Origin of the sequence: Methylosinus sp. RM1 (assembly GCF_011378635.1) — a bacterium.
GTDB lineage: Bacteria > Pseudomonadota > Alphaproteobacteria > Rhizobiales > Beijerinckiaceae > Methylosinus > Methylosinus sporium.
Map to the genome: position 1 here is coordinate 111,945 of NZ_WOVC01000009.1, position 55,195 is coordinate 167,139.

At 66.0% G+C, this 55,195-nt stretch carries 54 protein-coding genes, 1 other RNA gene and 1 pseudogene (2 of these 56 only partly in view); 31 read left to right on the forward strand and 25 right to left on the reverse strand.

Annotation, left to right across the window (positions count from 1 at the left end):
* Nucleotides 1-1,076, reverse strand: partial view of an ATP-binding protein gene (locus FMZ75_RS08720; protein WP_166142245.1) — the 5' portion only. The gene continues 424 nt to the left of window position 1, outside the view; the window shows 1,076 of its 1,500 coding nt (coding positions 1-1,076); its start codon is at nucleotides 1,074-1,076; its stop codon lies off the left edge, out of view.
* An 83-nt stretch (nucleotides 1,077-1,159) separates the two neighbouring features.
* Nucleotides 1,160-2,416 carry a crotonyl-CoA carboxylase/reductase gene (gene ccrA / locus FMZ75_RS08725; protein WP_142862616.1) on the reverse strand — a complete coding sequence of 419 codons (1,257 nt, stop codon included), beginning with the start codon at nucleotides 2,414-2,416 and terminating at the stop codon, nucleotides 1,160-1,162.
* 222 nt (nucleotides 2,417-2,638) lie between these two features.
* Here ccrA and FMZ75_RS08730 point away from each other — a divergent pair, with 222 nt between their 5' ends.
* The 10 genes and pseudogenes from FMZ75_RS08730 to FMZ75_RS08775 all read left to right on the forward strand — a co-directional run bounded on the left by FMZ75_RS08730 (nucleotide 2,639) and on the right by FMZ75_RS08775 (nucleotide 9,939).
* A complete protein-coding gene (locus FMZ75_RS08730; RefSeq protein ID WP_142862615.1) occupies nucleotides 2,639-2,881 on the forward strand; it encodes a type II toxin-antitoxin system Phd/YefM family antitoxin in 243 nt (80 codons plus the stop codon).
* On the forward strand, nucleotides 2,878-3,300 hold the full coding sequence (locus FMZ75_RS08735) for a type II toxin-antitoxin system VapC family toxin (RefSeq protein WP_166142247.1): 423 nt from the start codon (nucleotides 2,878-2,880) through the stop codon (nucleotides 3,298-3,300). The genes FMZ75_RS08730 and FMZ75_RS08735 overlap by 4 nt, the downstream gene beginning before the upstream one ends.
* 69 nt (nucleotides 3,301-3,369) lie before the next feature.
* The gene (locus tag FMZ75_RS08740; RefSeq protein ID WP_166142249.1) at nucleotides 3,370-5,355 is read left to right on the forward strand and encodes a protein meaA; all 1,986 of its coding nucleotides are present in this window, start codon (nucleotides 3,370-3,372) and stop codon (nucleotides 5,353-5,355) included.
* Between the two features lie 419 nt (nucleotides 5,356-5,774).
* Nucleotides 5,775-6,069 (forward strand): annotated as a pseudogene (locus tag FMZ75_RS21535) (DUF2200 domain-containing protein); the annotation flags it as partial.
* An 87-nt stretch (nucleotides 6,070-6,156) separates the two neighbouring features.
* Entirely contained in the window at nucleotides 6,157-6,501 is a 345-nt protein-coding gene (locus tag FMZ75_RS08750) for a helix-turn-helix transcriptional regulator (RefSeq protein ID WP_142862612.1), read from the forward strand.
* Nucleotides 6,485-7,387, forward strand: coding sequence for an SRPBCC domain-containing protein (locus FMZ75_RS08755; RefSeq protein WP_142862611.1), 903 nt, complete (start codon nucleotides 6,485-6,487; stop codon nucleotides 7,385-7,387). The genes FMZ75_RS08750 and FMZ75_RS08755 overlap by 17 nt, the downstream gene beginning before the upstream one ends.
* A gap of 9 nt (nucleotides 7,388-7,396) precedes the next feature.
* Complete coding sequence (locus FMZ75_RS21540; protein ID WP_246659806.1) at nucleotides 7,397-8,368, forward strand: SRPBCC family protein; 972 nt, start codon at nucleotides 7,397-7,399, stop codon at nucleotides 8,366-8,368.
* 36 nt (nucleotides 8,369-8,404) lie between these two features.
* On the forward strand, nucleotides 8,405-8,818 hold the full coding sequence (locus FMZ75_RS08765; RefSeq protein WP_142862610.1) for a VOC family protein: 414 nt from the start codon (nucleotides 8,405-8,407) through the stop codon (nucleotides 8,816-8,818).
* 92 nt (nucleotides 8,819-8,910) lie between these two features.
* Entirely contained in the window at nucleotides 8,911-9,324 is a 414-nt protein-coding gene (locus FMZ75_RS08770) for a VOC family protein (protein ID WP_370464692.1), read from the forward strand.
* Between the two features lie 63 nt (nucleotides 9,325-9,387).
* On the forward strand, nucleotides 9,388-9,939 hold the full coding sequence (locus FMZ75_RS08775) for an SRPBCC family protein (RefSeq protein WP_108915764.1): 552 nt from the start codon (nucleotides 9,388-9,390) through the stop codon (nucleotides 9,937-9,939).
* Between the two features lie 36 nt (nucleotides 9,940-9,975).
* Here the strand turns inward: FMZ75_RS08775 and phoB are convergent, their stop codons facing one another.
* The 10 genes from phoB to FMZ75_RS08825 form a co-directional block, all read right to left on the reverse strand.
* Entirely contained in the window at nucleotides 9,976-10,719 is a 744-nt protein-coding gene (gene phoB / locus FMZ75_RS08780) for a phosphate regulon transcriptional regulator PhoB (protein ID WP_108915765.1), read from the reverse strand.
* Nucleotides 10,716-11,441, reverse strand: coding sequence for a phosphate signaling complex protein PhoU (gene phoU, locus FMZ75_RS08785; RefSeq protein ID WP_108915766.1), 726 nt, complete (start codon nucleotides 11,439-11,441; stop codon nucleotides 10,716-10,718). The genes phoB and phoU overlap by 4 nt, the downstream gene beginning before the upstream one ends.
* A gap of 28 nt (nucleotides 11,442-11,469) precedes the next feature.
* Complete coding sequence (pstB, locus tag FMZ75_RS08790; protein WP_108915767.1) at nucleotides 11,470-12,255, reverse strand: phosphate ABC transporter ATP-binding protein PstB; 786 nt, start codon at nucleotides 12,253-12,255, stop codon at nucleotides 11,470-11,472.
* Nucleotides 12,252-13,091 carry a phosphate ABC transporter permease PstA gene (pstA, locus tag FMZ75_RS08795; protein WP_166142251.1) on the reverse strand — a complete coding sequence of 280 codons (840 nt, stop codon included), beginning with the start codon at nucleotides 13,089-13,091 and terminating at the stop codon, nucleotides 12,252-12,254. The genes pstB and pstA overlap by 4 nt, the downstream gene beginning before the upstream one ends.
* A 3-nt stretch (nucleotides 13,092-13,094) precedes the next feature.
* Complete coding sequence (gene pstC, locus FMZ75_RS08800; RefSeq protein ID WP_246728866.1) at nucleotides 13,095-14,015, reverse strand: phosphate ABC transporter permease subunit PstC; 921 nt, start codon at nucleotides 14,013-14,015, stop codon at nucleotides 13,095-13,097.
* A 329-nt stretch (nucleotides 14,016-14,344) separates the two neighbouring features.
* A complete protein-coding gene (gene pstS, locus FMZ75_RS08805) occupies nucleotides 14,345-15,394 on the reverse strand; it encodes a phosphate ABC transporter substrate-binding protein PstS (protein WP_207783351.1) in 1,050 nt (349 codons plus the stop codon).
* A 156-nt stretch (nucleotides 15,395-15,550) separates the two neighbouring features.
* Nucleotides 15,551-16,609, reverse strand: coding sequence for an ATP-binding protein (locus tag FMZ75_RS08810; protein WP_108915770.1), 1,059 nt, complete (start codon nucleotides 16,607-16,609; stop codon nucleotides 15,551-15,553).
* 119 nt (nucleotides 16,610-16,728) lie between these two features.
* Nucleotides 16,729-17,919: a lysylphosphatidylglycerol synthase domain-containing protein gene (locus tag FMZ75_RS08815; protein WP_166142253.1), complete on the reverse strand. Its 1,191-nt coding sequence runs from the start codon at nucleotides 17,917-17,919 to the stop codon at nucleotides 16,729-16,731.
* A gap of 178 nt (nucleotides 17,920-18,097) precedes the next feature.
* Entirely contained in the window at nucleotides 18,098-19,675 is a 1,578-nt protein-coding gene (locus FMZ75_RS08820; RefSeq protein WP_246728859.1) for a DNA polymerase Y family protein, read from the reverse strand.
* Nucleotides 19,584-20,423, reverse strand: coding sequence for a hypothetical protein (locus FMZ75_RS08825; RefSeq protein WP_166142255.1), 840 nt, complete (start codon nucleotides 20,421-20,423; stop codon nucleotides 19,584-19,586). The genes FMZ75_RS08820 and FMZ75_RS08825 overlap by 92 nt, the downstream gene beginning before the upstream one ends.
* Nucleotides 20,424-20,586: 163 nt before the next feature.
* Between FMZ75_RS08825 and FMZ75_RS08830 the strand changes: the two genes are divergently transcribed.
* Together FMZ75_RS08830 and FMZ75_RS08835 are read left to right on the forward strand one after the other, a co-directional pair.
* Complete coding sequence (locus FMZ75_RS08830) at nucleotides 20,587-20,835, forward strand: type II toxin-antitoxin system Phd/YefM family antitoxin (RefSeq protein ID WP_166142257.1); 249 nt, start codon at nucleotides 20,587-20,589, stop codon at nucleotides 20,833-20,835.
* On the forward strand, nucleotides 20,832-21,257 hold the full coding sequence (locus tag FMZ75_RS08835; protein ID WP_166142259.1) for a type II toxin-antitoxin system VapC family toxin: 426 nt from the start codon (nucleotides 20,832-20,834) through the stop codon (nucleotides 21,255-21,257). The genes FMZ75_RS08830 and FMZ75_RS08835 overlap by 4 nt, the downstream gene beginning before the upstream one ends.
* 154 nt (nucleotides 21,258-21,411) lie before the next feature.
* On the opposite strand, the gene FMZ75_RS08840 is transcribed toward FMZ75_RS08835, so the two are convergent.
* Nucleotides 21,412-21,600 (reverse strand): 4Fe-4S dicluster domain-containing protein, encoded by a 189-nt coding sequence (locus FMZ75_RS08840; RefSeq protein WP_018267040.1) that lies wholly within the window; start codon nucleotides 21,598-21,600, stop codon nucleotides 21,412-21,414.
* Nucleotides 21,601-21,848: 248 nt separating this feature from the next.
* On the opposite strand from FMZ75_RS08840, the gene FMZ75_RS08845 reads away from it, so the two are divergent.
* Nucleotides 21,849-23,144: an O-acetylhomoserine aminocarboxypropyltransferase/cysteine synthase family protein gene (locus tag FMZ75_RS08845; protein ID WP_166142261.1), complete on the forward strand. Its 1,296-nt coding sequence runs from the start codon at nucleotides 21,849-21,851 to the stop codon at nucleotides 23,142-23,144.
* A 208-nt stretch (nucleotides 23,145-23,352) separates the two neighbouring features.
* On the opposite strand, the gene smc is transcribed toward FMZ75_RS08845, so the two are convergent.
* Together smc and FMZ75_RS08855 are read right to left on the reverse strand one after the other, a co-directional pair.
* Nucleotides 23,353-26,811, reverse strand: coding sequence for a chromosome segregation protein SMC (gene smc, locus FMZ75_RS08850; protein ID WP_166142263.1), 3,459 nt, complete (start codon nucleotides 26,809-26,811; stop codon nucleotides 23,353-23,355).
* A gap of 233 nt (nucleotides 26,812-27,044) precedes the next feature.
* Nucleotides 27,045-28,802 (reverse strand): glucan ABC transporter ATP-binding protein/ permease, encoded by a 1,758-nt coding sequence (locus FMZ75_RS08855; RefSeq protein WP_166142265.1) that lies wholly within the window; start codon nucleotides 28,800-28,802, stop codon nucleotides 27,045-27,047.
* Nucleotides 28,803-29,081: 279 nt separating this feature from the next.
* On the opposite strand from FMZ75_RS08855, the gene FMZ75_RS08860 reads away from it, so the two are divergent.
* The 3 genes from FMZ75_RS08860 (at nucleotide 29,082) to FMZ75_RS08870 (ending at nucleotide 30,024) form a co-directional block, all read left to right on the forward strand.
* Entirely contained in the window at nucleotides 29,082-29,291 is a 210-nt protein-coding gene (locus FMZ75_RS08860) for a cold-shock protein (RefSeq protein WP_108915780.1), read from the forward strand.
* 134 nt (nucleotides 29,292-29,425) lie between these two features.
* Nucleotides 29,426-29,665 (forward strand): hypothetical protein, encoded by a 240-nt coding sequence (locus tag FMZ75_RS08865; RefSeq protein ID WP_108915781.1) that lies wholly within the window; start codon nucleotides 29,426-29,428, stop codon nucleotides 29,663-29,665.
* 89 nt (nucleotides 29,666-29,754) lie between these two features.
* Complete coding sequence (locus tag FMZ75_RS08870) at nucleotides 29,755-30,024, forward strand: hypothetical protein (protein ID WP_166142267.1); 270 nt, start codon at nucleotides 29,755-29,757, stop codon at nucleotides 30,022-30,024.
* Between the two features lie 31 nt (nucleotides 30,025-30,055).
* Here FMZ75_RS08870 and FMZ75_RS08875 read toward each other — a convergent pair whose 3' ends face one another.
* Nucleotides 30,056-30,436 (reverse strand): HigA family addiction module antitoxin, encoded by a 381-nt coding sequence (locus tag FMZ75_RS08875; protein WP_246728860.1) that lies wholly within the window; start codon nucleotides 30,434-30,436, stop codon nucleotides 30,056-30,058.
* On the reverse strand, nucleotides 30,370-30,747 hold the full coding sequence (locus FMZ75_RS08880) for a type II toxin-antitoxin system RelE/ParE family toxin (RefSeq protein WP_246728861.1): 378 nt from the start codon (nucleotides 30,745-30,747) through the stop codon (nucleotides 30,370-30,372). The genes FMZ75_RS08875 and FMZ75_RS08880 overlap by 67 nt, the downstream gene beginning before the upstream one ends.
* On the opposite strand from FMZ75_RS08880, the gene lipB reads away from it, so the two are divergent.
* Nucleotides 30,746-31,489, forward strand: a complete 744-nt coding sequence (lipB, locus tag FMZ75_RS08885; protein WP_166142271.1) for a lipoyl(octanoyl) transferase LipB — start codon at nucleotides 30,746-30,748, stop codon at nucleotides 31,487-31,489. The two genes, FMZ75_RS08880 and lipB, sit on opposite strands and share 2 nt — an antisense overlap.
* Here the strand turns inward: lipB and FMZ75_RS08890 are convergent.
* The 4 genes from FMZ75_RS08890 to cutA all read right to left on the reverse strand — a co-directional run bounded on the left by FMZ75_RS08890 (nucleotide 31,471) and on the right by cutA (nucleotide 39,319).
* Entirely contained in the window at nucleotides 31,471-31,962 is a 492-nt protein-coding gene (locus tag FMZ75_RS08890; protein ID WP_166142273.1) for an RNA pyrophosphohydrolase, read from the reverse strand. The two genes, lipB and FMZ75_RS08890, sit on opposite strands and share 19 nt — an antisense overlap.
* Nucleotides 31,959-33,155: a divergent polysaccharide deacetylase family protein gene (locus tag FMZ75_RS08895; protein ID WP_166142275.1), complete on the reverse strand. Its 1,197-nt coding sequence runs from the start codon at nucleotides 33,153-33,155 to the stop codon at nucleotides 31,959-31,961. The genes FMZ75_RS08890 and FMZ75_RS08895 overlap by 4 nt, the downstream gene beginning before the upstream one ends.
* Nucleotides 33,156-33,236: 81 nt before the next feature.
* Nucleotides 33,237-38,849, reverse strand: coding sequence for a hypothetical protein (locus FMZ75_RS08900; RefSeq protein ID WP_166142277.1), 5,613 nt, complete (start codon nucleotides 38,847-38,849; stop codon nucleotides 33,237-33,239).
* 125 nt (nucleotides 38,850-38,974) lie between these two features.
* Nucleotides 38,975-39,319: a divalent-cation tolerance protein CutA gene (gene cutA, locus FMZ75_RS08905; RefSeq protein ID WP_108915787.1), complete on the reverse strand. Its 345-nt coding sequence runs from the start codon at nucleotides 39,317-39,319 to the stop codon at nucleotides 38,975-38,977.
* A 123-nt stretch (nucleotides 39,320-39,442) separates the two neighbouring features.
* Here cutA and FMZ75_RS08910 point away from each other — a divergent pair, with 123 nt between their 5' ends.
* The 10 genes from FMZ75_RS08910 to FMZ75_RS08955 all read left to right on the forward strand — a co-directional run bounded on the left by FMZ75_RS08910 (nucleotide 39,443) and on the right by FMZ75_RS08955 (nucleotide 46,136).
* Complete coding sequence (locus FMZ75_RS08910) at nucleotides 39,443-39,775, forward strand: Rieske 2Fe-2S domain-containing protein (protein ID WP_166142279.1); 333 nt, start codon at nucleotides 39,443-39,445, stop codon at nucleotides 39,773-39,775.
* A gap of 231 nt (nucleotides 39,776-40,006) precedes the next feature.
* Nucleotides 40,007-40,678 carry a hypothetical protein gene (locus tag FMZ75_RS08915; protein WP_166142281.1) on the forward strand — a complete coding sequence of 224 codons (672 nt, stop codon included), beginning with the start codon at nucleotides 40,007-40,009 and terminating at the stop codon, nucleotides 40,676-40,678.
* 161 nt (nucleotides 40,679-40,839) lie between these two features.
* A complete protein-coding gene (lepA, locus tag FMZ75_RS08920; protein ID WP_166142283.1) occupies nucleotides 40,840-42,645 on the forward strand; it encodes a translation elongation factor 4 in 1,806 nt (601 codons plus the stop codon).
* Nucleotides 42,646-42,841: 196 nt separating this feature from the next.
* The gene (locus FMZ75_RS08925; RefSeq protein WP_108915758.1) at nucleotides 42,842-43,495 is read left to right on the forward strand and encodes a 50S ribosomal protein L25/general stress protein Ctc; all 654 of its coding nucleotides are present in this window, start codon (nucleotides 42,842-42,844) and stop codon (nucleotides 43,493-43,495) included.
* Nucleotides 43,496-43,558: 63 nt separating this feature from the next.
* On the forward strand, nucleotides 43,559-44,164 hold the full coding sequence (gene pth / locus FMZ75_RS08930) for an aminoacyl-tRNA hydrolase (protein ID WP_108915757.1): 606 nt from the start codon (nucleotides 43,559-43,561) through the stop codon (nucleotides 44,162-44,164).
* A 41-nt stretch (nucleotides 44,165-44,205) separates the two neighbouring features.
* On the forward strand, nucleotides 44,206-44,382 hold the full coding sequence (locus FMZ75_RS08935; protein WP_158271732.1) for a hypothetical protein: 177 nt from the start codon (nucleotides 44,206-44,208) through the stop codon (nucleotides 44,380-44,382).
* Between the two features lie 118 nt (nucleotides 44,383-44,500).
* Nucleotides 44,501-44,845 (forward strand): helix-hairpin-helix domain-containing protein, encoded by a 345-nt coding sequence (locus FMZ75_RS08940; RefSeq protein WP_108915832.1) that lies wholly within the window; start codon nucleotides 44,501-44,503, stop codon nucleotides 44,843-44,845.
* Nucleotides 44,846-44,957: 112 nt separating this feature from the next.
* Nucleotides 44,958-45,329: a transfer-messenger RNA gene (ssrA, locus tag FMZ75_RS08945) on the forward strand.
* Nucleotides 45,330-45,374: 45 nt separating this feature from the next.
* Complete coding sequence (locus FMZ75_RS08950; RefSeq protein WP_166142285.1) at nucleotides 45,375-45,932, forward strand: SspB family protein; 558 nt, start codon at nucleotides 45,375-45,377, stop codon at nucleotides 45,930-45,932.
* 6 nt (nucleotides 45,933-45,938) lie between these two features.
* Nucleotides 45,939-46,136 carry a DUF4169 family protein gene (locus tag FMZ75_RS08955; protein ID WP_166142287.1) on the forward strand — a complete coding sequence of 66 codons (198 nt, stop codon included), beginning with the start codon at nucleotides 45,939-45,941 and terminating at the stop codon, nucleotides 46,134-46,136.
* Between the two features lie 137 nt (nucleotides 46,137-46,273).
* Here FMZ75_RS08955 and argH read toward each other — a convergent pair whose 3' ends face one another.
* Nucleotides 46,274-47,659 (reverse strand): argininosuccinate lyase, encoded by a 1,386-nt coding sequence (gene argH, locus FMZ75_RS08960; RefSeq protein WP_166142289.1) that lies wholly within the window; start codon nucleotides 47,657-47,659, stop codon nucleotides 46,274-46,276.
* Nucleotides 47,660-47,681: 22 nt separating this feature from the next.
* On the opposite strand from argH, the gene FMZ75_RS08965 reads away from it, so the two are divergent.
* Nucleotides 47,682-48,365 (forward strand): TlpA disulfide reductase family protein, encoded by a 684-nt coding sequence (locus FMZ75_RS08965; protein ID WP_166142291.1) that lies wholly within the window; start codon nucleotides 47,682-47,684, stop codon nucleotides 48,363-48,365.
* A 10-nt stretch (nucleotides 48,366-48,375) separates the two neighbouring features.
* On the forward strand, nucleotides 48,376-48,948 hold the full coding sequence (locus FMZ75_RS08970) for an NUDIX hydrolase (protein WP_166142293.1): 573 nt from the start codon (nucleotides 48,376-48,378) through the stop codon (nucleotides 48,946-48,948).
* 47 nt (nucleotides 48,949-48,995) lie between these two features.
* On the opposite strand, the gene grxD is transcribed toward FMZ75_RS08970, so the two are convergent.
* The 3 genes from grxD to purL all read right to left on the reverse strand — a co-directional run bounded on the left by grxD (nucleotide 48,996) and on the right by purL (nucleotide 51,867).
* Complete coding sequence (gene grxD / locus FMZ75_RS08975; RefSeq protein ID WP_108915750.1) at nucleotides 48,996-49,340, reverse strand: Grx4 family monothiol glutaredoxin; 345 nt, start codon at nucleotides 49,338-49,340, stop codon at nucleotides 48,996-48,998.
* Between the two features lie 76 nt (nucleotides 49,341-49,416).
* Nucleotides 49,417-49,647: a BolA/IbaG family iron-sulfur metabolism protein gene (locus FMZ75_RS08980; RefSeq protein ID WP_024878416.1), complete on the reverse strand. Its 231-nt coding sequence runs from the start codon at nucleotides 49,645-49,647 to the stop codon at nucleotides 49,417-49,419.
* A 24-nt stretch (nucleotides 49,648-49,671) separates the two neighbouring features.
* Nucleotides 49,672-51,867, reverse strand: a complete 2,196-nt coding sequence (gene purL / locus FMZ75_RS08985; protein ID WP_166142295.1) for a phosphoribosylformylglycinamidine synthase subunit PurL — start codon at nucleotides 51,865-51,867, stop codon at nucleotides 49,672-49,674.
* 378 nt (nucleotides 51,868-52,245) lie between these two features.
* Here purL and FMZ75_RS08990 point away from each other — a divergent pair, with 378 nt between their 5' ends.
* Nucleotides 52,246-53,961 (forward strand): OmpW family outer membrane protein, encoded by a 1,716-nt coding sequence (locus FMZ75_RS08990; RefSeq protein ID WP_166142297.1) that lies wholly within the window; start codon nucleotides 52,246-52,248, stop codon nucleotides 53,959-53,961.
* Between the two features lie 183 nt (nucleotides 53,962-54,144).
* On the forward strand, nucleotides 54,145-55,195 hold the 5' portion of the coding sequence (locus tag FMZ75_RS08995; protein WP_142862580.1) for a DGQHR domain-containing protein. It continues 56 nt past the right edge of the window; 1,051 of the gene's 1,107 nt are visible here — the first part of the coding sequence; the start codon lies at nucleotides 54,145-54,147; its stop codon lies beyond the right edge, outside the window.

The following is a 55,195-nucleotide window of genomic DNA, read 5'->3' on the forward strand; positions in this document are numbered from 1 at the left end:
GCTTTGGCGACGGCCTCCTCGATCGGGCGAATTCGGGCGAGCCGCACATTGCGTTGAATTGCGGCGAGCCATGCGCTCAGAAAATTGTCTGTAATGACGTAGCGCGCATTTCGCTGCTTGTCCGACGAGAGGATCGGCTGGAGCTTTTCGACCATGCCGTATTTTTCGATGAGCACCTTCAAGTATCCGGCGAGCTGATTCTCCTGCGCGGGACCGGTGCGGTCATATTCCGCCCTCAGCTGGCCATGCGACAACGGCCCGAGGCGCGCCAGGAGAGTCAGGACGGTGTCGTATCGCCCGCGCAATTCTCGAAGAAACCAATTGTCGGCTTCATCCCTCAGCGGACTCGATCCCTCGAAAAACATGGTCCGAAGCGTCTCGGATCGATAGGAGGCTATCGGCTTCAGCACGCCTTGATCGAAACAGTCACGGTAGAACTTGGGAACTCCTTCGAAGATCGACCACAGAAACAGGCGATGACGAGGATCGACGATCCCATGAGCGCGAAACATCTCGTACAGGGTTTCGAAATCCCAATGGCCGATGTGCAAGCTGTCGGTGACACGGTTGAAAAGCGGGGAGGCGCGATCCTCGAGAATCGCCGTCATTTCTGTATGGATGGAGCCGAGCGTGAAGAGCCCTCCGCCAATGTCTGAACGCGAACGGGCGAAGTCGATTTCCGATTGCAAATATGACTGGAACTCGACCAGCGACGCCCGGTTGAAATATTGAAACTCGTCGAGCGCGATTATCCATCCCAACGCCCACGAGTCGCGCAACAATACGGCGATCGACTGAAAATCTTTGCAGACGCGCCGCGCATCGTCTCGAGGGGCTCCAACGTCTTCGATCGAATCCTCGAATGCTTGGATGACGCCGCGCGGGTCGCTATCGGGAACCTGCACATAGATGGCTTTGTCCGCGAGCCCCCGCCGTCGGATCGCCTCCTGAATCAGCGACGTCTTCCCGATCCGCCGCCGCCCGGAGATCGCGCAAAAGAAAAAGCGTCGGCGCGCCAAGATCTTATCGATCTCGGCGAGCTCGACGCGCCTTCCGTAGAATCCCCATTCCGCCATCGGCTCTCGCTAACATAAAAATTTTTATGTTAGCCAATATAGGGCCGATAGCGCCTATTTGACAATGCGTTATCGCGCGAGGCTCACTTTTTCCCCGCAGCCGCGACCACATCCTCGAGCGAGCGCAGGCCCGTGGTCGGAGCGTTGACCAACACGGCCATATTGCCGGGGGCGTGCTCGTTCTTCCACATTTTGGTGTGGGCGTGCGGGATCTTCGCCCAGGGGAAGACTTCCGACAGGCAGGGATCGACGCGGCGGTCCACGACGAAGCGATTGGCCGCGGCCGCCTGCTTCAGATGCGCGAAATGCGAACCCTGAATGCGCTTCTGACGCATCCACACATAGCGGGCGTCGAAGGTGAGGTTGAAGCCGGTCGTGCCGGCGCAGAACACCACCATGCCGCCGCGCTTCACCACCATGCAGGAGAGCGGGAAGGTCTGCTCGCCCGGATGCTCGAAGACGATGTCGACGTCTTTCTTGCCGGTGATGTCCCAGATCGCCTTGCCGAAATTGCGGGCCGCCTTGGACCAGTCGTTGAACTCCGGCGTGTTGACGGTCGGCAGCTGGCCCCAGCAGCCCTTGAAGTCCTTGCGGTTGATGACGCCCTTGGCGCCGAGCGAGAGCACATAGTCGCGCTTGCTCTCGTCCGAGATGACGCCGATGGCGTTGGCGCCGGCCGCCGCGCAGAGCTGCACGCCGAACACGCCGAGACCGCCCGAGGCGCCCCAGATGAGGACATTGTCGCTGGGCTTCAGCCGGTGCGGCTCATGGCCGAACAGCATGCGATAGGCGGTGGCCAGCGTCAGCGTGTAGGAGGCGGACTCTTCCCAAGTGAGGTGCTTGGGGCGCTCCATGAGCTGGCGGTCCTGCACGCGGCAGAACTGCGCGAAGGAGCCGTCCGGCGTCTCATAGCCCCAGATGCGCTGCGAGGCGGAGAACATCGGGTCGCCGCCGTTGCACTCCTCGTCGTCGCCATCGTCCTGGTTGCAGTGGACGACGACCTCGTCGCCGACCTTCCAGCGCTTCACCTTGGAGCCGACGGCCCAGACGATGCCGGCGGCGTCGGAGCCGGCGATATGATAGGGGAGCTTATGGACGTCGAGCACGGAGATCGGCTGGCCGAGAGCCGCCCAGACGCCATTGTAATTGACGCCCGCCGCCATCACCAGCACGAGCACGTCATGGCTGTCGAGCTCCCAGGTGGGAACCACCTCGAGCTGCATCGACTCCTCGGGCGGTCCGTGCCGCTCCTTGCGGACGACCCAGGCGTGCATCTTGGCGGGGACATGGCCGAGCGGCGGTATCTCGCCGATGTCGTAGAGGTCTTTCAGTGCGGTCAACGTCTGGCTCCTCGGGAACTCTCTTTCTTGGCCGGCGGCGGGCCGAGGCGGCCATTCATATACGGCCGGCTTTCGGCTGAACAGAGCGATATTGGGGAGGGGGCGGAGGCCGGGGAGCGTAGGCCGAGAGCCTCGAGAAGCCGAAACCATGTGGCGACGCCGACCTTGGTTTCCGAAAGACACTGCGCTAAATTGGTCATCTGGTTGGTCATGAGGCAAGAGATGAGCGCCGTCACCGTCGCGGAGGCCAAGGCCCATTTGAGCGAGATCGTCGCCCGCGCAGCGCAGGGCGAGACGGTTCAAGTCACCCGCCGCGGCAAGGCGATCGCCAAGATCGCGCCGCTCGACGAGCCGAAAAAGCGCGTCGACATCTCCCGCTTGCGGGCGCTCACCGACGCCATGCCGCCCGAGACGGAATCCGCCGGAGAATTCACGCGCCGGATGCGCGACGAGGACCGCTATTGACGCTCTATCTGGACACGTCACTGCTCGTCGCGGCGTTGACCAGAGAGGCGGAGACGGATCGCGTCCACTCCTGGCTCGGCGAGCAGACCGACGAGTTGGCGATCAGCGATTGGGTGGCGACGGAATTCTCTTCCGCTTTGTCGATCAAACTGCGGAACCGCCAGATCGGACTTCCGCAGCGGGCCGAGGCGTTGGCGGAGTTCGCACGGCTCGCGTCCGCAAGCTTCCTGCTTCTGCCGATCGCCCCGCTTCACTTCCGAACCGCCGCCCATTTCTGCGACCTGCACGCCCTCGGCCTGCGCGCCGGCGACGCGCTGCATCTCGCCCTCTGCGCATACCATGGCGCGAAGCTCTGCACGCTGGACCGCCGGCTCGCCGAGGCGGCTCCGGCGCTCGGCGTCGCCGTGCTGGCCCCGTGACCCTCACCCGAGCGCTTTTGCCTCGCCAGCGTCTTGTGTTATCGCAAGCTTCGGAGGGAGACCGAACACATGACCGAATCCGCTGCCCCGCGTCGCGACAAGCCCTGGCTGTTCCGCACCTATGCCGGCCATTCCACGGCCAAGGAGTCGAACCATCTCTATCGCTCCAACCTCGCCAAGGGCCAGACGGGTCTCTCCATCGCCTTCGATCTGCCGACTCAGACCGGCTATGACAGCGATCACATTCTCTCGCGCGGCGAGGTCGGCAAGGTCGGCGTGCCGGTGTCGCATCTCGGCGACATGCGCACCTTGTTCGACGGCATTCCGATCGCGGATATGAACACGTCGATGACGATCAACGCCACCGCCGTCTGGCTGTTCGCGCTCTATATCGCGGCGGCGGACGAGCAAGGGGCGCCGCGCGCAAAGCTGCAGGGAACGACGCAGAACGACATCATCAAGGAATATCTGTCGCGCGGCTCCTATGTGTTTCCGCCGGCGCAGTCGCTGCGGCTGACGCAGGATCTCATTCTCTTCACCACGAAGGAATGCCCGAAATTCAACCCGATGAATGTCTGCTCCTATCATCTGCAGGAGGCCGGCGCGACGCCGGCGCAGGAGCTGGCCTATGCGCTCGCCACCGCTTGCGCCATTCTCGACGGGGTGAAGGCCGCCGGCCTCTCGGAAAAGGATTTCGGCGAGGTGGTCGGCCGCATCTCCTTCTTCGTCAACGCCGGAATGCGCTTCGTCACCGAGCTGTGCAAGATGCGCGCTTTCGTCGAGCTGTGGGACGAGATCACGCGCGACCGCTATGGCGTGAAGGACGAGAAGTCGCGCCGCTTCCGCTACGGCGTGCAGGTGAATTCGCTCGGCCTCACCGAGCAGCAGCCGGAGAACAACGTCTATCGCATTCTCATCGAGGCGCTGGCGGTCGTGCTGTCGAAGAACGCCCGCGCCCGCGCCGTGCAGCTGCCGGCCTGGAACGAGGCGCTCGGCCTGCCGCGGCCCTTCGATCAGCAATGGTCGCTGCGCATGCAGCAGATCATGGCCTATGAGACCGATCTTCTCGAATATGGCGACATCTTCGACGGCAATCCGGCGATCGCCGAGAAGGTCGCGGCGCTGAAGGAAGAGGCCGTCGCCGAGTTGAGAAGAATAGACGAGCTGGGCGGCGCCGCGGCGGCGGTCGAGATCGGCTATATGAAATCCAAGCTCGTCGAGAGCAATACGGCGCGGCTCGAGGCGATCGAGGCCGGCGAGCAGATCGTCGTCGGCGTCAATAAATTCACCGAGGGCGAGCCCTCGCCGCTCACCGCGGGCGACAATCAGATCATGGTCGTGCCCGAGCATGTCGAGGCCGAGCAGATCGCCCGGCTGAACGCCTGGCGCGAGCAACGCGACGCCAAGGCCGCGCAGGCCGCCCTCGACGAGCTGGTCCGCGCGGCCAAGGAAGGCCGCAATATGGTCGAGCCCTCGATCGCCGCCGCCAAGGCCGGCGTCACGACGGGCGAATGGGGCTCGGTGCTGCGCGGCGTCTTCGGCGAATATCGCGCGCCGACCGGCGTCTCCGCCACGGCGCGGCAGGTCGGCGGCCAGCTCGACGCGGTGCGCGAGGAGGTGCAGCGCGTCTCCACCAAGATCGGCCAGCGCGCGAAATTCCTGGTCGGCAAGCCGGGCCTCGACGGCCATTCCAACGGCGCCGAGCAGATCGCCGTGCGCGCCCGCGACGCCGGCTTCGACGTGATCTATGCCGGCATTCGCTCGACCCCGGCCGAGCTGGTCGAGACGGCGCAAAAGGAAGGCGCGCATTGCGTCGGCCTTTCGATCCTCTCCGGCTCGCATGTGACGCTCGCCCATGAGGTGCTGCGGCTGATGAAGGAAAAGGGCCTCAGTGACGTGCCGCTCGTCGTCGGCGGCATCATTCCACCGGCCGATGAGAAGCTCTTGCGCGAGAATGGCGTGGCCGCCGTCTACACGCCGAAGAACTATGATCTCAATGCGATCATGACCGATCTCGCGCAGATCATCGAGAAGAGCGTGGAGGGGCGGGCTTAAAGCCCCATGGGCGCTAGGATAAGGGGCTGACGGGGTATTTGAACTGCAATTTTCGTTTTCTTCGGGGTTCTGCGAGGAGGTGGTGGAATCTCGGGGAAGCGTCGAGCGTGAGGCGACCGAGGATCGCGGCGCGCAATATCGCGATAACGAACTTTTGCGCGCGCCATATCGACGGCGCGTAATGCGCCGCGAGCAGGTCTTCCGGGGGAAGAGTCCAGGAGGTCCTGGCTGCATTCGTCGGTGAGGATGGCGAGGATCAGATGGGCGTATGTCCAGCTGCGCCCGCCCTTTTCGGCTCGGCCGGCCTCTTGAAGGCGAGCTCGATCTGCCATCGCAAGCGATACAAGGCGAGCACGTCGGCGCCCAAGCGGCGGTCTGCCGCAGCGACATGCCGCCGGGACCTCGCGCCAAAGCCAACGAAAGCGGAGAAAAAGGGACGTACGCGAGAAGAGGTGGATCAGATCATTGCCTGGCTGACCGGCTATGATCCGCGCGAGTTGCGCGCTCGGCTGGAGGAGCAGACGGATTTCGAAACGTTCTTTGCGCTGGCGCCGCGGCTCGATCCGTCGCGCGTCGCGATCACGGGCATGATCTGCGGCGTCCGACTGGAGGATATTAGAAGCGCAGACCATGCGCGAAATCAGATATTTGGACAAACTCATCGACGAGCTCGCGCGTGGCGGGCCGATGGCGAAAATACTTCGAGAGACTTGATCGCGAGCGAAGCCGAGAGGCGGAGCTTGACAGCGGATTTCCGGATCAGTTATATAACCTTTTAGTTACATACATGGTAGGTAATTAATGCCCGACCCTCTCAGCGCCACCTTCGCCGCTCTAGCGGACCCGACGAGACGCGCCATACTCGCGCGGCTCGCTCAGGGCGAAGCCTCCGTCGGCCAACTGGCGGCTCCTTTTTCCATCAGCCAGCCGGCGGTCTCGAAGCATCTGAAGGTGCTCGAGCAGGCCGGCCTCATCACCCGCGGCCGCGCCGCCCAATCGCGTCCCTGCAAGCTGGACGCGGCGCGGCTCCGCGACGTTTCCGATTGGCTCGAGACCTATCGGCGCTTCTGGGACGAGAGCTTCGACCGGCTCGACGCCTATCTCGCCGAATTGCAGAAGGGCGACCCCGATGCTCAAAAGAATTGACGACGCCATCCCGCCGCTGACGATCACGCGGCGCTTCTCCGCGCCGCCGGCGCTGCTCTTCGACGCTTGGCTCGATCCGAAGGCCGTTGGCGGCTGGCTGTTCCGTACGCCGAATGGCCAATCCGCGCATGTCGAGATCGACTCGCGCATCGGCGGCGGCTACGCCATCCACGAGCAGCGCGGCGAGAATCTCGCGACGCATTTCGGCGAATATATCGAGATCGAACGCCCGAGCCGTCTCGTCTTCACTCTCGGAATGCAACGCGAAGGCCCGTCCACGCGGATCGAGATCGACATTCGTCCCGACGGCGCCGGCAGCCTCTTGACGCTGACGCACCATATGACGGCGGAAGCGGCCGCCAAATCCTTCGCCATCCGTTCCGGCTGGACCGGAATTCTCGAGGGCCTCGCGCGCCAGGCCGGCGAGAGCGACACGCCGCATCGGCTCATTCTGCTGCGCACATTCGAGGCGCCACGCGCGCTCGTTTTCAAATGCTGGACGGAGCCGCAGCATATGATGCGCTGGCTCTGCCCCGCGACATTCACCGTGCTCTTCGCCGAGAATGATCTGCGCATCGGCGGCAAATGGCGCGCCGGGATGCGCTCGCCCGAGGGCGAGGAGTTCATTCATCATGGCGAATATCTCGAGATCGACGCGCCCGCGCGGCTCGTGATGACGCATGAATGGGAGCGCAATCATCTCGAGCCGAAAGCGCTGACGACGATCGAGTTGGAGCTCACGGAGCAGGGCGGGAAGACCGAGATGATCTTCGTGCAGCGCGGCCTCGCCACCGCCGAGTCCGCCGCCTCGCACGGCCATGGCTGGACCGGCGCATTCGATCAGCTCGGCGCCCTCGCGCGCGAGCTGGCGACAAGCGATCATTGAGGAGGCGTCATGTCCGACGATGCTCGCATTTCAGTCCCTTCGGACGTTCCGGAGATTTCCGGGACGCGTCTCTTCGAAGCGCCACGCCCGCTGGTTTTCGACGCTTTCGCCGCGCCGGATCGGCTGGCGCGATGGTTCGGGCCGAAGGGTTTTTCGCTCACGACGCAAGCTTTCGAATTCGCGCCGGGCGGCGTCTGGCGCTTCGTCATGCACGGCCCGGACGGGCGCGATTATGAGAATAAGATCGTCTTTTGCGAAATCCTGCGGCCGGAGCGCATCGCCTATTTTCATCCCGGCGATGACGAGAATGTCGAGCCCGTGCGGATGGAGACGATCATCGCCCTCTCTCAGGAAGGCGAGAAGACGCGCATCGATTGGCGTATGCGCTTTCCTTCCCTCGCCGAGCGCGATCGCGTCGTGCGCGACTATGGCGCCGCGACAGGCCTCGCCGAAAATCTCGGACGTCTCGGCGATTTCATCGAGGAATCGGCAGGTCCCGTCTTCGTCACGTCACGCCGCTTCGCCGCCTCACGCGAGCTCTTGTGGAAGGCGTTCGCGGAGCCGGAGCGCATGGCGCAATGGTTCGGGCCGAAGGGCGTTCCGGTCATCGCCTTGCAAATGGATTTTCGTCCCGGCGGCTCCTATCATTATGGGCTGCGGACGCAGGACGGCGGCGCCATATGGGGCCTCTTCGAATATCGCGAGATCGAAGCGCCGACGCGCATCGTGCTCGTCGACTCTTTTTCCGATGAAGACCGCGGACTCACGCGCCATCCGCTCAGCGAGACCTGGCCGCTGAAGGTGGAGACGACCTTTCTCCTCGCGGATACGGAAAGCGGCGGCTCCGAGTTGACGCTGCGCGCGCGGCCCTTCGAGGCTAGCGCGGAAGAGATCACGACCTTCGCCGCCACGCTCGACGCCCAGGGGAATGGCTGGGCCGGAACACTCGAGCAGCTCGACGCCTATCTCGCGCAGGACTGACCGAGCCCCGCCATTTTTCAAAAAAAGGAGCATCCAATGACGATCAAGCCTTATCTTTTCTTCTCGGGCCGCGCCGACGAAGCCATTACTTTCTACCGGCAAGCGCTCGGCGCCGAGGTGAATTTCCTGCTGCGCTTCGACGAGAGCCCCGAGCCGCCGCCGCCCGGCGCGCTCGCGCCCGATTGGGGCAAGAAGATCATGCATTCCTGCCTTCGGATCGGCGATTCGGAAATTTTCCTGTCGGATGGATGCGGAACGGGTCCTTCCGGCTTCAACGGATTCGGCGTCTCGCTCGAGGCGAAGAGCGTGGCGGAGGCCGAGCGCATGTTCGGCGCGCTCGCCGATGGCGGCGAAGCGCGAATGCCCTTGGGCGAGACGTTTTTCGCCGCCACCTTCGGCATGGCGGTCGATCGCTTCGGCGTGCTCTGGATGATCATCGTCCCGAAGTGAAAAAGGTGCGGGACGGTTGACGAAGCGCTTTGCGCGGACATGATCTCCTCCCACGAAACGAGCGCCCGTCCGCGACGCTCGCTGGGAGAAACATGATGTCGATTCAACCCTATCTGATCTTCGACGGCCGCGCCGAAGAAGCCGCCGCCTTTTATGAGAAGGCGCTCGGCGCGCAGATACAGATGCTGATGCGCTACAAGGACAGCCCTTTGCCCCAGCCGGAGGAAATGCTGCCGCCGGGCTGGAGCGCCAAGGTCATGCATATGGCGCTGAAGATCGGCGACACGATCGTCTTCGGCTCGGACGGCGACGGCGAGGAGACCGGCTTCAAGGGCTTCTCGCTGTCCTATAGCGCGAAGACGCAAGAGGAGGCCGAACGCGTCTTCGCAGCGCTCGCCGAGGGCGGCGAGACGAAGATGCGCTTGACCAGAACTTTCTTCTCACCCGCGTTCGGAATGCTCACCGACCGCTTCGGCGTGCCCTGGATGGTGGTGCTGCCGCAATGACGGCGCGCGGCGCTCTTTCGCTCGCGAGCGGGAGCGCCGCTCCGCTTTTTTTCGAGGTTCGACATGTTGGAAATCATCGGCGCCGGCGTCGCCGTCATCATCGCCGCAATTCTCGTCCTGGCCGCGCGCCAGCCGGACGTCTGCCATATCGCGCGCTCCATCTTCATCGCCGCGCCGCCGGAGCGAATATTTCCGCTGATCGACGATCCGCGCGCGAGCAATGAATGGAGTCCTTTCGTGAAGGATCCGAGTGTGAAGCTCTCCTACGCCGGGCCGGAACGCGGCGTCGGCGCGGCCTGCGATTTCGAAGGCAATGCGAAGGTCGGCGCGGGGCGAGTCGAGATCGTCGAGTCCGTCGCGCCGTCGAAAGTGGTCGTCACATTACGCCTGGATCGGCCGATGAAATGCAGCAATCGCGTCGAATTCACCATTGCGCCGCAGAATGGCGGCTCGCTCGTCACCTGGGACATGAAAGGGCGCCAGCCCTTCCTCGGCAAGCTGTTCAGCCTCGTCATGCGGCCGGAAAAAATGGTCGGCGGCGCTTTCGAGCAAGGTCTCGGCGATCTCGAGCGCCTCGTCGAGACGGCTCGCGACGAGGCGGCGCCGACAGCGTGATGATGCGATGTCGAGAGAGGAGCCTTCGGCCGCGCCTCAATTGCGCCCGAAGGTCTCGTCGAAAGAATAGCCGGTGCCGCGCACAGTGCGGATCGGGTCCTTCTCGCGGCCGCGGATGATCGCCTTGCGCAGACGGCCGACATGGACGTCCACGGTGCGCTCGTCGATCTCCGCCGACAGCCCCCAGACGCTGTCGAGCAATTGCGCGCGCGAGAAGACGCGGCCGGGCTTTTCCATCAGATATTCCAGCAGGCGGAACTCCGTCGGGCCGAGATGAATCTCGCGCCCGCCGCGCTTCACCCGCCGCGTCTCGCGGTCGAGGTCTATGTCGCCGGCGACGAGCCGCGTCGCCACGCGCTCCGGCCGCGCGCGGCGCAGCAGAGCGTGAACGCGCGCCATCAGCTCCGGCGTGGAGAAGGGCTTCACCACATAATCATCGGCGCCCACCGAGAGACCGCGCACGCGCTCATTCTCGTCGCCGCGCGCGGTGAGCATGATGATCGGCATTGTGCGCGTGTCGTCGCGCGCGCGCAGCCGCCGGCAGATTTCCAGGCCGGAAACGCCGGGCAGCATCCAGTCGAGAATGACGAGATCGGGCACGGATTCGGCGAGGCGGATTTCCGCCTCGTCGCCGCGCTCGACATGTTCGACCTGGAAGCCTTCCGATTCGAGATTATAGGCGAGCAACAATGCGAGGGCCGCCTCGTCTTCCACGACGAGAATTCGCGGCGCCCGATCGTGCGGCGTCTCGCGCGGCGTTGCGACGCGAATCTCGTTCATTGCGAGGGCTCATCCGTTTCCACGCTGGGGGAGATGCTGGACGACTTGCCCTTGGGGCGGTCGGTCGGCATCGACTCGCCAGTGACGAGATAGACGATCGTCTCGGCGATATTGGTGGTGTGATCGCCGATCCGCTCTATATTCTTCGAGCAGAAGAGCAGATGCGTGCAGAAGGAGATGTTGCGCGGATCCTCCATCATGAAGGTGAGGAGATCGCGGAACACCGAATCTTCCAGCGCGTCGAGCTCGCTGTCATTGGTCCACACGGCGCGGGCGCGCTCGACGTCGCGCTGGGCGTAGGCGTCGAGCACGTCCTTCAATTGCATGGCGGCCACTTCCGCCATCGTCTTGAGGCCGATGATGGCGCGCGGCACGCGCGCCTCGGAGAGGATTTTCACCGTGCGCTTGGCGATGCTCTTGGCGAGATCGCCGACGCGCTCGAGATCGGCGGCGATGCGCATCGCGGCGATGCATTCGCGCAGATCGATGGCGAGCGGCTGACGCCGCGCGATGGTGAGGATGGCGTTCTCCTCTATCTCCCGCTGCAGCGCGTCGAGGCGCTGATCGGTGGCGACGACGCGATGGGCGAGCTCGATGTCGAAATTAGCGAGCGCATCCATGGCTTCGGCGAGCATTTTCTCGGCGATGCCTCCCATCTCGGCGATACGGCGGCCGAGCACTTCGAGGTCGCGGTCATAGGAGCTGACGATATGTTCGCTCATGTCTCATAATCCTCGTGCGCGATCGCGCTCAGCCGAAGCGGCCGGTGATATAGTCCTGGGTCTTCTTGTTCTGCGGCGCGGTGAACAGATTGTTCGTCTCGCCGAATTCGACGAGATCGCCGAGATACATGAAGGCGGTGTAATCGGAGACGCGCGCCGCCTGCTGCATATTGTGGGTGACGATGGCGATCGTGTAGCGCTCCGACAATTCGTCGATGAGCTCCTCGATCTTCGCCGTCGAGATCGGGTCCAGCGCCGAGCAGGGCTCGTCGAACAGGATCACCTCCGGCTGAATGGCGACGGTGCGCGCGATGCACAGGCGCTGCTGCTGGCCGCCCGAGAGGCCGAGGCCGCTCGAATTCAGCTTGTCGCGCACTTCGTCCCACAGCGCCGCGCCACGCAGCGCCGCCTCGACGCGGCCGTCGAGCTCGCTGCGCGACAGCTTCTCATAGAGGCGAATGCCGAAGGCGATATTGTCGTAGATCGACATGGGGAAGGGCGTCGGCTTCTGGAACACCATGCCGACGCGCGAGCGCAGCAGGTTGAGGTCGATGCTCGGGTCGAGGATGTTCTCGCCGTCGAGCAGCACCTCGCCCTCGGCGCGCTGCCGCGGATAGAGGTCGTACATGCGGTTCAATATGCGCAGCAGAGTCGATTTGCCGCAGCCGGATGGGCCGATGAAGGCCGTCACCTTATTGGTGTAGAGCGGCAGCGAGATCGATTTCAGCGCTTTCGACGACCCGTAATAGAAATCCAGATCGCGAACCGAGACTTTGGTCGGAATGGAGGCTTCGACAACCGGCATGGCGGTCATTTTTGTTTTCCCTGGCTGCTGAGCGCGCGCGCGGTGATGGAGAGCAGAAGGACGGCGACGGTGACGAGCAGAGCGCCGGTCCAGGCGAGCTGCTGCCAATCCTTGTAGGGCGAGAGCGCGAATTGGAAGATGACGACGGGCAGGCTGGAGACCGGCGCGTTGAGGTCGGTGCTCCAGAACTGATTGTTGAGCGAGGTGAAGAGCAGCGGCGCGGTCTCGCCGGAGACGCGGGCCACGGCCAGCAGCACGCCGGTGACGATGCCGGATTTCGCGGCGCGATAGGCGACGCGCATCAGCATATGGGAGCGCGGCAGGCCGAGCGCCGCCGCCGCCTCGCGCAGCGGGCTCGGAACCAGCAGCAGCATGTCCTCCGTCGTGCGCACGACGACCGGCACCACCAGCACGGCGAGCGCCAGAGCGCCCGCTATGCCGGAGAAATGTCCGACGCGGGCCACCACCACCGTATAGACGAAGAGGCCGATGACGATGGAGGGCGCGCTGAGCAGAATGTCATTGATGAAGCGCACCACGGTGGCGAGCTTCGAGTAGCGGCCATATTCGGCCATGAAGGTGCCGGCGAGCATTCCGAGCGGCGTGCCGAGCAGCACGCCGATCACCGTCATCACCAGCGAGCCGGCGATGGCGTTGAGCAGACCGCCGCTGGAGCCGGGCGGCGGCGTCATTTCGGTGAAGACGGCCGGCGTCAGGCCGCGGGCGCCTTCATAGATCAGCGCGCCGAGGATCAGCACCAGCCAGGCGAGACCGAAAATCGTGCCGGTCCAGCACAGAGTGGTCGCGAGCGCATTGGTGCGTCGGCGGGAGGAATAGAGGGACAAAGGTCAGGCTCCCGATTTCTGCTCGATGCGCATCAGCATGAAGCGCGCCGCCGCCAGAACGAAGAAGGTGATGACGAAGAGGATGAGGCCGAGCTCGATCAGCGCCGACGTATAGAGATCGCCGACCGCCTCGGTGAATTCATTGGCGATGGTCGCCGAGATCGTCGTGCCCGGCGCGAGCAGAGAGCTCGACACTTTATGCGCATTGCCGATCACGAAGGTGACGGCCATCGTCTCGCCGAGCGCGCGGCCGAGGCCGAGCATCACGCCGCCGATGACGCCGACGCGCGTGTAGGGGATGACGACATAGCGCATCACTTCCCATGTCGTGCAGCCGACGCCCGAGGCCGCCTCCTTCAGCACCGGAGGCACGGTGTCGAACACGTCGCGCGAGATGGAGGTGATGAAGGGCAGCACCATGATGGCGAGGATGAAGCCCGCGGTCAGCATTCCGATGCCATAGGGCGGGCCGGCGAAGAGGCTCGACAGCAGGGGAATGTCGCCGGTGAGCGAGATCAGCGCCGGCTGCACATGCTGCTGCAGGAAGGGGGCGAGCACGAACAGGCCCCAGATGCCGTAGATGATCGAGGGAATGCCGGCGAGCAGCTCGATGGCGACGCCGATCGGCCGGCGCAGCGCATGGGGGCAGAGCTCGGTGAGGAAAATGGCGATGCCGAGCCCGAGCGGCACGGCGATGACCATGGCGATGGTCGAGGTCACCAGAGTGCCGTAGATGGGCGCGACGGCGCCGAATTTCTCGGTGACGGGATTCCAGGATTCCGTTGTCAGGAACCCGAGGCCGAAAGCCTGTATGGCCGGAAGCGAGCCATAGATGAGCGAGAAGATCACGCCGCCGAGGATCAAGAGAACGAGGATCGCCGCGGCGCGCGTCAAATTATGAAAAAAGAAGTCGAACAAGGCCATGCGGCCGAGCACTTTCCTGCGGTCGACTTCGGCGGCGCGGGGCGTCGCATCTACGATTGCTAGGTCGGACACGCTATTATCTCTCGTTTGGCGGTTGAAGCCGGCTTCCATCGCGCGCTCCCGAAGGCGGATTTTTCATGTGAGGTCATAGCGCAGGTCTCGGGAGAACTCACCTCGTCGAGAGGCTCCGCGTCGAAAAGAAAAAGAAGCGGACGGAGCCAGGTCTCGGGCAGGTCGTCTTGCGCCATTCACCAACCTGCGGTTCTCGCGCGTCTCGCGTCGAGCGGCGACGCCGGCGAAATGGTCTTTCGCCGGCGCGCAGAGATATTTTAGTTCGACGCCAGCGGCTTGCCGCTCGCATCCTTCACATTGGCGGCCCAGCTCTTCTTGATCAGAGCCACGACATTGGCCGGCAGCGGGATATAGTCGAGTTCCTCGGCCGCCTTGGCGCCCTTGGCGAAGGCCCAGCCGAAGAATTTCAGCGCCTCGGCCGCGGCCGCCGTGTCCTGCGGCGCCTTGGGCAGCAGAATGAAGGTGGCGGCGGTGATCGGCCAGGACTGCGCGCCCGGCTGGTCGGTGAGGATCTGATAGAAGCCCGGCGCGTTGGCCCAATCGGCGTTGGACGCCGCGGCCTGGAAGGTCGGCGTCGTCGGGGCGACCGTCTTGCCGTCCTTGTTGACCAGCTTGGTGTAGGTCAGCTTGTTCTGCTTGGCGTAGGCGTATTCGACATAGCCGACGGCGCCCTTGGTGTTGGCGACATTGTTGGCCACGCCCTCATTGCCCTTGGCGCCGATGCCGACCGGCCATTCGACCGAGGCGTTCTCGCCCACCTTGCTCTTCCAGTCGGCGCTGACCTTGGAGAGATAGTTGGTGAAGTTGAAGGTCGTGCCCGATCCGTCCGAACGATGCACCACCGCGATCGCCGCCGCGGGGAGCTTGGCCTTCGGATTGAGCTTCTTGATCGCGGCGTCGTCCCAGCTCTTGATCTCGCCGAGGAAGATGGACGCGAGCGTCTTGCCGTCGAGGACGAGCTCGCCGGAGGCGACGCCGTCCAGATTGACGACCGGCACGATGCCGCCGATCACCTGCGGCCATTGGGTGAGGCCGGCGGCCTCGAGGTCCTCGGCCTTCAGCGGCTGGTCGGAGGCGCCGAAGGTCACGGTGCGGGCCTTGATCTGCTTGATGCCGCCGCCCGAGCCGATCGACTGATAATTGAGGCCGTTGCCGGTCTCTTTCTTATAGCTGTCCGCCCATTTGGCGTAGATCGGATAGGGGAAAGTGGCGCCGGCGCCGGAGATGTCGATCGCAAAGGCGGCTCCGGCCGTCGCGACGGCCAGGGTCGTCGCCAGAGCGACACGATGGAGAACTTTGGAAAGCATGTCGGTCTCTTTCGAGCTCGAGGTTCACTGTGTCGGCGCGCAGCGAGCGCCCCAGCGAGGCGCACACTAGGGCCGCGCGACGAGGGTTTTACGACAGCTGGATGACTGTCACATGACATGCTATCAAGTTGATATTATTATATTAATCGCCGAACATCAGGCGCTGTCGGCTTTTTCTGGCTCGATCAATGGCAAAAATACGCGAAAAGTGGCGCCTTTCCCTGGCGCGGAATCTATGGCGAGCCTGCCGCGGTGGCGAGCCACGATATGCTTGACGATGGCGAGCCCGAGGCCGGTGCCGCCCTTGGCGCGACTCTTGCCGGCGTCGACGCGATAGAAGCGTTCGGTGAGGCGCGGCAGATGCTCCGGCGCTATGCCCGGCCCATGGTCGCGAACCGAGAAGACGGCGGAGGCGCCGAGCGGGGAGAGCGAGATCTCCACCGGCCCGGACCCGTATTTGATCGCATTTTCGATGAGATTTTCGGCGACGCGGGCGAGTTCGTCGCGATCGCCCGGAACGACGACCTGGCCCGTCATGTCGACCTTCAGCTCGATCCCGCCATCCTCCGCCATGGGCGCGAGCGTATCGACGATATGGGCGACGAGAATGCCGAGATCGACCGGCGTGTCCGGGCGCAGATGCAGATGCTGCTCGATGCGCGAGAGGGAGAGCAGATCGTCGACGAGGCGCGACATGCGCTGCGCCTGCTCGCGCATGATGGAGAGGAAGCGGTCGCGCGCTTTGTCGTCGTCGCGCGCCGGCCCCTGCAGCGTCTCCACGAAGCCGAGCAGCGAGGCGAGCGGCGTGCGCAATTCATGGCTGGCGTTGGCGACGAAATCGACGCGCATCCGCTCGACGCGGCGCGATTCGGTCAAATCGCGCAGGCTCACCACGGCGGCGTTCTCATAGCCTTCGAGGCGCAAAGGCGCGATATGCACCTCGAACCAGCATTCCACCGGCAGGCGCTCGAGCCAGATGACCTTCTCCGGCTGGCCGCCGCGCAGCACGCGATCCAGCGCGTCGAGCACGTCGGGCGAGCGCAGGCTGCGCGCCAGCGGATCATTGGGCCGCAAGGATGGGAGCACGGAGCGCGCGGCGCTGTTGGAGGCGACGATGCGCGCCTCCGAATCGATCACGAAGACCGCCTCCGGCAGAGCGTCGATGACGAGGCCGAGCAGCGCTTCGCCCTGATAGCGTCGGCGTAGATCGGGCATTGATCCTCTCGGTCGAAATCAATCGCGACCGAAAGCGAGCCCGAAGGCTCGCGGTCCGGAGCGCGCATTGGACCGCGAGCCTTCGGGCTCGCATCGGAAACGGGCGGTTGCAAGAAGGATCACTCGCGCGCCTCCAATATGCGGGCGATGGTCTCGCGCAGGCTGTTCCAGCGCCGCGAGCCTTCGTCCGCCCCCAGAAGCGCCAGCGCGAAGATGAAGGGCAGGAAATAATAGATGACGCGGAACAGCAGGAGCGAGGCCAGCAGGCTCTCCTGCGAATGCGACGGCAGCGCGTTCAGCATCGTCGCCTCGAAAACGCCTATGCCGCCCGGCGCATGGCTGATGACGCCGAGAATGCAGGCGAAGACATAGACCGAGACGAAGGTGAGAAAGTCGAGATCGACGTCCCGCGGCAGCAGCGCATAGAGCGCGGCGGCGGCGCAGCAGAGATCCGCTATGCCGAGCAGTGTCTGGCCGCCGGTGGGCAGGAGCCCCGGCAGCTGGAAGAAATGGCCGCGCAACCGCACCTGTCGCGGGCGGAGCGAGACCCAGACGAAATAATAGCCGACGCCTGCGCAGATCGCGAGGCCGAGGCCGAAGTTGAGGAAGGCCGGAAGCTTGTCGATGGCCCCGAGCTCGCCGGCGCGGGCCATGAGGCCGAAGCCGACGAAGGAGGTCATGCCGAGCCAGAAGGTGACGCCGGCGATGACGGTGATGTTGGCGACCTGCACGGCGGTGACGCCGACGCGGGCATAGATCCAATAACGGACCGCTGCGGCGGTGACGACGGGAAAGCCGAGATTGAACGAAAAAGCATAGCTCGCGAAAGAGGCCAGCGCGGCGATGCGATAGCGCACGCGCAGCCGCAGCTGGCGCAGCGCCAGCGCGTCATAGCCGGTGAGCGCGAGATAGGAGAGCGCGGTGAACAGCAGAGCCGCGAAAATCTGCTCCGCGCTCATCGCCGCTATCGCGCCGCGGACGTCGGAGAATTTGACGCTCGAGATCGCGCTCGCCAAAGCGAAGCCCGCCAGCGCGAAAACGGCGAGGCTGGCGACGCCGCCGAGAACTTTGCCGAGGCTCGGCGCGATGTAGCGCCGCGCCGTCGACAAGAAGCCCGGTCCGGCGCTCTGGTCGGAATTCGCCGTCTCTTCGGCGGGCGCGACGACGCCCGTCTCATCGAGTTCGCTGTCTGACCGCTTCAATTTCGCTTTGTCCTCGAGACGTCTTCGAATATGCGCGGAATAGGCTTCGATACGACGTCGGGCGGCGGAGTTCAAAGGCGACCGGCGGGCCTCGCGGCGTCCGTTCATAGGTTTTCCAGATCCTGTGTTGCAGCCGCCCGCGAGGGCGACCGGATGAGCGCCGCCGCAGAGCCCGCCCTTCCGTCTCCTTCATGCGGGTGTCGCAGGAAAACGTCGCGGGGAGAGCATGGTTCGGTTTCGTCTCGAAGCGTGACGATAAGATGACGCGTGGCCCGAGAACAAGCCGTCAGAAGAGGCCGTGCACGAACCAGCGCGGCGACGGGCTCTCGCGGCCGAAAAGCCCCTCGCGAAACAGCCAGAAGCGACCGCCTTCCCGATCTTCTACGTAGAAATAGTCGCGCGTGGCGGCGTCTTCCGGCGCGCTCCACCATTGCGGGGCGATGCGCTCCGGCCCCTCATAGGCCGCGAGCTCGTGCAGCAGCCGCCGCCAGCGGAAGCGCAGCGGCGGCCCGTCGGGCGTGAGCGCCACCGCCTCGATCGGCTCCGGCCGCTCGAACAGCCGCAGCGGCCGCGCCGGGACGCCATCACGAAGATAGGGCGGCGGCGCGGCTTCCGCCGCCGCGGGGGCGGGACCGGAGGCGGGCCGCAGCGCGACGGCGAGCTCTGGAATATGCGAGGCCTGCGGATAGGCCCGCAGCACGCGGCGTGGGCCGAGCCGCGCGCCGAGGCGATCGACGAGATCGTCCAGCCGCGCGTCATGCGCATTTTCCCGTCCGGCCAGGCCGAGATCCGCCTGCGGCGCATCGCAGCGCTCGACGCGCCCGGCTCCGAGTCGCAGCACGTCATAGCCATAGCCCGTGTCGAGCCCCTCCTCCGCCAGCACGGCGAGGCGCTCGCGCAGCAGCAGAGCGATCGTGTCGGGATCGCGCAGCGGCCGGCTGGTTCCCGTCTCTATATGCGCGACGGCGCCGTCGACGCGGTAGAAGACCGCCTCCAGCTCCCGTGCGCCGACGCCATGGCGCTCGAGCAGCAGACACAGCTCTCGGGCGAGGCCGTGCAGCGTGCGCTCAATGTCCCCCTGCCGCGTGAGCCCTTCGGGAAAGCGGCGCTCGGCCATGAAATCCGGGGCTTCGAAGCGCGGCGAGATCGGCTCGCGGCGGCGGCAGGCGATGGCGTCGAGCCGCGCCATGGCCTCCGCCCCGAGCCTTGCCGTGAGCGGCGCGCGCGGCCGCGCCAGCAAATCGCCGAGGCTGCGCAGCCCGGCGCGATCGAGCCTTTGCCGCGCCGCCGGGTCGAGATCGAGCGCGGCGACCGGCAAGCCGGCGGCGATCGCCTCCAGCTCCTCCCCGGTCGCTCCCTCCGCCACATGGCGCAGGCGGGAGAAGCGCGCCAGCGCCCGCGCCAGCGCCGGGCCGGGCGCGATCGCCCCTCTGGCCGCAAAGCCCTGGGCGGCGAGGCGGCGCTCGACCTCCGCCAGCAGCGCCGCCTCGCCGCCGAAGAGATGCGCCGCCCCCGAAATATCCAGGAGCAGCCCGTTCGGCGGATCGGCCGCGGCGAGCGGGGTGAAGCGGCGGCACCAATCGGCGATCCGTCCCAGCAGCTCGGCGTCGGCCCGCGGGTCGGCCTCGGCCAGCCGCAAGGCGGGGCGCATGGCGCGCGCGTCGGCCACCGCCATGCCGGGGGCGAGCCCGCCTTTTTCGGCGCGCGCGTCGACGGCGGTCAGCCGCTCGGCGCCGCCGAGCTCGGCCCAGACGGCGAAGGGCGCCTCCGCCTCATCGGGCGTGGGTGCGTTTTTGCGCGCGAGCCGGTCGGTCGACAGGCGCGGCAGGAACACGGCGAGGCAGCGCATGGAAAGGCCACTCATGGAACTCGGCCTCCTGATGGTCGAAAACAATATCGCGCCAGGCCTGCGGGTCGAAGGCGCCGACGAGGCCGCGCGCCTTGACGACGCGCAGACGAAAAGCGAGCGGGCCGGGCAGGGGCCGCGGCGCGCCCTCGGCCCGGGGAGGCGGCGCGCCGGCGGCGATCTCGAAGCGCGCTTCGGCGGCGCTGGCGAGTCTTTGCGCGGCGCCCGCCGCGCGCGGCAGCAGCAGCAGGCCGGCGCAGTCGCCGCGGCGGGCGGCGAGCGCCAGCCGGCGCGAGGCGGCGAGGTCATAGGCGCCCGCGTCAGCCCAGCTCTCGGCCCAGCTCTCGGCGATGACGACGGCGGCGCCGCTCTTCAGCGCCTCCTCCATGGCCCAGAGCGTCTCGCGCGGACGATGCGTGCGCGCCAGCACCAGATGCTCCGGCGGCAGGCCCGCCGCCTGCAGGCCCCGCCCATAGGGCAGGCCGAGCTCGCGGGCCGCCATATCCTCGGCGATCCAGACGATCCCGCCTTGTGGCCGCAGGCGCAGCCGGCGCAGCGCCAGAGCGAAGGCGAAGCCGGCCGCCGCCGCCGCGTCGGTCGGCCGCGCCGGCAGCGCCTCGCGCAGGCCGCCGCGGCCGGGATCGAACAGGCGCGACAGCCCCTCGTCCCGCGACGCCGGAACGGGCGCGGGCGCGCCGCCCGCTTCCAGCGCGGCGATCCGACGACGCAAAAAAACAATGCGTTCCGATGAGCCGCTGCGCGACATCGGGTCCCCGATCTCCAGGAGTGTTGCCTATTTGTTCTCAAACTGACTCCGCTGAGGGGGAGAGTCAAGCGGGGTGAATTTGCGTTTCTCCTGCCCGCGGCCGCTTCCATGACAAAGAAAAATGACCTATTTTCGTGGAAAATGACCAGATTGGAGCCTGCACATGCCCAGCTACTCCATCGCCAACGCCAAAGAGCAACTCTCGCGCTTGATCGACGAAACCCTGCGCGGCGAAACCGTCACGATCACGCGCCATGGCAAGCCCGTCGTCGAATTGCGCCCGAGCGCGGGCGCGCCCGATAGAATGACGGCCGAAGAAATGGCGCGGCTGCGCGCGCGCCGCGCCGCTCGTCCTCCGCTCGGCGAGGACGCCGTCACGATCATCCGCGAGATGCGGGACAAGGAGCGGTGAGCTTCTATCTCGACGCCAATCTGCTCGTGGCGCTCTTCGCTGCGGACGTTCACTCGGCTGCGGCGGACGCCTGGATCGATTCAAATCCAAGAGAATTATGCGTCGGCGATTTCGCGAGAATCGAATTCGCCGCGGTCATGTCACGGCGTTTTCGCGTCGAGCCGGCGAGCGAGAAGCTCTTGCGCGAGGCGCTCGATGATTTCGATGAATGGACGCGGCGCATGACGATTCCGATCGACACTCTTCCGCGCGACATGACGCTGGCCGATCGTCTCGTGCGTGATTTTGACTTGAAACTATCCGCGCCGGACGCATTGCATCTGGCTCTCTGCGAAAATCGAAACGACACGCTCGTCACTTTCGACATGCGCCTCGCAGAGGCGGCGCGCCGCCGAGGCGTGCAGACGATCGCCCCCTCATGACGAAGGGCGTCTCGGCTCCGCCACCCAATGACCAGGATGTCGCGGCTTCAAAATGCGGCCGCCTCCCCTGAAAACAAACATGCTTACCTCTCCCCGGGGGAAACCCCGCCGGGGAGGGCTGCTCATATCGCCGACGATCTCGTCGCGTCTGGCGTCACGCGGGGACGCAAGTGTCGGGAACCGGACAAACCTCGGCGCAATGCGGAGACTCGCCGTCGCATTCCGTGCACTTCTTGGGGTCGATGATATAGGTGTCGCCCTTCATGCGAATGGCGGCGGTCGGACAGTCGAACTCGCAGGCGCCGCAGACAGTGCATTGCGACGCGATAATCTTCAAGGCCATAATACTCTCCCCGATCGTTTTGGGACGCAGCGCCCGCGAAACGGCGCCGCGCGTCTCGACGCGACAGATGGGGGTAAGCAAGAATCGTTTCAATTTACCGCGGGCCGCTGCGAGACGCTTCCGCTCGTGACGGATGGTCGCGCGGGAGGCGACCGGCGACGCCTTTAAACCCGACATTGCCCGTAGACTAATAATCCGGTTTAATCCGGCCCGCGAGTGCGCCGTGGCGCCGAAAAACGAGGACGGAAATGCCGATCGACAGCAAGCATCCCGAGACACTGGCCCTCCACGCCGGCTGGCGTTCCGATCCGGCGACCGGCGCCGTCGCGCCGCCCATCTATCAGACGACCTCCTATCAGTTCCGCGACACCGAACACGCCGCAAATCTCTTCGCGCTGAAGGAACTGGGCAATATCTACACGCGCATCGGCAATCCGACGACCTCCGCGCTCGAGGATCGTCTCGCCGCGCTCGAGGGCGGCGTCGCGGCGCTCGCGCTTTCCTCTGGACAGGCGGCCTCGGCCTTCGCGCTGCAGAATCTGGCGCGCGCCGGCGACAATGTCGTCGCCTCCACCGATCTCTATGGCGGCACCTGGAATCTCTTCGCCAACACGCTGAAGGACCAGGGCCTCGAGGTGCGCTTCGTCGATCCGAGCGACCCGGAGAATTTTCGGCGCGCCACCGATGATCGCACGCGCGCCTATTACGCCGAGACGCTGCCCAATCCCAAGCTCGTCGTTTTTCCCATTGCGGAAGTCGCCGCGATCGGCCGCGAATATGGCATTCCGCTCATCGCCGACAACACCGCCGCGCCGCTATTGGTGAAGCCGCTCGAGCATGGCGCGGCGATCGTCGTCTATTCGACGACCAAATATATCGGCGGCCATGGCACGTCGATCGGCGGCGCGATCATCGACGGCGGCAATTTCGATTGGGAGAAATTTCCCGAGCGCCAGCCCGCGCTCAACACGCCGGACGCCAGCTATCACGGCGCCGTCTGGGTGGAGGCGGTGAAACCGCTCGGCCCCGTCGCCTATATCATCAAGGCGCGCACAACATTGCTGCGCGATCTCGGCTCCGCGCCTTCGCCTTTCAATTCTTTCCTCACGCTGCAGGGCATAGAGACTCTGCCGCTGCGCATAGAGCGGCACGTCTCCAATGCGCAGGCGGTCGCGGATTTTCTTTCGACGCGCTTCGAGGTCACGAAAGTGATTCATCCCTCGCGCCAGAGCGGCGCGGAGCGCGAGCGCGCCGACAAATATCTGAAGGGCAAATATGGCGCGCTGGTCGGCTTCGAACTCGCCGGCGGCCTCGAGGCGGGGCGCAATTTCATCGATGCGCTGAAGCTCTTCTATCATGTCGCCAATATCGGCGATGCGCGCAGCCTCGCCATTCATCCGGCGACGACGACGCATTCGCAGCTCTCGCCGGAGGCGCAGCTCGCGACCGGCGTGACACCCGGCTATGTGCGCCTCGCCATCGGCATAGAGCATATCGACGATATTCTCGCCGATCTGAATCAGGCGTTGAAGGCGGCGAGCTGACGCGCGGGAATGTGAGAAAGGGCGTGCGAACGAGAAGCGGCGCCCGGAAAGGCGTTTCCACCTCCCCCTCGAGGGGGGAGGTCGAGCGCCGCAGGCGCTCGGGAGGGGGTGACCCCCGATTCTTGGCCGGGGAACCCCACCCCGGACCGCTTCGCGGTCCGACCCTCCCCCTAAAGGGGAGGGTGCGCACGCTCCTTTGGCCGCGCCCTCAGACCGCCTGCGCGTATCTCTCGGCCTGCTCGAGATCGACGGAGACGAGCTGCGAAATGCCGCGCTCCGCCTGCGTCACGCCGAACAGACGATCCATGCGCGCCATTGTGATCGGGTTGTGCGTGATGGCGACGAAGCGCGTGTCGGTCTTCTTGCGCATATCCTCGAGCAGGGCGCAGAAGCGCTCGACATTGTAATCGTCGAGCGGCGCGTCCACCTCGTCGAGCACGCAGATCGGCGACGGATTGGTGAGGAAGACCGCGAAGATCAGCGACATTGCGGTCAGCGCCTGCTCGCCGCCGGAGAGCAGCGTCATCGTCTGCGGCTTCTTGCCAGGCGGGCGGGCGAGAATGTCGAGGCCGGCCTCCAGAGGATCGTCGCTCTCGATGAGCTGCAATTCCGCCGTGCCGCCGCCGAACAGCAGGCTGAACAGCTCCTTGAAATGCGCGTTCACCTGCTCGAAGGCGACGAGCAGGCGCTCGCGGCCCTCCTTATTGAGGCTGGCGATGGCGCCGCGCAATTTCTTGATCGCCTCGGCGAGGTCTTCGCGCTCGGCCATCATCTTGTCGCGTTGCGTCTCGATCTCGCCGAGCTCCTCCTCTGCGCGCAGATTCACCGCGCCCAATCTTTCGCGATCCGCCTTCAGCCCTTCCAGTCTGCGCTCGATATCGGGGATGGAGGGGAGCTGTGTCTCCTCGCCGGTGACGCCGGCGAGCTCGGCGAGCGAATGCTCCTCGCTCTCCAATTCCATGGCGATGGCGTGCTCGACATCGGCCGAGCGGCGGCGCGCGGCCTCGAGCTGCGCCTCGCTGCGGGCCTTCTCCTCGCGCGCGGCGCTCATCGCCTCCAGCGCCATGCGGGCGGCGCGATCGGATTCCGCCTGCGCGGTCTCGCCGGTCGTGCGCGCATCGGCGGCGGCGCGGCGGGCGGCCTCGGCCTCCTCGATCGCCGAGAGAAGATTGCGGCGCTGGAGCAGGAAGGTCTCCGGCGAGTCGATCAGCCGCTCCTGCTCGTCACGCGAATCCTCGAGGCGGCGCTCCAATTCGGCGATGCGGTCCTGCGCGCGGTCGCGCCGCTCCATCCAGGAGGCGTTCTCGCGCAGGATCGCCGATTTGCGGGCGGCGCGCGTCTCGGCCTGATGGCGCAGCGAGGTGAGCGCGGCGCGCGCCTCGCCGGCCTGAGCGCGCTCGGCGGCGGCGCGGGAGCGCACATGCTCCACCGCGCCGGCGAGCGAGGCGGGCTCGTCCAAATCGTCCAGCGCGCGCGCGGCGCTCTCGCGCTTCATCGCCGCCTCGTCGCGATTGGCGAGGATTTGCGCCTTGGCCTCCTCGAGCGCCGAGAGACGCTGGGCGATCTGGCCGAGCCGGCGCTCCGCCACGACATGGCGCTCGCGCGCTTCTTCCAGCGCGGCGCGGGCGCGGCGTTGCCCTTCGCGGGCGGCGCTTTCGGCGAGGGCGGCGGCGCGCGCCTGCTCCTGCGCCGTCTGCGCCTCGTCGGCGAGCGCGTCTGCGGCCTCGCGGGCGGCGGCGGCCTCGAGGCGAAGGTCGGCGAGGCGATTCTTCTCAGCGAGGCGGCGGGCAGCCGGCGTCGGCGCCTCGGCGGCCTGGGTGAATCCGTCCCAGCGCCAGAGGTCGCCCTCCTTGGAGACGAGGCGCTGGCCGGGCTTCAACAGCGTGCGCAATGCTGCGCCCTCGCTGCGCAGCACGACGCCGATCTGCGCGAGGCGGCGGGCCAGCGCTGGCGGCGCCTGCACCATCTCGGCGAGCGTGCGCACGCCCGGCGGCAGAGCGGGATCGCCGGCGCCGGAGGTGAGCGCCCAATGGGCCGGAGCGGAGGTCTCGATGGAGGCGTCGAGATCGTCGCCGAGCGCGGCGCCGAGCGCGGTCTCATAGCCCTTCTCGACCGTGACGCTCTCGACGATCGGCGCCCAGAGGTCGCCGCCGCCCGATTCCAGCAGCTTCTCCAGCGTGCGCGCCTCGGTCTCGAGCCGGCCGGCGCGCTTCTCGGCCTCGGCCAGCGGCTGGCGCGACAGGCTCTCCGCCTCGCGCGCCTCGATCGCCGCCTCTTCGGCCATCAGCGCGGTCTCGTCGGCTTCGCGCGCCTGCTCGTTCGCCATTTCCAGCGATTCGGCGAGGCGCTCCACTTCTTCCGCCGCGCCGCCCTGGCCGGCGATCAGCGCGAATTCGGTCTCGACGCGGGTCAGCTCCGCCTCGAAACGCGAGACGCGCTGCGTCTCCTCGCGCAGCGCCGCCTCCAGCGCGCCACGCTGGGCGTTGACGCCCGCCAGCGATTGCTGCGCCTCGGAGAGCTCGGCCTCCGTGCGGGCCAGCGCTTCCTCTATCTCGGCGAGACGCTCGCGCGCTTCCGCTTCGCGCTCGGCGCCGATCGCGTCCTGCTCGGCCAGCTCGCCGCGCTCGTCCTCGAGCCGCTGTGTCACTTCCGCGGCGTCGTCGATCAGCGCGCGCTCGCGCTCGACGTCGCGGGCGAATTGCTCGGCGTGGCGGGTCAGCTCGGCGATGCGCTCCTTCGCGCGTTTCTCCTCGCCGTCCAGCGCGTCGCGGGCCATGATCAGCCGATGCAGCGCCGCGCCGGCCTCGGCCTCCTTGTCGCGGAGCTTGGGCAGCTCGAAGGCGGCGATCGCCTGTAGCCGCGCGGCCTCGGCCTGCTGCAACGTGCGCTCCTCGACGAGCTTTGTATCTTCTTCCAGCTTGCGCTCGGCGAGCTTCAGCTGCTCGCTGGCCTGGCGATGCGCGATATAGGCCGCGAGCGCCTCATTCTTGCGGATTTCCGCCGCCACGGCGCGATAGCGCTGCGCCTGCCGCGCTTGGCGGCGCAGGCTCTCGGTCTGGCCGTCCACCTGTTTCAGCACATCCTCGAGGCGGGTGAGATTCTCGGCGGCGGCGGTCAGCCGCAGCTCCGCCTCGTGCCGGCGGGAATGCAGGCCGGCGACGCCGGCGGCGTCCTCCAAAATGCGGCGGCGCGCCTGCGGCTTGGCCGAGATAATCTCGCCGATCTGCCCCTGGCGCACCAGCGCCGGCGAGCGCGCGCCGGTAGCGGCGTCGGCGAAGAGCAGCTGCACATCCTTGGCGCGCACCTCGCGGCCGTTGATCCTATAGGTGGAGCCGGCCTCGCGCTCGATGCGGCGAGTGACTTCCAGCGTCTCGGCGTCGTTGAAGGCGGCCGGGGCGGTGCGGGAGCTATTGTCCAGCACGAGGCCGACCTCGGCGACATTGCGGGCCGGGCGCGAGCCGCCGCCGGAGAAGATGACGTCATCCATCCCCGAGCCGCGCATGTTCTTATAGGAGTTCTCGCCCATGACCCAGCGCAGGGCCTCGACGAGATTGGACTTGCCGCAGCCGTTCGGCCCGACGACGCCGGTCAGGCCGGGCTCGATCAGAAAATCTGTGGCCTCGCAGAAGCTCTTGAAGCCGAGGAGACGGAGCCGCTGGAATTTCATGGCGGCAAGAGCGCCACAAAATAGCGGGGAAAGCAAGAACAGGGCCGCGATATGTTGTGGAGGCGGGGCCTCCCGGCGAGCGATCGGGTGGAGCTTCCCTCGTCCTGAGGAGCGGCCGCGTCTCGAAGGACGAGGGAAGCTTCATGCGCCGCCTTCTGGAGCTCGCCCTCGTGCGTCGAGACGGCCGCTTCGCGGCCTCCTCAGCATGAGGGCGAGGGTGGGAGAGGAGGCGATCACGCCCCCGCGGTGATGAACTGCGCCTTGGCGAGATCGGCGAACAGCCCGCGTTTCGCCACCAGCTCGTCGAATGTCCCACTCTCGACGATCTCGCCGCGATCCAGCACGAGAATGCGATCGGCATGGCGCACCGTCGCCAGACGATGCGCGATGATGAAAGTGGTGCGGCCCGCGGTCGCCGCCTCCAGCGCCTGCTGCAATTGCCGCTCGGTGGTCGCGTCCAGCGCGCTGGTCGCTTCGTCGAAGATCATGATCGGCGGGTCCTTCAGCAGCGCGCGCGCGATGGAGAGGCGCTGCCGCTCGCCGCCCGACAGCGTGCGGCCGCGCTCGCCGACCATCGTCGAAAGCCCCTCGCTCTGCCGCGCGACGAGATCGCGCGCCTGCGCCAGCTCCACCGCGCGGGCGATCTCTTCTTCGTTCGCATCCGGCTTGCCGACGCGCAGATTCTCCTCGATCGAGCGTGCGAACAGCATGGGCTCCTGAAACACGACGCCGATGTTGCGGCGGAGCGAGGTCAGCGTCATGTCGCGAATGTCGACCCCGTCGATCGTCACGCGGCCTTGCGCGGGATCGAAGACGCGATGCAAGAGACCGAGCGTCGTCGATTTGCCGGAGCCCGTCGCGCCGACCAGCGCGATGGTCTCGCCCTGCCGCGCCGAGAAGGAGACGTCGCGCAGCGCGAGACGCTCGCCGCCATAAGAAAAGCTCACCTTCTCGAAGGCGACTTCGCCCTCGAGCCGGCCGAGATCGCGCGCATCCTCGCGATCGGCGACCGTCGGGCGCGTGTCGAGGATAGAGAAGAATTCCGCGATTTTCGGCGCGAGCAGAAACAGCACATTGAGGAAGCCGACCATTTGCTCGAGCCGGCCGATGAGCATGGTCGCGAAGCTCATGAAGGCGACGATCTCGCCGATGGAGGCGAGGCCTTGCAAATGCAGCCATGCGCCGAGCAGAAAGATGACGAGCAGGGTGAGCGTCGCCGAGGCGCGGCTCGCCACTGCGGCGAGCGCCCACCAAGACAGCACCGGAATTTGCGCGGCGAGCAATTCGTCGATGATCCGCCGCAGCGCATTGGTCTCGCTCTCTATGCGCGTGAAGCTCTGCACCACGGCGACATTGCCCAAAGCGTCGGAGGCGTGCTCGGCGAGCGACGAATGATGACGCTCCACCTTGCTCTGCAATTGCTCGGTGCGGCGCAGGACAAAAGAGGTGAGCGCGCCGAAGACGATGACGAGAAGGATGAGCGGCAGAGCGAGCCGCCAATTGACGAAGAGCGTCGCCGGCAGCAGCACGAAGAGTGCGACGAAGGAGGCGCAATTCTCGCGGAAGAAGGAGAGCCACAGCCCCGCCATGCCGGAGGCGCCCTCCAGCATCACCTTCAGCAGCCGGCCGGAATGCGCGCCGGCGTGAAAGCTCGACGGCAGATCGAGCACATGCTCGAAATAAGCGGCCATCACCGCGAGCCGGCTCCTATGCGCGAGGCGGTCGGCATGGAGCGCGACCAGCACAGAGGCGGCGATTGAGAAGAGGCCGAAGCCGGCCCAGGCCGCGAGCAGCGGCACGAGATCGCCCCAGGCGAGCTTGACGCCGGCCGCCTGCGCGCGCGTGAGCACGTCGATGACGCGGCCGAACAGCATGGGCTCGGCGAATTGCGCGATGGCCACGGCGAGATTGGCGGCGACGAGGATCGCCGCGAGACGTTTCTGCGGCTTCAGCTGCGCGAGGACACGGAGATAGACGGAGAGCACGGACATGAGACAACTAAATGGGAGAGGCGATGGCGCGGTCTATAGCGGGCGGGCCGGGGAGCGCAAGGTCGCGCGAGACGAGAGCTTCGCGAATTCTCGCCAGCCACGCTTGTATTATCCGCCCATATGGCCCACATAGGTTCTATCGAGTTTTCGGCCGGTCGACTCCTGCTTCGCGCCTAACGGCGCCCCGGGCATTATGACTTCCTCTCCAGAACATCGATCACGTGAGGCGTCGCATGTCGCGAACGCCCCAAATCCCCCTGTTCTTCGAAAGGACAAGTCATGCAGACCGGCATAGTGAAATGGTTCAATGCGCAAAAGGGTTTCGGCTTCATTCAGCCGGAGGCCGGCGGAGCCGACGTCTTCGTTCATATCAGCGCCGTCGAGCGCGCGGGCCTGCCCGGCCTCGCCGAGGGCCAGAAGCTCTCCTATGAGATCGTCGTCGACCGGCGCAGCGGCAAATCATCGGCGGATCAGCTGAAGGTCGACTGACCTTTTAAGCGATCAGGCCCTGCGCGCCGACCGCGGATGTACCGGCGGCGAGCGCGGGGCCTTCTCCCCCGGTGGAGGCGCGTCGTTCCTCAAAGGATCGGCGCGTCGCACTCCATCCGAAAGGGCCCGACATTATGAGCGCGCATTCGAATGAGCTCTCCCGCCATCAGCGGCTTCGCAAAGAGGCGCCGACGCATAAGTTTCGTCTCGGCGCGCAAATCTATCACCGCATCGGCGCGCGATCGGAAAAAGAGACATTCCGGATCATGCGCCTGCTGCCCGACAGCGGCGCGGGATTCCAATATGTCATCAAAGGAGACCGGGACGGTCTCGAACGTGTCGTGACGGAAGCGGGAATGGAATTCGCCTGGTAGTTTCTCGCTTCGTCTCGTCCCACACAGGCCGCGCAGCGGCGCCGTGATCGATTTCGCGCCGAAAAGCGCGGACGACAGGGAGAAGAGCGATGAGCGCATTCGATTACGGCATGGAAGCCGGCCTTTTCTCGTCCAAGACTCTCGCCAAACGGTCGAGATCCTATCAGAACTCCGTCCAATTCCGGCGCTTCGCCCAGGCTGCGGAGGCGATTCGCTACGCCGTGGAGGACATGCCTCCCGCCATGCTGGGAAGCTGCTCGCTCGAAGTGGCGGAGGCGACATATTCCGGCGCGGCGATTCGCGGATTATATGAAAGCGCGGAATTTCCGCTGCCACGACGGATCGACTCGAAAAAATAAATTCCGCGACGTGAAGCGAGCCGTTTCACCTTTACGCAGAGGCTTTCGGGACAAACCGCTTCACGGCGATCTGGTCGGAGCGGTCGCGCATGGCGCAGGCGTCGAACCACGCCTGCATCTTCAACAGAGTGTCCATGCTCATTCCGAACGCCTTCTCTATGCGCAGCGCCATTTCCGGCGATAAAGCCGCTTTGCCGTTCACGAGGTCGGACAAAGTGGCGCGGCGCACGCCCAGCGCATCGGCGGCCTGCGCGACCGAGAGATCGAGAGGCTCGAGAACCTCCTCGCGGATGAAAACGCCAGGATGCGGCGGCCTCATGCCTATGGTCACAGGCGCGTCGGTCATCAGTGATAATCCTCCAAGTCGAGGTTGGTGATTTCGCCGCCGTCGAGTTCGAACGTAATGCGCCAATTGCCGGAAACGGAAATGCTCCAGGTTCCGGCCCTGTCCCCGGAAAGTTGATGTATCCGCCAGCCCGGCGGGCCTTGCAGGCCCTCCATATTCGTCGCGGCGACGAGCGCGGCGAGAATGTTGCGCGTTCGGTTCACCAGATCGGGACGCAGCTCCCTCGGGTCGTCGCTCTCGATGAAGCGCCTCAGGCCTCGGTGCTTGATCGTGCGAAGGTTCATCGAATTAATGTACGGCGTAACCGTACATATCGCAAGTGTTTTTCGCGCCGCGCCGCTGGAGCATCGCCGCGGCGCGCGATAGATTCCCGCCATGACCGCCCCGCTCACCCGCGACGATTGCGCCCTTTCCCTTCTCCCCCGGCCCGGCTCGCCGCCGGTGGAATGGGTCGTGACCCCCGGCCTCGTGGCCTATGAGGCCGCCGTCGCCGAGATGGAATCGCGCGTCGAGCGCATCGCCGAGGGCGCGGCTCACGAGCGCGTCTGGCTCATCGAGCATCCGCCCGTCTATACCGCCGGAACTTCGGCCAAGGAGGCCGATCTCCTCGATGCGCGTTTTCCCGTGCATCGCAGCGGGCGCGGCGGGCAATTCACCTATCATGGGCCGGGACAGCGCGTCGCCTATGTGATGCTGGATCTGACGCGGCGCAAGCGCGATCTGCGCGCCTATGTGGCGGGGCTCGAGGCCTGGCTCATCGAAACGCTCGCTTCGCTCGGCGTCGCCGGCGAGCGGCGCGAGGATCGCGTCGGCGTGTGGACGCGCCGGCCGGACAAGCCGGCGGGCCTCTTCGGCGAGCCGGCCGAGGACAAGATCGCCGCGATCGGCGTGCGCGTGCGGCGCTGGACCACTTTCCATGGATTGGCGCTGAATGTCGCGCCGGATCTCACGCATTTTTCCGGCATAGCGCCTTGCGGCGTGCGGCAATCGCATCTCGGCGTGACGAGCCTCGCCGATCTCGGCGAGGTCTCCGATATGGCGACGGTGGACGCGGCTTTGCGCCGCGCCTTCGAGCCGATTTTCGGAGCGACGACGGCGCCTCAGTCTCCCGAGAGATGAGCGAAATCGCGCACCACGCGCTCATAGACGTCGCGCTTGAAGGGCACGATCAGTTGCGGCAATAGCGCCGCGCGCTCCCAGCGCCAAGCGTCGAATTCCGCCGTATGGCGTCCGCCGTCTGGGCGCTCCACATCGATCTCGGCCTCGTCGCCAGTGAAGCGCAGCGCGAACCATTTCTGCGTCTGGCCACGATATTTGCGGCGCTTGTTCGCTTCCGGCGGAAGATCGTAGCTATACCAATCCGCGCTCTCGGCGAGGACGGAGACGCTGGTCACATTGGTCTCCTCGCGCAATTCGCGCAGCGCCGCGGCGAGTGGCTCCTCGCCTTCGTCTATGCCGCCCTGCGGCATCTGCCACACGAATTGCTGGAGAAGCGGCGGATCGTCCTTGCCGACGCGGCGGCCGACGAAGACGTGGCCGCGCGCGTTGATCAGCATGACGCCGACGCAGGGTCTGTAGGCCAGCTCGCTCATTTCCACTTTCCGGCTCTCGCCTCTTTGTCCTCGACCCGCGACGCTAGCGCGCTCAGCGGGACGAGCGCTATTCCCTTGCGCTCGAGCTCACGCGCGAAACGCGCGAGGCGCGCCATCGTCCGCGGCAGCGCGCCGGCGACGATGATCGCCTGACCATTACGGCGCGCTACGGCCTCGATCTGCGTCAAGGCCTTCTCCACAGCCTCGCCAGAAGCGCCCGCGTCGATCGCCACATCCGCCCGCGCCGCCGTCAAGGCGAGGCGCGGCGCCAGGCTCGCGACCAGCGAGCGCGGCGAGGTGCCGTCGTCGAGAAAGAGCAGCCCGCGCCCGGCTATGTCCGTGAGCGTCGGCGTCAGCGCCGTCTCGTCGGCGGTGAATTGCGCGCCGAGATAGTTCACGACGCCGATATAGCCGGAAAATCGGCTCATCAGCCAGCGCAGATCGTCGAGCCCGGCGCCGCGCGTCGTCAGCAGCGTGTGCGGCCCGGGATTTTCGCGTGGATAATCGTAGGGCTCCATCGGCGCCTGCAGCAAAATCTCGTGACCGCGGTCGCGCGCCTTCGCCGCGACGCTCTCGGGATCGGCGCCATAGGGCGCGAGCGCCAGCGTGACGGCGCCCGGCAATTCGTCGATGGCGCTCGCCGTGAGCTGCGCATTGAGCCCGACGCCGCCGACGACGAGCGCCACGCGTGGCGCGCCGGCCGGCAGACGCGCGCTGATGGCGGCGGGGCGGGCGTAGATTTCCATCGGCTTTTCGCTGCCGGCGCCGATCTTGGGCAGCGGGCCGTGGCGGCCCTTTTCCATCACGCGCGTGTCGGGCGCGGGCGCGAGCGCCGTATGCTGCTCGTCGAGCCTTATCACGAGAGCGCCGGGCGCCTCGGCGCCGCCGATGCGCGTGATCTTGACGCCGGAGCGCTTCTCTATGTCGGCGATTTCATCCGCGCGCTTGTCGGATTCTGTGGCGGCATGTTCCGCGGGAGCGCTCGCCGGCGCCGGCGGCTCGACCGTCTCTATGCGCGCGACGGCGACGGGCCGGCCGGCCTGCGGGTCGCGCATCGTCGGCGCGAAGGCGGCGAGACAAGCGCCGCCGAGCAGCGCCGCGGCGAAAACGACGGCCCGCCCGCGCCGGCGCGGCGCGGGGCGCGGTTCCGGCGCCGCGTTCAAGCCCAATGGCGCGTTCAATTCGTCGGTCATGGCCCGCAGCGGCTCCCTATTGCGGCGAGGCGCGATTCCCGGCGCCTCGATCATTCATCAATGCGTCGAACCCGCGCCGGCTCACGAAACCGCCTGCGCCAGCGCCGCCTGCTGCTGCGTGGTCATGCCGGCGATCTGAGTCGTGGTGAAGGCGGCGATCTGATTGCCGTTGAGCGCCAGGAGCTCTGTCGTCGTCAATGCGGCGATGGCGGTCGCCGTCAGCGCGCCGACTTGCGTCGTCGTCAATCCGGCGAGCTGACGCGCATCGAACGACGCGATGACCGCGCCGTCGAGATTGCCGAGCTGCTGCGTGGTGAGCGCGCCGATCTGCGTGGAGGTCAGCGCATCGAATTGCGTCGGCGAGAGAGCGCCGAGCTCGGTGGTGGTGAGATTGACGATCTGCGTCGTCGCCAGCGACGAGATTTGCGTGGTGGTGAGCGCGCCGACCTGCGTCGTCGTCAGCGCGCGCAATTGCGGGCGCAGCAGGCCGCCGAGCTGGTCGTCGGTCAGCGCCGCTATCTCGGTCGTCGTCACCGCCTGCATCTGCGTCGTCGTCAGCGCCGAAAATTGCGTGGCTTGCAGCCCCGCGAATTGCGTCGTCGTCAGATTGGCGATCTGCGACACAGAGAGGCCGGAGATTCCATCCGAGGAGACGGCGCCGATCTGCGTCGCGCTCAAAGCCGAGAGCTGCGTCGTGGTGAGCGAGGCCGCCTGCGTCGCGGTGAGACCGCCGAGCTCGGTCGCCGAGAGCAGCGCGATCAGCGTCGAGGTGAGGCTCGCAAATTGCGACGATGTCAGCGCCGCAATGGCGGAAGCCGAGAGGCTCGCGAATTGCGTCGAGGTGAGCGAAGCGATTTCTGTGGTGCTGAGCCCCGCCACGGCGGACGGCGACAGGGCGCCGATCTGATCCGCCGAGAGCGCGGCCGATTGCGTGTCGGCGAGAGCGGCGATCTGCGTCTGACCGAGACCCGAGACGCCGGTCGTCGAAAGATAGGAGATTTGCGCCGCGCTCAGCGCTGTCAAACGCTCCGTGCCGAGCGAGGCGACCTGCGCGGCGGTCAGACCATAAATTTCCTGCGCGGTCAGCAGCTTCAGCTGCGTCGTGGTGAGCGCGGCGAGCTGCGTGGTCGAGAGCGCGCCGATCTCGGTGGAGGAAAAGCTCTGCAATTGCGTCGTCGACAGCGCGCCGAGCTCCGTCGTCGTCAGCCCGCCGATTCCGGTCGTCGACAATGCGCCGATCTGCGCGGCGGTCAGCGCCGCGAATTGCATGGAGCTCAACGCGCCGAGCTGCGTCTGCGTCAGCCCGCCGACGCCCGTCGTCGACAGCGCGGCGATCTGCGTCGCATTCAGCAGCGCGAGCTGCGTCGACGCCAGCGCCGCCACTTGCGTCGCGGCGAGGCCGCCGATCTGCGTGCTGGTCAAGAGGCCGATCTGCGCCGATGTGAGCGCCAGCACCTGCGTCGTCGTCAGCGCCGCCATTCCGGTGGAGGAGAAGCTGCGGAACTGCGTCGTCGTCAGCGCGCCGATCTCGTCGCTGCTCAGCCCCGCGATCGCGGTCGTCGAGAGGGCGGCGATCTGCGTCGCAGTGACGCTGGCGAGCTGCGTCGTGGTCAGCAATCCGATCTGCGTCGCGGTGAGGCCGGCGATCGCCGCGGCCGTCAGATATTTGATCGTCGTCGTCGTGAGCGCGCCGAGGCGCGTGGCGTCGAGCTGCGAAACTTCGGTGGAGGTCAGCCCGCGCGCCTGCGTCGCGGTGAGCGCGCCGACCTGCGTCGTCGTCAGCGAGGCGAGCTGCGCGCTGGTCAGCGCGGAAATCTGCGTGGCCGCCAGCGCGCCGAATTGCGTGGCGTTCAGAGCCTGGAGCTGCGTCGTCGTCAGGCCGCTGATCGCGGAGGTGGAGAGCGCCGAAATCTGCGTGGCGGCGAGCGCGTCGAATTGCGTTCCGGCGAGCGCCGCCGCCTGCGTCTGCGTGAGGCCTTGCAGCTCGAGCGTGGTGAGCGCGGCGATCTGCGTCGTCGCCAGCGCGGCGAGCTCCGTCGTGGTCAGCGCGCCGACCAGCGCCGCGGTGAGGCCGCGCAGCTGCGTCGTCGTCAGCGCCTGCAATTCGGTCAGAGTGAGGCCGGCGATCGCCGTCGTCGACAGGCCGGAGAGCTGCGTCGATGTGAGCCGCGCGAGCTGATCGAGGCTGAAGGCGGAAATCTGCGTCGCCGTGAGCGCGCCGGCCTGCGTCGAAGTCAGCGCGCCGATTTGCGTCGTGGCGAGCGCCGCGATCTCGAGAGTGGTGAGCGCCGCGACGGCGGTCGTGGCGAGCCCTCCGATCTGCGTGGTGGTGAGCGCGGCGATCTGCGTCGTCGAGAGCGCCGCCGCCTGAAGATCGGTGAGGCCGGCGAGCGCCGTCGTCGTCACCGCCGTCAATTGCGTCGTCGAAAGCGCGCCGAGCTGGGACGTCGTCAGCGCGGCGAGCTGCGTGCTGGCGAGGCCGCGCAGCTGTGTCGTGGTGAGAGCCTCTATGACGCCGGTCGAGAGGCTCGCCACCGAATCGGAGGAGAGGCCCCTGAGCTGCGTCGACGAGAAGGCGCCGATCTGCGTCAGATCGAGCGCCGCGATCTGCGTGTCGACCAGCGCGCTCATCTGCCCCGCGGTGAGAGCGGCGAGCTGCGTGGTCGCGAGCTCGGAGATTTCCGTCGCCGTCAGTCCGCCGATTGCGGTCGTGGAGAGCGCGGCGATCTGCGTCTTCTGGAGCGCGTAGATTTGGAGCGGCTGCAGAGCCGCGATCTGCGCATCGTTCAGAGCGCGCATCTGCGTGGTGACGAGCGCGGCGATCTGCGTCGCGGCGAGGCTGGCCGCCTGGCTCGTCGACAGGGCGGCGACCGCGGTCGTCGACAGAGCGGCGATCTGCGTCGTCTGCAAGGCGGAAATCTGCGTCCATGTCAGCGCGGCGATCTGCGCGGCGCCGAGGCCCGCGGCGCCGTCGCGGCTCAGAGCCGCGATCTGCGACTCGCCGAGCGCGGCGATCTGAGCATCCGACAAAGCCCCGGTCAGCGTCGCGGTGAGCGCGCCGATCTGACTCGTGGTGAGGCTCGCGACATCGTCTGCGGACAAGCCCGCAAATCCCGTCACCGACAGAGCGGCGATCTGCGTCGCAGCGAGAACGCCGAGCTGCGCGGGAAGCAATGCGGAGACCTGCGTATCGCCGAGCGCGTGCAACTGCGTGGAGGTCAGCGCCTTCAATTGCGCGCTCGACAATTCGCCGATCTGGCTCTCCGCGAGACCGCCGATCGCGATCGCGGAGAGCGCGGCGATCTGCGTCGTCGTCAGCGCGTCGATCTGCGACGGAGTCAGAGCCGAAGCCTGAGTCGCGGTGAGGGCCGCGACTTCTGTCGTCGTCAATGCGGCGAGCTGAACCGAGCTCAGAACATTGATCTGCGTCTCGGCGAGCGCGCGCATCTGCACGGCGCTGAAGGCCGCGATCTGCGACGTCGTCAGCGCGGCGAGCTGGTCGCTGGTGAGGCCCGAGGCGCCGGTCGAGGTGATGGCGGCGAATTGCGTGGAGGTCATCGCCGCGATCTGCGTCACCGTCATCGCGGCGACCTGCGTGTCGACGAGGCCGGCGAAGGCGCGCGAGGACATGGCCGCGATCTGCGTCGCGCTCAGCGCGGCGATCTGGCTGGCGTCGAAAGAATTGAGCTCGCTCGAGGTGAGGCCGGCGATCTGCGTCGTCGTCAAGCCGGCGATCTGCGTCGCGCCGAAAGCGTCGAGCTGCGTCGTCGTCATCGCGGCGATCTGCGCCGAAGTGAGGCCGGAGAGCTGGTCGACGGAGAGATTGGCGAAAGCCGTCGCGCCGAGGCCGGCGATCTGCGCCGCGGCGAGCCGCGTGATCGTCAGCGCCTGAATCTCCGTCGTCGTCATATTGTCGAGCTGTGTCGTCGTCAGCCCGCGCGCCTGCGTCGTGGTGAGCGCGGAGAGCTGCGTCGTCGTCAGCCGGTCGATGGCTTGCGAGGACAGTCCGCCGATCTGCGCCGCAGTGAGCGCCGCCGCCTGCGTCGTCGTGAGATTCTGCAGCTCGGCCGTGGTCAGCTGATTGAGGAAAGTGGTGGTGAGCGCTGCGATCTGCGTGGAGGCGAGCGCGGCGACCTGCGCGCTGCTCAATCCGCCGGCGCTGCTCGAGACGAGCGCGGCGATCTGCGCGGCGGTGAGATTGGCGATGGGGAGCGCCTCGACCGCCGTCGTCGTCAAGGAGAGGAGCTGCGTCGTCGTCAGGCTGCGCGACTGTGTTATCACGAGCGCCGACAGCTGTGTCGTCGTCAGATTGCCGAGCTGCGTCGTGGTGAGGCCGGCGATCTGCGCGGCGCCGAGCCAATCGACCTGCGTCGTCGTCAGGCTCGCGACGAAGGTCGAGGAGAGAGCGTTCAGCAGCGTGGTGGTGAGCGCGCGGAACTGCGTCGCGGACATCTCCGAGAATTGCGTCTCGGAGAAATCGGCGAAAGTCGTCGCGCTCATCGCGGAAAATTGCGCCGCCGAGAATTCGGCGATGTCGAGCGATCGCAGCGCCGTCGCCGAGAGATTCGCGAGCTGCGTCGCCGTCAGGCCGCGCGTCTGCGTCGTCGTGAGATCGGCGAGCCGCGTCGTCGTCAGCTCGGCGAGCGTCGTGTCGGAGAGGCCGGCGACCTGCGCGGCGGAGAGGCCGCGGAATTGCGTCGTGGTGAGCGCGCCGAGCCGCGTCTCCGAGAGGCTGTTCAGCGTCGTCGTGGAGATAACAGCGATTTGCGAGGAGGTGAGCGCCGAAAATTGCGTGTCCGAGAGATTTCCGAACGCGGCGGGGCCGAGCCCGGCGATCTGCGCATTGGAGAAATTCGCGACCGACAGCGCCTGAATCTCGGTGGGGGTCATGGCCGAGAGCTGCGTCGTCGTGAGCGCGCGAGTCTGTGTCGCGGTCAGAGCGGCGAGCTGCGTCGTGGTGAATTCGGCGAGGTCGGTCGTCGTCAGCGCCGCGATCTGCGTCGCCGCCACGCCGGCGATCTGCGTCGTCGTCAAAGATTCGATCGTCGTTTGCGAGAGGCTGTCGAAGGCCGTCGTCGTCAGCGCGCCGATCTGCGTCGAAGAGAGGGAGGAGATCTGCGTCGCGGAGAGACTGTCGACATCCGTCGCATTCAGCGACCGCACCTGCGCCGCGGTCAGGCTGGTCACTTGCAGCGCGACGATCTGATCGAGGCTCAGCGCGTCGAGCTGCGTCGCAGTGAGGCTGCGCACCTGCGTCGAGCTGAAGCTCCCGATCTGCGTCGTGGAGAGATTGGCGAGCTCCGTCGTCGAGAGGCCGGCGATCTGCGCCGCGGTCAGCGCCTGCAACCGCGTCGTGTCGAGACTGCCGATCTCGGTCGCGTCGAGCGCATTGAGCTCCGTTTTGGTGAGCGCGGAGAGTTGCGTCGTCGTGAAGGAGTCGAAGTCGCTTTCGGCGAGCGCCTCGAATTGCGACAGATCGAGCTGCGCGATCGCGCCGCGCGACAGCGAGGCGACCTGCGTCGTCACCAACGCCTGCAGAGTGCTGGTCTGCATAGAATTGAGCTGCGTCGCCGTCAGCACGGCGATCTGCGTCGTGTCGAATCCCTCGATGTCCGAGGTTTCGAGCTCGCTCATGACAGTCGTCGTGAGACGGGCGATCTGCACGGTCGTGTATGACGAGTAGATCGACGTCATGACAGCCCTGCTCCGCGCGCCTGTTCCCGAGCCGGCCCGAGGCGCGGCGGCGCGGCCGCGGCCGGCGCGACGATCTTTGCCGGGAGAGGCTTGCGTGAAACTGGGCTCGCAGTATCGGTCGCGGATCAGCGAGCGGCGGCGTCCCGCGCCGTCGCGCGCGCGGCCCAATCGAGATAGGCCGGATCGCCGGCGGAAACGTCGAGGCGCAATATTTCCGGAACCTCGTAAGAATGCGCGGCGCGAATGGCGGCGGCGAGCGCCTGGAAATCCTCGGTCCGCGCTTTCGCCTGCACGAGAAATTCGGGATCGGCGCGGGTTTCGCCATTCCACTGGTAGAAGCTGCGAATGGGGAAAATCTGGATGCAGGCGGCGAGCTTGGCGGCGAGCAGGGCGCGGGCGATGCGCTCGGCGCCCGCCTCATCGTCGATCGTCGTCTGGACGACGCAGAATTTCGGCTCTTTCGCGCTCACGGGGCGTGACTATGGGCGCGCCTCGGGCCGAAATCAACGCGGCGGGCCGCCATTCGGCGCTTTTCTTGCTGGGCGCGAGGCGAGCGGCCGCCGACCCGCGGCTACATCCGGAGACAAAAGGACATGTTCACCAGGGTCTGCAAGGAAGACACTGTTTTCGAAGGGGAAATGCGGCTCGTCATCGCCGATTCCCATGTGATCATCCTCGCTTGGGCCTTCGGCGGGGAAATCAAGGCCTTCCAGGGCGTGTGCCCGCACACCAATGCGCCGCTGGACACCGCCGATTTCGACGGCGAGGTGCTCACCTGCCCGCTGCATAATTGGACCTGGGACTTGCGCACCGGCGATCCGATCCATCCTCAGGAAAGCCGGCTCGCCGAATATCCGGTCAAGATCGAGGACGGCGTGGTCTATATAGATACGGACGGCGTCGCGCCCCTCTTCGCCGAGCGGTGAGCGGGCGGCGCGGACTCGATCGGCCCCGTACGGCGTCGCGAACGGGGTGAATTTCACAAGCGGTTGATCTCATTGCGCCGAGCGCTAGGCGCCGTTCGGCGCGCGCAGATCGACGAGATCGGCCGTGAGCGGGCGCGCCCGCGCGAGGAGAAGATTCTGCTTTTGCCGAATCGACAAAATTCTCTATGTTTCGCGCCGGATGCGTCTCTAGGCCACGAAGAGAGGTAGGAGATGAACCTGTCCGAACAGCCCCCCGTCCCCGAGGAGGCTTCGAGCGGCGCCGACGCCGTGAGCCTGGACGCGCAGCTCGAGGCGATGACCGCCGAGCGTGATCGCCACGCCAAGGACAAGATCGAGCTCATCACCAAGGCGAGCGCTTTGGCGAAGGATCTCGAAGCCGCGCGCGCGGAACTCGCCGCCGCGACGGAGGAGAAGGATAGAGCGGTTTCGGCCGTCGCCGGCGAGCGTGACGGCGCGGTCCTGCATCGCGATCGGCTGAGCGCCGAGCTCGACGCTCTGCGCGCCGAGCTCGGCGCCGCCCATGGCGCCAAGGAGAAAGCCGCCGTGCTGGCCGCGCAGGCGAGCGCCGAGATCGCCTATTTGAAGGACAGGCTCGCCGCCGCCGGCTCGCCCGATCCGCTGGTCGTCTTCTGCGATTACGCGCGCGAGAAGACCATCGCCGCCGTCGCCTGGACGCGCGCGAAAATCCCGGAGGGCCATGCGGCGCTGCCCTGGTTCGACCGCATCGTCGAGGCGACCGCGACCGCCGGCCGGCTGACCGCGAGCTTCCTGCGCTGGCTCGCCCCGCGCCTCGTCGAGGCCTATCAATGGGCCAAGCCGCGCGCGCTGGAACTCTACGCCAAGGCGAAGCACGAGATCGAGACGAGATACAAGCAGAGCTGATCGCTCTCCCTCGAGCCGATAGCGGACGACGCGCGCCTTCCCGGGATGCGCGTCGTTTCGCTTTCGGCGTCCTCGAGATCGGGGCCGAGACCGGAGCAGAGCCCGCCCGCTTCTGTCAAATCCGCTTCCCTTCGCTCCCCGGCGCTGCTATCCCCGCCGCCATGACGACGCGCAAAATCGACAATATCCGCAATTTCTCCATCGTCGCGCATATCGACCACGGCAAGTCGACGCTCGCCGACCGGCTGATCCAGGCGACGGGGACCGTCGCCGCGCGCGATATGGTCGAGCAGGTGCTCGATTCCATGGATATCGAGCGCGAGCGCGGCATCACCATCAAGGCGCAGACCGTGCGCCTCGATTACAAGGCCAAGGACGGCAAGGATTACGTCCTGAACCTCATGGACACGCCCGGCCATGTCGACTTCGCCTATGAGGTCTCGCGCTCGCTGAAGGCCTGTGAAGGCTCGCTGCTCGTCGTCGACGCCAGCCAGGGTGTCGAGGCGCAGACGCTCGCCAATGTCTATCAGGCGCTCGACGCCGGCCATGAGATCGTGCCGGTCTTGAACAAGATCGATCTGCCGGCGGCCGAGCCCGACCGCATCCGGCAACAGATCGAGGACGTCATCGGCCTCGACGCCGCCGACGCCGTGCTCATTTCCGCCAAGACCGGCATCGGCATTCCCGATGTGCTGGAGGCGATCGTCACCCGCCTGCCGCCGCCGCAGGGCGACGAGGAGGCGCCGCTCAAGGCGATGCTGGTCGATTCTTGGTACGACGCCTATCTCGGCGTCGTCGTGCTGGTGCGCGTCATCGATGGGCGGATGCGCAAGGGCCAGAAGATTCTGATGATGGGCACGAACGCCCATTACGAGGTCGACAAGATCGGCGTGTTCAAGCCCAAGATGCTGGACGTCGCCTCACTCGGCCCCGGCGAGGTCGGCTTCATCACCGCGCAGATCAAGCAGGTGGCCGACACGCGCGTCGGCGACACCATCACCGAAGACAAAAAGCAATGCGCAGAGCCGCTGCCGGGCTTCAAGCCGGCGCAGCCGGTCGTGTTCTGCGGCCTCTTCCCGGTGGACGCCGCCGATTTCGAGGATTTGCGCGCCGCCATCGGCAAGCTGCGCCTCAATGACGCGAGCTTTTCTTACGAGATGGAGACCTCCGCGGCGCTCGGCTTCGGCTTCCGCTGCGGCTTCTTGGGGCTGCTGCATCTCGAAATCATTCAAGAGCGTCTGCGCCGCGAGTTCGATCTCGATCTCATCGCGACGGCGCCTTCGGTCGTCTATAAGATCAAGCTGACCAATGGCGAGGAGATCGAGCTGCACAATCCGGCCGACATGCCGGATGTGGTGAAGATCGACGAGATTCTCGAGCCCTGGATCCGTGCGACCATCATGACGCCGGACGATTATCTCGGCGCCGTGCTGAAGCTCTGTCAGGATCGGCGCGGCGTGCAGATCGATCTCAATTATGTCGGCAAGCGCGCCATGGCGGTCTATGACCTGCCGCTCAACGAGGTGGTGTTCGACTTCTACGATCGCCTGAAGTCGATCTCCAAGGGCTACGCCAGCTTCGACTATCACATCACCGATTATCGCGTCGGCGATCTCGTCAAGATGAGCATATTGGTGAACGCCGAGCCGGTGGACGCTCTGTCCATGCTGGTGCATCGCACGCGCGCCGATTCGCGCGGCCGGCAAATGTGCGAGAAGCTCAAGGAGCTGATCCCGCCGCATATGTTCCAAGTGCCGATTCAGGCGGCGATCGGCGGCAAGATCATCGCCCGCGAGACCGTGCGCGCCTTCCGCAAGGATGTGACGGCGAAATGCTATGGCGGCGACGCGACCCGCAAGCGCAAGCTGCTCGAGAAGCAGAAGGAAGGCAAGAAGAAGATGCGCCAGTTCGGCCGCGTGGAGATTCCGCAGGAAGCCTTCATCGCCGCGCTGAAGATGGAAGACTAGGGACGCGGTCTCTGGCGCGTGTCACGAATGGAAATGCACGGGCGAGTGATCGGAAAGGCGCCGGAAACCGAACCCTTCATACGGCGCCCCGAGCCTTGCCACCAAATTGGCCCTCGCCTATAAGCCAGCGGCGCGCCGGCATCCGACACCCCTGGAGGCGAAAGGCGCGCTTTCTCTTTTAAAAAAGGACACCGAAATGGCCGAGATCAAGAAGCTCGCGGCCGCGGTGCGCAGCGGGACAGGCAAGGGGGCCGCCCGCAGCGTTCGCCGTGAGGGCCGTATACCAGGAGTCGTCTATGGCGGCGGCGAGGCGCCGACGCCGCTGTCGCTCGACAAAAAAGAGCTGACCAAGCTCATCTACGCCGGGCATTTCCTCACGACGATCTTCGAGCTCGACATAGACGGCAAGCCCGAGCGCGTCATTCCGCGCGACTATCAGCTCGACGTCGTCAAGGACTTCCCGCTGCATGTCGACTTTCTGCGCCTGAAGGCCGGCTCGCGCCTGCGCGTCGACGTGCCGGTGCATTTCGTCAATCATGACGCGGCTCCGGGCCTCAAGCGCGGCGGCTCGCTCAACATCGTCTTCCACGCGATCGAGATGTGGGTGCCGGCGGACAACATCCCCGACGCCATCACCGCCGATCTCACCGGGCTCGACTTCAACGATTCGCTGCAGATCTCGGCGTTCACCCTGCCGCCGAACTGCAAGCCGACCAATCCCGACAAGAACTTCACCGTGGCGTCGATCGCGCCGCCGGTGATCACGGCCGAGGAGATCGCGGCCGCTGCGGCCGCCGCCGCGGCTCCGGTCAAGGGCAAGGGCGGCAAGGCCGCTCCCGCGAAGAAGTAACGAGACGGGCGATCGGCGCAGGCCGCCGATCGCCCGCTTGTTTCGGCACGGAGCCAATCGGCCATGCTGCTCTTCGTCGGCCTCGGCAATCCCGGCCGCGAATATGCCGGGAACCGGCATAATATCGGCTTCATGGCGGTCGAGAAGATCGCCGACGCCCATGGCTTTTCCGCGCCGCGCTCCCGCTTCCAGGGCCTCGTCCGCGAGGGGACCATCGCCGGCGAGCGCGTGCTGGCGCTGCTGCCGCAGACCTATATGAACGAATCGGGCCGCTCTGTCGGCGAGGCGCTGCGCTTTCACAAGATCGCGCTGTCGGATGTCGTCGTTTTTCACGACGAGCTCGATCTCGCCCCCGCCAAATGCCGCGTGAAGATCGGCGGCGGCGCGGCCGGCCATAATGGGCTGCGCTCCATCGGGGCCCACATCGGGCAGGATTTCAAGCGTATGCGGCTCGGCATCGGCCATCCGGGCGACAAGGCCCGCGTGCATTCTTACGTTTTGGGCGATTTCGCGAAGAGCGAGGAACCCTGGGTGAAGGCGCTCTGCGGCGCGCTGGCCGACAATGCGGCGCTGATCGCCAAGGGCGACGACGCCGGCCTGCAGAACAAGATTCATCTCGCCATGGACGCCGCGGGCTTTGCCGCGCCCAAGCGCGTGGGCGAAGCGTGATTGCGCGCGCGGCCTTCGCCCTCGCGTTTTTCTGCGCGAACATGGCCTTCGCCGTGGAGGAAAAGCCGTCGCAAGCCTATGGCGAGGATCATCCGTCCTGCCTCGAATGGACCGACGGCTGCCTCGTCTGCGCCCGGCTGGAGGATGGCTCGGCGGCCTGCTCCATGGTCGGCGCGGCCTGCCTGCCGGCGGCGGTCTCCTGCCTGAAGAGCAAATGAAGCCCGGGCTCGGCGGCTGAATTTCAGCTGAACGCCGCATTCAAAACGGGTTCAGCGGGGCGCCGGCATGATGCGTTCGTCGATCGGGGAAATGTCCCGGTCCAAGGAGACAGCCATCATGAAGACCAACGCCATTCTCGCCATCGCCCTCTTCGCTTCCGCTCCGGCTTTCGCCCAGACCGCGACCGCCCCGGCCGCCAAGGCCCCGGCGGGCCCCGCCTCCACCGTCGCCGCCCCGGTCAAGCAGGTCGTCGCCGTCTCCGCGCCGCTCGACATCAACGCCGCCACGGTGGAGCAGCTCTCCGCCGTCAAGGGCCTCACCCACACTCTGGCCGAGGCGATCGTGAAGGGCCGGCCCTATAAATCCACCGATGAGCTGGTGAAGAACCGCATTCTGACCGATGCGCTGTTCGCCCAGGTCAAGGACGGGCTGACGGTCAAGGACGCGCCCAAGCACAACTGATCCGAGCCCGGCGATCTCCCCGAGCCAGCTCGCGAAACGCCCGCCGATCCTCGGCGGGCGTTTTCGGCGTCCGTGCAGAAAGTCGGGGAGATCGACGAAGCTTTGCGCGCAGCCCCTTTCCGCATCGTCCCTTAATGCGTATATTGTGAGCTGCCGCCTCTCGGGGCGGCTATGGCGATAAACGAACTCCGTAATAAACCTATCGGACCCGGGGGCGGTACCCGGCGCCTCCACCAGAGGCCGTCACGCGAAATCTTCACGTCGCGGCTTGTGGCGGGGGCGAAATAGGATCGACGAGGGCGTAAAGGGTGCTTTTTCGCTCGGCATGATACCGCCGTTATCGGGTCAAACCTTATAGTTGCCAACGACAACTATGCTCCGGTGGCCGTCGCTGCGTAATGCAGTGAAGGTACTGGGATTCAAGCCCTAGGGGGTTGCACTTCTAGGCGGGGCTCGGAGGCGCCTGGCAACAGAAGCCTCCACTTTCGTCCCGACGGGGCAGAGCGAACAGGGGTTCTCGGCGAGCGTCATGTCCACCGACCTCATCAGATACGATCTTCTCGTCCAGGACGCGCTGCGCGGCGTCATGCGCAAGGTTCTCGCCGATGCGGCGGCGGCCGGCCGTCTGCCGGGCGATCATCATTTCACCATCAGCTTCCGCACCAAGGCGCCGGGGGTCAGAATCTCCAAGCGCCTCGCCGAGCAATGGCCGCAGGAGATGACCATCATCCTGCAGCATCAATATTCCAATCTCCTCGTCGACGAGCGCGGCTTTTCGGTGGGCCTGTCCTTCCGCAGCATTCCCGAGCAGCTCTATGTGCCCTTCGATGCGGTGACGGTCTTCTCCGACCCTTCCGTCGATTTCGGCCTCAAATGGGAGGTGGACGAGCTCGCCCCCGCCCGCGAAGAGGAGCCGACCCGTTTTCCCGCCCGGCCGCAGCCCGCCGGCGAGGCGGCTCCGCCCCGGCACGGCCCGCGTCCCGCCGCCCGCAGCGAGAAGCGTCAGGAGACGGAGCCCGCTGCTGCGGAGGAGAGCGGCGAGGCCGCCAAAATCGTCTCCATCGACGCCTTCCGCAAAAAGACCTGATTCGCCATGGGCGAGATCGTCAATCTGCGACGCGCCCGCAAGGTCAGGGATAGACGCGCCAAAGAGGCGGAGGCGGACGCCAATCGCCTCGCCCATGGGCGTGTGAAGTCCGAGCGAGCGCTCGGCGAAGCGACAGCGCGTCTCGAGAAAGAAAAGCTCGACGCGCATCGGCTGCAAGGGTCGCGATCCGAGCCGGAGCGATAATACCGGCCAAATGCGACACGCTTTTTGCGCAGCAAAAAGCCTCGAAGGATGCTTCAGCGCCGAGCGGCCGCAATCCTTCGAGACGCCCGCGTCGCGAGGGTGGGGAAACCTTCACCCGACTGCCCGGCTTCAGACGTTTACTTCTTCGCCAAATGCTTCAGCCAGCGCCGCGCCTGCTTGCGCACATTCTCCGGCGCCGTACCGCCATAGCTCACCCGGCTCTTCACCGATTTCTCGACGCCGAGCACGCTGAACACATCCTCGGTGATGCGCGGCTCGACCTCCCGCATCGTCGCCAGCGGCAGCTTCTCGAGGCCGACATTGCGCTCGGCGGCGATTCCGACGATGCGGCCGGTCACGTGATGCGCCTCGCGGAAGGGCAGATTCAGCGCGCGCACCAGCCAATCGGCGAGGTCGGTGGCCGTGGCGTAGCCCGCGCCCGCCGCCTTGCGCATTCGGGGGCGATCGACGCTCATGTCGCGAATCATGCCGGCCATCGCCGCCACGCAGAGCGCGAAATTGTCGAGCGCGTCGAATGTGCCTTCCTTATCCTCCTGCATATCCTTCGAATAAGCGAGCGGCAGGCCCTTCATCACCACGAGCATCGCCTGTAGCGCGCCGATGATGCGTCCCGTCTTGCCGCGCACCAGCTCGGCCGCGTCGGGATTGCGCTTCTGCGGCATGATCGACGAGCCGGTGGTGAATTTGTCGGAGAGCGCGACAAAGGCGAATTGCGAGGTCGTCCACAGCACGATCTCCTCGGCGAAACGCGAGAGATGCGTCGCCGAGATCGCCATTGCGGAAAGCGTCTCCAGCACGAAATCGCGATCGGAGACGCTGTCCAAGGAATTGGCCGTCGGCCGCGCGAAGCCGAGCACCTTGGCCGTCTTCTCGCGATCAATGGGGAAGGAGGTGCCGGCCAGCGCCGCCGCGCCGAGCGGAGATTCGTTCAGCCGCGCGCGGGCGTCGGCGAAGCGGCCGCGGTCGCGCGCCAGCATTTCGACATAAGCGAGCAGATGATGCCCGAAAGTGACGGGCTGAGCCGATTGCAGATGGGTGAAGCCCGGCATCACGCTGCCCGCTTCCTCCAGCGCCTTCTCGGCGAGGGCGAGCTGGAGATCGGCGAGCTGCGCGTCTATGTCGTCGATCGCGTCGCGGACATAGAGGCGGAAATCGGTCGCCACCTGGTCATTGCGCGAGCGCGCCGTATGCAGCCGCCCGGCCGCCGGGCCGATGAGCTCGGCGAGGCGCGACTCGACATTCATATGAATGTCTTCGAGCGCGCGCGAGAAGGTGAAGCGCCCCTCCTCGATTTCGCCGCGGATTTGTTCTAGACCGCGCGTGATGGCGGCGGCGTCCTCGGCCGAGATTATGCCGGTTTCGGCCAGCATGGCGACATGAGCGAGGGAGCCCCGCACATCCTGTGGGCCGAGGCGCTTGTCGAAATCGATGGAGACGTTGATCGCCTCCAGGATCGCATCGGTTGCGCTCTGAAAGCGGCCCCCCCATATTTTGCTCGTCATAACTCCTCGCGGAACAGGATCGATGACCGACCAGATGGAAAGCTCCAGCCGAGGCAATCTGCCGAAAATCGCGGGCGCGACTCTCGCCGTCGCCGCCGTCGCCGGCGTTCTATACGTGAACGGCGGCGGGAGCGGCAAGACGAGCGTGGTGAGCCAGGCTTGCGCCGCCTCGCGCGAGACCTCGCAGCGCGTGTCGGCGCTCGCCAAGGGCGAGGTCGCGGCCATGTCGATCGCCAATGCGCCCGAGCCCATGCCCGAAGTGACCTTCACCGGGCCGGACGGAAAGCCGCGCAAGCTCGAGGATTTCAAGGGCAAGACCGTGCTGCTCAATCTGTGGGCCACATGGTGCGTTCCCTGCCGCGGCGAGATGGCCGCGCTCGATCGGCTGCAGGCGGCGGCCGGCTCCGACAAGTTCGAGGTGGTGACGATCAATGTCGACACCTCCAGGCTCGAGCGGCCCAAGGCTTTTCTCGGCGAGATCGGCGCGAAGAATCTCGCCTATTACGCCGATCCCAAGGCGGAAATCTTCTTCCAGCTGCGCCAGAGCGGCCAGGCGCTGGGCCTGCCGACGACCTTTCTCATCGACGGCTCCGGCTGCCAGATCGGCCTGATGCAGGGCCCGGCCAATTGGGATTCGGAAGAGGGCCGCTCTCTGGTGACGCGCACGGCGGAAATCTCCTCGCGGCCGACGCCGACGACGCCTTGAGGATGATCTGTTGAGCGACGAAATATTGCGGCCCTGGGAGGTGCGATCGTCCCGCACTCTCCTTCGCGACCGCTGGATCAATCTACGCGCCGATCATTGCGTGACGCGGCGCGGCGCGCAGCTCGATCCCTATTATGTGCTGGAATATGAAGATTGGGTCCATGTCGTCGCTCTGGACGAGGAGGACTGTCTGCTGCTGGTGCGGCAATATCGTCATGGCGCGGGCGTGGCGTCGCTGGAGCTGCCGGGCGGCAAGCTGGACGCGCATGAGAGCGACCCGGTCGCCGCCGGCGCGCGCGAGCTGCTGGAAGAAACCGGACACGCTGCGCCATCATTACGACATTTGGCGCGCCTTTCGCCCAATCCGGCGACCCACTCCAATTGGATTCATGTCCTCTTTGGCGAGGGCGCGAAAGAGGTTGCGCCTCTGAAGCTCGACAGCGGCGAGGATATTCGCGTCGAGCGCATCCCGTGGCGGGAGGCGCTGGCGTTGGCGCTCGGCGGCGGCATGATCAACAGCCAGCATGTCGGGCTGCTGGTCGTCGCTTTGGCGCAGACGAAAGGCGTCAAGATCGGCGGTTAGGGTTCTCCCTTCTCCCACTCGTGGGAGAAGGGAGAAACACCGAGACGTCAGGCTTTGGCCGTCTGCGCGTGCGGAATGCCTTCCTTGTCGAAGAGCGCGGTCAGCTCGCCCGACTGGAACATCTCGCGGGTGATGTCGCAGCCGCCGATGAACTCGCCCTTCACATAGAGCTGGGGAATGGTCGGCCATTGCGAATAGGCCTTGATGCCGTCGCGAATGAAGGGATCGGCCAGCACATTGACGCTCTTGAAGGGAACGCCGACATGGCCGAGAATCTGGCAGACCTGCATGGAGAAGCCGCATTGCGGCGCGGCGGGCGTGCCCTTCATGAACAGCACGACGTCGGCGCTGTCGATTTCAGCCTTGATCTGGGCAGTGGTGGAGTCGGACATGGGATTACCTCGTCTAGCGGAATTCAAGGTTCCGTTGCAGGCGGCCCGGCGCGCTCCGCCGGGCGTGGAAACGATTTTAGAGAGCGATCGTGGTCAGCGCCAGAGCGTGCAGCTCGCCGCCGAGGCGCTCGCCGAAAGCCTTGTTGACCATCTGATGCTGCTGCACGCGGCTCTTGCCGCGAAAGGTTTCCGACTTCACCGAGGCGGCCCAATGATCGCCGTCGTCGGCGAGCGCGGTGATCTCGATCACGGCGTCGGGAATGGCCGCCTTGATGAGACGCTCGATTTCACTTCTTTCCATCGCCATTGCGCTTCGACCTCCTAAAAGCCTCTAAGCGAAGACGCTGTCGTCCCCGGCCATATAGGCCGGCAACGGCGCCTGCTGCGCATGTTGTACGTCGCAAAGCAATATCGGCGCCTCACCAGGGAGATTCAACTCGTTTCCGCCGGTGGCGCCGAGAGGGAGAACCGCGACGCCCACGGCCTTCGCATCCGCCTCGATCGCCGCCGCTTCCGCCGGCTCGGCCACGACCAGATAGCGCGCCTGATCCTCGCCGAAGAGGACCGCATGGGCAGGCCCGCTCGGCAGGCTGTCTATGGTCGCGCCGACGCCGCCGGCGATGGCCATTTCGGCGAGCGCCACGGCGAGGCCGCCGTCCGAGAGATCATGGACGGCGAGCGCCCGCCGCTCGAGCACGAGCGCGCGCACGAAATCGCCATTGCGCTTCTCGGCCTCGAGATCGACCGGCGGCGGCGCGCCGTCGCGGCGGCCGGAAAGATCGCGCAGATAGAGCGACTGGCCGAGCCAGCCTTTCGTCTCGCCGATGAGCAGAATGGTCTTGCCGCCCCCGGGCAGAGCGATGGTGGAGGCGAGCGCGACGTCCGATATCACGCCGACGCCGCCGATCGCCGGAGTCGGCAGAATTCCGGTTCCCTGCGTCTCATTGTAGAGCGAGACATTGCCGGAGACGATCGGGAAGTCGAGCGCCCGCGCCGCCTCGCCAATGCCTTGTAGGCAGCCGACGAACTGGCCCATGATCTCGGGCTTTTCGGGATTGCCGAAATTGAGATTGTCGGTGAGCGCCAGAGGCTGGCCGCCGCGCGCGGAAATATTGCGCCAGGCTTCGACCACCGCCTGCTTGCCGCCTTCGACCGGATCGGCCGCGCAATAGCGCGCCGTGACGTCGGTGGTCAGCACCAGGCCCTTGCGCTCGTCGCGAATGCGCACCACGGCGGCGTCGCCGCCCGGCGCGCGCACCGTATTGCCGAGAATGAGATGGTCGTATTGCTCCCATACCCAGCGCTTGGAGCAGAGGTCCGGCGTCGCCAGCAGGGCCAACAGCGCCTCCCGGTTCGAGCGAGCGGGGGCGATGGCGTCGGCGTCCAGAATCGGCGCCTTGGGCGTCGGGACATGGGGACGGTCATAGACCGGCGCCTCGTCGCCGAGCTCCTTGATCGGCAGATCGGCCTCGACGACGCCCTTGTGCTCGACCACGAAGCGCAGATCGTCGGTGGTCTTGCCGATGATCGCGAAATCGAGGCCCCATTTCACGAAAATGGCCTCGGCCTCTTTCTCCTTCTCGGGCTTCAGCACCATGAGCATACGCTCCTGGCTCTCCGAGAGCATCATCTCATAGGCGGTCATGCCCTCTTCGCGGCAGGGCACGGCGTCGAGATCGAGCCTTATGCCGAGATTGCCCTTGGCGCCCATCTCCACCGCCGAGGAGGTGAGGCCGGCCGCGCCCATGTCCTGGATCGCGATGACGGCGCCCGAGGCCATCAGCTCGAGACAGGCCTCGAGCAGCAGCTTCTCCGAGAAAGGATCGCCGACCTGCACGGTCGGGCGCTTCTCCTCGGCGTCGGCCTCGAAGGAGGCGGAGGCCATGCTGGCGCCGTGAATGCCGTCGCGGCCGGTCTTGGAGCCGAGATAGACGATCGGATTGCCGACGCCCGCCGCCGCCGAATAGAAAATGGAATCGGCGCGGGCGAGGCCGACCGCCATGGCGTTGACGAGAATATTGCCGTCATAGGATTCGTCGAATTCGGTCGAGCCGCCCACTGTCGGCACGCCGAAGGAATTGCCATAGCCGCCGACGCCCGCGACCACGCCGGCGACGAGCCGCCGCGTCTTGGGGTGAGCCGGCCGGCCGAAACGCAGGAGATTCAAACAGGCGATCGGCCGCGCGCCCATTGTGAAGACATCGCGCAATATGCCGCCCACGCCCGTCGCGGCGCCTTGATAGGGCTCGATGAAGGACGGGTGGTTGTGGCTCTCCATCTTGAACACGCAGGCGTCGCCGCCGCCTATGTCGATGACGCCGGCGTTCTCGCCCGGCCCTTTGATGACCCAGGGCGCCTTGGTCGGCAGCTTGCGCAGATGAATGCGCGAAGACTTGTAGGAACAATGCTCGTTCCACATGGCCGAGAATATTCCGAGCTCGGTGAGGCTCGGCGCGCGGCCGATCAGCGCGACAATGCGCTCATATTCCTCTGTCTTCAGCCCATGCGCCAAGGCCGCTTCGAGCATTGTGTCTCCCCCGCCGGCGCCGCTTCGAGAGCGGGTTTCGGCTCTGTCGCCTGGAAGTCAAATCGTCGCAGCCTAGGCCGAGCTCCGCGCGGGCCGTTTGCCGACGAATCTGCCGCGATTCCCCCGATTCTGCCCGGAAAGGCCGAAGAATCCGGCGGTTCGCCACTCGATTAATAGGATCGCCGCGCGATGGCAACAGCGACGCCCCATTGCTCCCCTGTTGCCAAAGAGCCACAGCTGGAGAGAAAGAATTGTGAGACGGCGCAATCTTTGATCTAGGTCAAGTCCTCCCGCAGAAAATCGGCGCAATTTGGTCACGACTCGGACAAGGACGCGTTTCGCGCCGGTCCTAGAGAGAGCAATAGACGGGGGAGCCTGATGAGAAGAGTTTTGCGCGGCGCGCTCGCCGCATCCGTTTTGACCGCAGCGAGCGCTACGGCTCAGGCGGCCGATCTTCCCTCGATGAAGAGCGCGCCGCCGCCGCCGCCGCCCCCGGCCTTCAGCTGGACCGGCCTCTACGGCGGCATCAACATCGGCTATGGCTTCGGCGATTCCAGCCGGGAGACCGGCGGTCTCGGCTATATTTCGCCCGGCTCTCTGGCTCCCGCCGTGCCGCTGGGCTCGGCCTGGGGCGCCTCGCAGGATCTGCACGGCGTCATCGGCGGCGGACAGGTCGGCTATAATTATCAGGTCAACCCCTGGCTGGTCCTCGGCCTCGAGGCCGATATTCAGGCCACAGACGTGGAGAGCAAGGCGAAATCCGGGATCGGCGTTTTCGACGCCACCGGCGCGCATCTGCAGACCGCCGATTCGACCAAAGCCGTCGACTGGTTCGGCACTGTCCGCGGCCGCGTCGGCTTCGTGCTTCCGTCCATTCCCAATCTGATGGTCTACGGCACGGGCGGCTTCGCCTATGGCCAGGTGATCCACAATGTCGGCTTCGCCGATAATTTCGCCGCCGCCGCCGCTGCGGGCTTCGCCGGAGGCGCCGTCGGCCATGGCTATTCCGACGACACGCGCACCGGCTGGACGGCGGGCGGCGGCGTCGAGTGGTCTCCGATCCCGAACTGGTCGGTCAAGGCCGAATATCTCTATGTCGATCTCGGCTCGACCAACGCCAATTCCGTCTCTCTGAACGGCGGCACGGCGGCGATCCTCGGCACGACGACGCCCGTCTTCGCCGCGACGCAGAATTCGCCGACCCGCTTCCACAATGTCCGCGTCGGCCTCAACTGGCACTTCGACCCCTTCGCGCCCGGCCTCGTCTCGCGTTCCGACGGACTGTCGTCGCTCAAGGAGCCGCCGCCGCCGGCCTTCGTCGACAGCTATCAGCCCTTCCAGGTTCGCCTGAAGATCGGCAGCGTCATTCCGTTGGATGGCCATGGCACTGTCTATGATCAAGGCATCGCCCATCCGGCGCTCGGCTCCATCGGCCGCCTCTCGGGCCTCACCGGCGCGAATGGCGTGATCTCCGGCGCCAGCACCAACACCTCGACGTCGGTCATTCCCATGCTCGACGTCGCCTATTACCTGACGAAGAACTGGGCGATCGAGGCGATCTGCTGCGTCTCGCCGCATCACATTCAGGGCACGGGCACCATCGCCAGCGACTTCGCGCGCTCCTGGGTGTTCCCGCCGTCCCTGATGGCGCAGTATCACTTCACCAATTTCGGCCAGTTCCAGCCCTATCTCGGCGTCGGCGTGAACTTCACCACTTTCTGGGGCACGCGCGTCAACAACGACGTCTGGGGCATCCCCTTCGCGCCGGGCTCGACGCTGGCCGGTCTCGGCCTGCCCGGAGCGCTCGCCACCTTCCAATGGGCGACGGTCGCGCCGTCCTGGGGTCCGGTCGGCCAAGTCGGCTTCGACTATATGTTCAACGAGCATTGGGGCGTGAACGTCGACTTCAAATATATCGGCATTCATCCGATGGTTCACGCGACGGCCGTCGCTTTCGTGCCGGGGGCGCCGGCGCTCGGACCGATCTTCGTTCCGGTCAAAGTGTCGCTGCCGATCAATCCGATCGTCGTCTCGGCGGGCGTCACCTATCGCTTCGGCGGCGGCCTTCTGCAGCCGGTGCTCGCCAAATATTGAGCGGCGCCAAAGCGCAGAGAAAACAAGCCGGCTCCGAAAGGAGCCGGTTTTTTTGTGCGACGGGATGCGATTCGCCTTGTTCTTTGCCGCCTCGCGGCTAGGATTTGGCCGGTTACCTGTTCGATTCGGTTCAATGCGACGATTCGCCGGCCCTTCCGGCGCGCTTTCCCGAAGGATCTGAACATGGAAAATCCGATCGACGCGCCGCCTTCCGATCATGCCGAGCCGAGCGAGGTCGAGCCTGCGCTCGAAGCCGCGCTTCCGAGCCAGCGCGACGATGAGACGGATTTTCAACGGCCGCCGGGCGATGCGCGCCTCGCCAAAGCGCCCGCCTTGCTCGTCACCCAAGGCAAGCACCGCTTCTATACGCTGGTTTTGCCGAGCGATCTGCTCGCCGCCACCTGCACTGTGGAGGCGCGGCTCGACAATCCCATAGACGGCTTTCAGCGCCTGCTCGACAAGAAGCGCGCGAGAGAGATCGCCGATTATATCGACAGCGGATTCGGCAGCGTGCCGAGCGCGATCATTCTCTCCGCGCAGCCGCGCGCCCAGCTCCATTTCGACCGCCAGAGCGGCGAGCTGACCTTCCGCAAGGATCCGCGTTCGTTTCTCATCATCGACGGGCAGCATCGCGTCTACGGCTTCAATCTCGCGGCCAAGAGCGTGAAAGTGCCGGTCGTCGTCTACAACAGGCTGACCCGCGCGCAGGAATGTCAGCTGTTCGTTGACATCAACACCAAGCAGCGACCGGTGCCGCCGGAGCTGCTGCTCGACATTCGCCGCCTCTCCGAATCGGAGACCGAGGCCGAAGCGCTGCTGCACAATGTCTTCGATCTCTTCTCCAATGACGAGAAGAGCGTGCTCGCCGGGCTGCTCAGCCCCTCGGAGCGGCGCAAGGGCAAAATCTCGCGCGTGACCTTCAACGCCGCGCTGAAATCCATCGACAAGGCGTTCGTCGACGCCTCGCCGCAGGACGTCTATCAGGTGCTCAACGCCTATTTGCGCGCCTGCCTCAACGGCCTGCGCTATCACGGGGCGGAGGCGAACATCGTCAATCCGGCGCTGTTCAAGGCGCTGATCCTGCTGTTCGCCAATGTCGCCGAGCGCGTCTCCGACCGCTATGGCGGGCGCTACACGACGCAGAATTTCGAGGATATTCTCGGCCCCTTCTTCCGCAAGCTGAAGAAGAACGAGCTGCCCAAGCCCGCGACCGGCCATCTGGCGCTCTATGAGA

Coding starts and splice junctions, on each gene's coding strand:
- FMZ75_RS08740 (WP_166142249.1), top strand. CDS start 3,370: ATGACCGAATCCGCTGCCCCGCGTCGCGACAAGCCCTGGCTGTTCCGC.
- FMZ75_RS08870 (WP_166142267.1), top strand. CDS start 29,755: ATGAGCGCATTCGATTACGGCATGGAAGCCGGCCTTTTCTCGTCCAAG.
- FMZ75_RS08890 (WP_166142273.1), bottom strand. CDS start 31,962: ATGAGCGAGCTGGCCTACAGACCCTGCGTCGGCGTCATGCTGATCAAC.
- FMZ75_RS08845 (WP_166142261.1), top strand. CDS start 21,849: ATGCCGATCGACAGCAAGCATCCCGAGACACTGGCCCTCCACGCCGGC.
- FMZ75_RS08990 (WP_166142297.1), top strand. CDS start 52,246: ATGAGAAGAGTTTTGCGCGGCGCGCTCGCCGCATCCGTTTTGACCGCA.
- FMZ75_RS08750 (WP_142862612.1), top strand. CDS start 6,157: ATGCCCGACCCTCTCAGCGCCACCTTCGCCGCTCTAGCGGACCCGACG.
- FMZ75_RS08730 (WP_142862615.1), top strand. CDS start 2,639: ATGAGCGCCGTCACCGTCGCGGAGGCCAAGGCCCATTTGAGCGAGATC.
- argH (WP_166142289.1), bottom strand. CDS start 47,659: ATGACGAGCAAAATATGGGGGGGCCGCTTTCAGAGCGCAACCGATGCG.
- FMZ75_RS08770 (WP_370464692.1), top strand. CDS start 8,911: ATGATGTCGATTCAACCCTATCTGATCTTCGACGGCCGCGCCGAAGAA.
- FMZ75_RS08940 (WP_108915832.1), top strand. CDS start 44,501: ATGAAGACCAACGCCATTCTCGCCATCGCCCTCTTCGCTTCCGCTCCG.
- FMZ75_RS08980 (WP_024878416.1), bottom strand. CDS start 49,647: ATGGCGATGGAAAGAAGTGAAATCGAGCGTCTCATCAAGGCGGCCATT.
- FMZ75_RS08955 (WP_166142287.1), top strand. CDS start 45,939: ATGGGCGAGATCGTCAATCTGCGACGCGCCCGCAAGGTCAGGGATAGA.
- FMZ75_RS08840 (WP_018267040.1), bottom strand. CDS start 21,600: ATGGCCTTGAAGATTATCGCGTCGCAATGCACTGTCTGCGGCGCCTGC.
- FMZ75_RS08900 (WP_166142277.1), bottom strand. CDS start 38,849: ATGACGTCGATCTACTCGTCATACACGACCGTGCAGATCGCCCGTCTC.
- FMZ75_RS08755 (WP_142862611.1), top strand. CDS start 6,485: ATGCTCAAAAGAATTGACGACGCCATCCCGCCGCTGACGATCACGCGG.
- FMZ75_RS08935 (WP_158271732.1), top strand. CDS start 44,206: ATGGCCTTCGCCGTGGAGGAAAAGCCGTCGCAAGCCTATGGCGAGGAT.
- FMZ75_RS08810 (WP_108915770.1), bottom strand. CDS start 16,609: ATGCCCGATCTACGCCGACGCTATCAGGGCGAAGCGCTGCTCGGCCTC.
- FMZ75_RS08865 (WP_108915781.1), top strand. CDS start 29,426: ATGAGCGCGCATTCGAATGAGCTCTCCCGCCATCAGCGGCTTCGCAAA.
- FMZ75_RS08825 (WP_166142255.1), bottom strand. CDS start 20,423: ATGTCGCGCAGCGGCTCATCGGAACGCATTGTTTTTTTGCGTCGTCGG.
- FMZ75_RS21540 (WP_246659806.1), top strand. CDS start 7,397: ATGTCCGACGATGCTCGCATTTCAGTCCCTTCGGACGTTCCGGAGATT.
- lipB (WP_166142271.1), top strand. CDS start 30,746: ATGACCGCCCCGCTCACCCGCGACGATTGCGCCCTTTCCCTTCTCCCC.
- FMZ75_RS08965 (WP_166142291.1), top strand. CDS start 47,682: ATGACCGACCAGATGGAAAGCTCCAGCCGAGGCAATCTGCCGAAAATC.
- grxD (WP_108915750.1), bottom strand. CDS start 49,340: ATGTCCGACTCCACCACTGCCCAGATCAAGGCTGAAATCGACAGCGCC.
- FMZ75_RS08910 (WP_166142279.1), top strand. CDS start 39,443: ATGTTCACCAGGGTCTGCAAGGAAGACACTGTTTTCGAAGGGGAAATG.
- FMZ75_RS08775 (WP_108915764.1), top strand. CDS start 9,388: ATGTTGGAAATCATCGGCGCCGGCGTCGCCGTCATCATCGCCGCAATT.
- FMZ75_RS08950 (WP_166142285.1), top strand. CDS start 45,375: ATGTCCACCGACCTCATCAGATACGATCTTCTCGTCCAGGACGCGCTG.
- pstS (WP_207783351.1), bottom strand. CDS start 15,394: ATGCTTTCCAAAGTTCTCCATCGTGTCGCTCTGGCGACGACCCTGGCC.
- FMZ75_RS08820 (WP_246728859.1), bottom strand. CDS start 19,675: ATGAGTGGCCTTTCCATGCGCTGCCTCGCCGTGTTCCTGCCGCGCCTG.
- pth (WP_108915757.1), top strand. CDS start 43,559: ATGCTGCTCTTCGTCGGCCTCGGCAATCCCGGCCGCGAATATGCCGGG.
- phoB (WP_108915765.1), bottom strand. CDS start 10,719: ATGAACGAGATTCGCGTCGCAACGCCGCGCGAGACGCCGCACGATCGG.
- pstC (WP_246728866.1), bottom strand. CDS start 14,015: ATGGCCTTGTTCGACTTCTTTTTTCATAATTTGACGCGCGCCGCGGCG.
- FMZ75_RS08855 (WP_166142265.1), bottom strand. CDS start 28,802: ATGTCCGTGCTCTCCGTCTATCTCCGTGTCCTCGCGCAGCTGAAGCCG.
- FMZ75_RS08815 (WP_166142253.1), bottom strand. CDS start 17,919: ATGAACGGACGCCGCGAGGCCCGCCGGTCGCCTTTGAACTCCGCCGCC.
- FMZ75_RS08925 (WP_108915758.1), top strand. CDS start 42,842: ATGGCCGAGATCAAGAAGCTCGCGGCCGCGGTGCGCAGCGGGACAGGC.
- FMZ75_RS08765 (WP_142862610.1), top strand. CDS start 8,405: ATGACGATCAAGCCTTATCTTTTCTTCTCGGGCCGCGCCGACGAAGCC.
- FMZ75_RS08895 (WP_166142275.1), bottom strand. CDS start 33,155: ATGACCGACGAATTGAACGCGCCATTGGGCTTGAACGCGGCGCCGGAA.
- phoU (WP_108915766.1), bottom strand. CDS start 11,441: ATGAGCGAACATATCGTCAGCTCCTATGACCGCGACCTCGAAGTGCTC.
- FMZ75_RS08830 (WP_166142257.1), top strand. CDS start 20,587: ATGCCCAGCTACTCCATCGCCAACGCCAAAGAGCAACTCTCGCGCTTG.
- purL (WP_166142295.1), bottom strand. CDS start 51,867: ATGCTCGAAGCGGCCTTGGCGCATGGGCTGAAGACAGAGGAATATGAG.
- FMZ75_RS08860 (WP_108915780.1), top strand. CDS start 29,082: ATGCAGACCGGCATAGTGAAATGGTTCAATGCGCAAAAGGGTTTCGGC.
- FMZ75_RS08915 (WP_166142281.1), top strand. CDS start 40,007: ATGAACCTGTCCGAACAGCCCCCCGTCCCCGAGGAGGCTTCGAGCGGC.
- lepA (WP_166142283.1), top strand. CDS start 40,840: ATGACGACGCGCAAAATCGACAATATCCGCAATTTCTCCATCGTCGCG.
- smc (WP_166142263.1), bottom strand. CDS start 26,811: ATGAAATTCCAGCGGCTCCGTCTCCTCGGCTTCAAGAGCTTCTGCGAG.
- pstB (WP_108915767.1), bottom strand. CDS start 12,255: ATGACCGCCATGCCGGTTGTCGAAGCCTCCATTCCGACCAAAGTCTCG.
- FMZ75_RS08880 (WP_246728861.1), bottom strand. CDS start 30,747: ATGGCGGGAATCTATCGCGCGCCGCGGCGATGCTCCAGCGGCGCGGCG.